This window comes from Haloarcula taiwanensis (genome assembly GCA_002844335.1).
Lineage (GTDB): Archaea > Halobacteriota > Halobacteria > Halobacteriales > Haloarculaceae > Haloarcula > Haloarcula taiwanensis.
On the sequence record CP019154.1, the window covers coordinates 2,657,726 to 2,713,050 of the forward strand.

Here is a 55,325-nt window from a genome sequence, read left to right on the forward strand (position 1 = left end):
GACATCCTCGAACACGACCCGGCGGCCGTCGAGGTACTCGACGACGTGCTCATCGATCTGGCCCGCGACACCGCCGAGTTCGAGGACGTGGTCGGCATGTTGCCCGACGGGACCCGGGCGGTCCTCATCGTGGAGTTCTACGCCGACGACGAGGAGAGCGGCCGCCGGAAGGTCGCCGACCTGCTCGCGGACCGGACCGAGGGCGTCGCCCCCGACGCCGACCCGACGGCGGGCCGGACCGTCGTCGACGCGCCGGTGCGGGCCTTCGACGCCATGGAGGCCCACGAAGAGGCCAAACGCGAGAAATTCTGGAAGATGCGCAAGTCCGGCCTCCCCATCCTGCTCTCGCGGACGACCGACGAGAAACACGGCTCGTTCATCGAGGACACCGCCATCCCGCCCGAGAACCTCCCCGAGTACGTCGCCGACTTCCAGGAGATTCTGGAGGCCCACGACACCTTCGCCTCCTTCTACGCCCACGCCGGGCCCGGCGTGCTCCACATCCGCCCGCTCATCAACACCAAGACAGTCGAGGGCGTCGAGACGATGGAGTCCATCGCCGACGCGGTGACGGACCTCGTCGTGAAATACGGCGGGAGCGTCTCGGGCGAGCACGGCGACGGCCGCGCCCGCACGCAGTGGAACAAGAAGCTCTACGGCCCGGACCTCTGGGAGACGTTCCAGGAGCTCAAGTCCGCGTTCGACCCCGACTGGCTGCTCAACCCCGGCCAGGTCGTCGGCGTCGACGACGCCGCTGTCGAGTCCGGCGCAAAGCCCGAGCGGGCGCGCACGGTCGAGATGACCGAGCACCTCCGATTCGACCCGGCCTACGAGTTCGAGACCGGGTTCGACCCCGCGCTGGAGTGGGACGACGACAACGGGATGCAGGGGATGGTGGAGCTCTGTCACGGCTGTGGCGGCTGTCGCGGGCCACAGGAGACCACCGGGGGCGTGATGTGCCCGACCTACCGCGCCGCCGAGGAGGAGATTACCGCGACGCGGGGCCGGGCGAACATGCTCCGGCAGGCGATGAGCGGCGACCTCCCGGACGATCCCACCGACGAGGAATTCATGCACGAGGTGCTCGACCTCTGTATCGGCTGCAAGGGGTGTGCGAAGGACTGCCCGAGCGAGGTCGACATGGCGAAGCTCAAAGCCGAGGTGACCCACGCCCACCACCAGAAACACGGCTCCAGCCTGCGGGACAAGGTGTTCGCCAACATCGATGCGCTTGCCGGACTCGGAAGCGCGTTCGCGCCGCTGTCGAACCTCGCGACGAAGGTGCCGGGCGCTCGCACTGTCCTCGAAAAGGCGGTCGGCATCGCCCCCGAGCGGACGCTTCCAAGCTTCCAGCGCAGGACGCTACAGGACTGGTTCGACGACCGCGGCCCGCAGGTCCCGGCCGGCGATGCCGAGCGGCAAGCCTTGCTGTTCCCTGACACGTACACGAACTACAGCCACCCCGAGGTCGGGAAAGCCGCCGTTCGCGTGCTCGAAGCCGCGGGCGTCCACGTCCAGTTGGCTGACCGAACCGACAGCGGCCGGCCGGCCCACTCGAAGGGGTTTCTGGACCAGTCCCGAGCCACTGCGCGGGACAACGTCGACGCGCTCGTTCCCGCAGTCGAGGAGGGTTGGGACGTGGTGCTGGTGGAACCGAGCGACGCCGTGATGTTCCAGTCGGACTATTTAGACCTGCTCTCGGGGGAGGACGTGGAGGTGCTCGCCGAAAACGCGTACGGCGTCTGTGAGTACCTCGACACCTTCCGGCTGGACGAGGGGGCCGACTGGGACGCTGGGCGCGAGACGCTGACCTACCACGGCCACTGCCACCAGAAGGCGACGAAGAAGGACCACCACGCCGTCGGCGTGCTCCGGCGGGCCGGCTACGACGTGGACCCGCTGGATTCTGGCTGTTGTGGCATGGCCGGCTCCTTCGGCTACGAGACCGAGCACTTCTCGATGAGCAAAGCTATCGGCTCGATACTGTTCGACCAGATAGGCGACAGCTGCGGTGACACCGTGGTCGCGCCCGGCGCGTCCTGTCGCACGCAACTGGACGACTGGGCAGAAAGTGACGGGGAGCCGCCGCATCCAGTCGAGAAGCTCGACGCAGCCCTAGCCTGACGATTCCTCGGGCTGGCGCACCGCCTGAACGATGCCGACCGTCTGGCCGACCAGCGCAAGTCCGATGCCGGCGAGCAACGCGGTTTCCGCCGGCGGGAACAGCGCGCCAGCGTACACTGCCGCGCCGAGAACACTCAGCACTGCGCCGGCCGTGTACGCCCGCTGGCCTGCCGGAACGTGCTTCCCAGTGTAGTAGAGGCCGACGCCCGGAACAGCCATCCACCCCAGTAGTGTCGTCGTCAGGAACGGAACCCGGAGCGGAGAGTAGAGGAAACCGACGATGCCGCCGACGGTGAGCAGGAGTCCAACGAGCAGAATATCGCGCCAGATACGGAGGACGCCAGTTACCATCTCGTCCCACGAAAGAACGGCGAACGCAGCGATGAGGACGGCGGCGACGACGTGAAACGCCAGCACTGTCCGCTCAGTGACCGCGTCGAGATGCGCAAGTCCCACGAGCAGCCACGCGAGCGGGATGAGTACGGTCGGACCCTGTGCGCGCAAGCGAGGGAACATACCCCCCACTGTGCCCCCCACAATCAAGAAACGTCGGTCGTGCGGTACTGTGTCACGCTCGCGGGAGTTCGACAACGAAGTGCGCGCCGTCGAGGTCGGTGTCGGCGAAGTCCGTGTCGAATTCGCTGGCGGAGTCGGCGAGGTAGATGTCGCCGCCGAAGCTGGTAACGAGCGTCTCGACGAGATGGAGCCCACCGCCGTGCGTGTCGCCCGCTCGCGGGTCGAAGATGTTGTCACGCCGGTCGTCGGGAATCCCCGGGCCGTCGTCGACCACGTGAATCTCGACGACATCGCCAGTTTCGCGGATCGCGACGAACACCGACGGGTGATCGCGCTCGTCTCCAGTCGACTGGCCGGCCTCCGCTCGCGGTGCCTCGCTCTGTAGCGCTGCCCCGTCCGTCGCGGTCCCCTCGGCGGAGAGTTCGGCCGCTGGCGTCCCGTGTTCGATAGCGTTCTCTATGAGATTCCGGAGAACCGGGCGGGCGGCCTCGTTTGTGCGTGCCATCGCGCTGCCCGATGCTTGAAACTCGATAGCGATGGGATGTGTTTGCTCGATTCGCTGTATCACCGCCTCGGCGATTCCGACAACGTCAGTCGGTTCGAAGGTCGGGTCGGGACCGAGGGTCTCGACGACAGCCCCGGCGTTGTCGACCAGGCTGTCGAGTTCGGTTACCTGTTCACGAATCGCGTCCGCTGCCGTTTGAATCGTCTCCGAGTCGGCGTTGCGCCGGATGATTGTCCCCCGGCCGTCAATAACGACCAGTCCGTTCGCGATATCGTGCCGGAGCAGGTCGTTGACGAACGACAGCGTGTTCGCGGTTCGGGTCGCACGGCTGGCATCCTGACGGGCCCGGACCGCGAGCGTGCCCGCGATGAGTCCCGTGACAGCGCCAGTCTCCATCGACAACAGGGTGACGAACACCGGTTCGGCGATCGTTCGGCCCTCCATCATACGGATAAACACGCTCAAACCGATGACCGTCCCGACTGCGAGACTGCCAGCGACGCTCCAGACGAAAACGGTCCAGATCTGCTCACCCGGTGTCGACGACGAGACGAGGCGATAGCTGCCATACACCAGCACCAGCGGCAGTAGTCCGTCAAGGCCCAGTGCAAGCACGGGGCCACCGACCTGTCCGATGCGCTGTGTCTCGATACCGAGGTGCCAGACGACGGCCACACCTGTAAAAGCGAGACCGAAGCCAGCGAGCAGCCACGGCGCAAGGCGGGCCCGGACACCGCGGTACATAGTTACGACTTGTGCTCGAATGGCTAATTCCATTCGATTAGTGAAATGATAGGACCGAGCGCGACGCCGAAGCGTCGACAGCCAGCCGGGAGATCAGCCGACGCGTGTGGTGTGCCAGTATTACACACTCCCTAATCGCCAGACTGCGGGCGGTTTTCTCTGTTTCCTACCAGAGTATCGTACCGACACTGTTATCCGTGGTGCTGGCATCTCTATGGTTGCAATGGCGAAAGGAACGGTTGATTTCTTCAACGACACTGGCGGTTACGGTTTCATCGATACTGAGGACGCGGACGAGGACGTCTTCTTCCACATGGAAGACATCGGCGGCCCGGACCTCGAGGAAGGACAGGAGCTCGAATTCGACATCGAGCAGGCGGACAAGGGTCCGCGCGCCAACAACGTCACGAGGCTCTAACGATGGCGACAGGCACTGTCGACTTCTTCAACGACACTGGTGGCTACGGCTTCATCGAGACCGACGATGCGGACGAAGACGTCTTCTTCCACATGGAAGACGTCGGCGGCCCTGACCTCGAAGAGGGGCAGGAAGTCGAGTTCGACATCGAGCAGGCGGACAAGGGTCCGCGTGCGACCAACCTCACGCGACTGTAAGACCGGTTCTGTCTGCAGTCTAGCACTATAATCACTTGTCAGCGGTCGCGGTGTACGCACGCACGGCAGTGTCGCTGGCACGCACACAACTCACGGCGAGCAACGGCACTCGGCGAGACACGCCACTACGTGAGCAGTGGCGACGCCGCCCGATAGACGGTCTCCATCGGCAGCCCCGCCGCGTCCCGCGGCGGTTCGGGCGGGAGCGTGTACAGTTCTCCGTCATCCGGGACGGCTGTGTACGCGAGGACGACAGCGTCCAGCACGTCGTCGATAGCCACTGCCGTGCCACCAGTCGCTTCGGCGGCCTTCTGGACCGTCGGGGCAGCGTCGCGGTCGTAATGGGCGAGAATCCGCATCCGCTCTGCGTATCCCCCGGCGGTGCGCTTCGAGTAACTGAGCGGCTCGCCGGCGAACGCCCGGAAACAGACCTCTGGGTGAGACTCTCGGATAGCGGCGGCGGCCTCGGGCAGTTCCTGCAGGAGTTCATCGACCCGGGCGAGGCTGTCGCTGCGTTCGAACGCCCGCTCGGAGAGGTCGTTCCCGGTCTTGCGCTTGTGGACGCGATTGGCCGTCGAGTAGCGCTGTTTTCGCGTCGCTTCCCGTACCGGCGGTGTGTGGATGGTCGAGCTGCGCGCACCGAGAACGGACCGAGCGAGTTCGTCACACCGGCGGTCCGGCTCGCCGGATTCGACAAGTCCGATTGGGACGCCGACCAGAATCCGGCGGGCGCGCTCGTCGTAGGCTGACCAGCACGCACCGATACTGTCGAACACCGACGCGTGGTCGAAGCCGTCGCCAGTGAACGCGACAGCAACCCAGGACTCGTCGCTCCGATCAACGCCGACGTACAGCGGTTCCGCCATTGTGGATACTCGTTCCGACGGGCGCAAAAGTGTATCCCGAGGTGTTTCTTGCCCAACCGGTCACGCACCTAAGCTATCGGTCGACGTGCTGACGGCCCCGAGAACGGGTCACGTCTGCCCGAATTTCGTGAGGTCTTTGAGTGGTACCAGGCGGTGTTCCAGCGCCGGTTTCGTGTAGCCAGCCGACTCCTCGGAGACGCCGCTTGTGAACACCAGCACCTTCTGCTGGAGGACATGCGGCACGCCGTCAGTGTCTCTGATGATGTCGACCGACCGCCACGCTTCGTCTTCCATGTGTCTGACTCACACGCCGCTGCCACGTGTCTCTTTCCCCGCTACGAGTCCGGCCCGACGAATATCGTCCGGAGCCGCGCACCGCAGTCCGGACAGTATGCCAGCGCTCGGTATCGAGGTCGCCGAACGTCTCCCGGCGAATCGCGTCCCCGACGCTGACCGACCGGCCGCAGGTATCACACTTCTCCGCCATACGGATCGGTGGCGGGCCAGAATCAAAACCCGCTCGCCCACAGGCATTTAGCCGGCGCGGGCGTGGGGCCGGCCATGGACGGTGTCGTACTCGCCGCCGGCGAGGGAACGCGGATGCGACCGCTCACCGCCGACAAGCCGAAGGGACTGGTCGAGGTGGCCGGACAGCCGCTGCTGACCCACTGTTTCGAGACGCTGCTGTCGGTCGGCGTCAACCGCCTGGTCGTCGTCGTCGGCTACCGCGGCGACGACATCGTCGCCCGCTACGGCGACCAGTACCGGGACACGCCGATAGCGTACGTCCGACAGGAGGAACGGCTGGGGCTGGCCCACGCGCTCGAACAGGCCCGGACCGCCGTCGACGGGACCTTCGTCGTGTTGAACGGCGACAACGTCTGCCGGGCGAACGTCGGCGACGCGCTCGCCCGCCACCGCGAGAGCGACGCCAGCGCCACGCTACTGGTCGAGGACGTGTCCCGGGCCGAGGCTAGGTCGACCGGCGTCGTCACAACGGACGGGGAAGGACGGGTGACTGGCCTCGTCGAGAAGCCGGCGGACCCGCCGTCAACGCTAGTCGCGCGGGGCTTTTTCGTGTTCGAACCGGCTATCGGCCACGCCTGCGCGCTGATACGTCCCTCCGAGCGGGGTGAGTACGAACTCCCCGACGCAATCGACCTGTTGCTGAGTGCCGGCCACCGCGTCGAGGCGGTCGAACTGGAGGGGTGGTGTCACAACGTCAACGAACCAGCCGACGTGGACACGGTTGAGGAACAGCTCGGCTGACGGCGTCGACCGTTGCCAAGCGAAGCAGCGCGCGGACGCGGCGACGGAACATCGAAGGAGCGTCACCCCAATACAGGGGTATGACAGCCGTTCGGTCGCTGGCGCTCGTCGCACTTGCCGCGGTCGTAGCACTGGCGGGCTGCGGTGCGTTTTTCGGTGGTGGCGACTCGACGGAGTCGAAAGCGACGATAACGCCCGCCAACGTGCCAACAGAGGACGCGAAAGCGGCAGAACCGGCGGCGGGCGGGCGGGAGTACTGGGGCAACGTCTCCGTCGACACCAACAGATCGGCCGTGACACAGCCGCGGGTCCTCGAACTGCGGCCGAACTGCGAGCGACCGCCTGGGCTGGTCGTCCACATCCAGGTCCTCGCGTTGCAGAACAACGACCCGGCGACGAGCGAGGGTATCAACACGACCTGGCAGTTCGCCGCGCCATCGAACCGGGACCTGACGGGACCGTACTCGAACTTCGTCCGAACGATCCAGAGCGGGTTTGAGCCGCTCCTGAACGCGACGGGCGTGCGGTACGGGCCGCTCGACCGCGACGGCGACACCGCGTCACAGCCGGTAACGGTCGTGAATGCGAACGGAACGACGACGAGCTACCGCTGGACGGTCGAAAAGCAGACCGAAGCGCCCTACGAGGGCTGCTGGATGACGACTGGGGTGGCCGCTACCCCTCCATCCCGCTGAAGGAGAGGCCGCCCTCGATGTAACGCTGGGCGAACAGGTACGCGAGCATAATCGGCGAGGCGAAGGTGAGCGCGAACGCGGAGAAGCGCGCCCACGGGATGGAGTACTCGTCGACCATCGCGTACAGACCGACCGGCAGGGTGTAGTTCTCCGTCCCCAGTAGCGTCTGGGCGACGACGAACTCCGTCCAGCCGGTGAGGAAGACGAAGATGAACACCGTCGCCAGCCCGGCAGTCGACATCGGGATAATGACTTCCGTCACCACGCGCCACGGCGGCGCGCCGTCGACGACGGCGGCCTCCTCGTAGGAGACCGGGATGCCGTCCATGTAGGTCTTCAGCAGCCAGGTGTTGAACGGCACGGCGGTCGCCGCGTAGTACACCGCAAGCGCCAGTTTGCTGTCGTTGATGCCGAACTGAACGTACAGCGCATACATCCCGATGAGCAGGGCGACACCGAGACCGCCACCGACCTGTGTCATCAGGACATAGAGGAACAGAATCTTCCGTCGGAAGAGGAACTCACGGCGGGAGAGCGCATAGGCCGCTGGAATGATGAGCGACATCGCGATCAGCACGGTGGGAATCGCCACCATGAGGCTGTTCCAGAGGAAGTGCTTGAAATCCGACGGGCGATCGACGCCGTAGTCGGACGCGTCAAGCAGTTCGATCCCCGGCGTCTGGAACACGAAGGCGAGGTCGGTGAACGGAATGGCCGCTGAGATCGAGTACGACGGCACGATGAGGTCGCCGATAACCCAGATGAACGGTTTGACCGTAGGGTTAGACGGAACCAGCGAGAAGCTCTCAGACGTGTACAGCGAGCTTCCGGAGCCGGAGAGGGCCGCCATCAGAATCCAGTAGATCGGGAAGAGGAGCGCCAGCACGACCAGCGTCGCGCCGATGGTCGAGAGGATGACCTTCAGAACTGCCGAAGCGGGCAGTTCACCGCGACGGACGGCCTGCACGGTGTAGGACCACTTTCGAACTGTTCGGGCGGGCATCGTGGCGAGCGTCTTGACATCGTCGCTGAGCTTCCGGGCGATTGCACCGAGCAACATCAGTCGTTCACCCCGTCTGCGAGTTTGCCTTTCTTCACGTTGAGCCACATGAACGCGCCGATGAAGGCGAGCGCGATGATGCTGATTGCCGCGCCGCGGCCGTACTGCTGGAACGACAGCGCCTCGCGGTACCCGTAGACGACGATGAGTTCGTTCGCCCGTGCCGGGCCGCCCTGATTAAACACGAACGGGATGAGGAACTGCTGGAACGACGCCGCCGACGTGAGAATCGACGCGAACAGGACGGGCCGCTTAATCGACGGCAGGGTGATGTGGGCAAAGCGTGCGAGAAACCCCGCGCCGTCGACGACGGCCGCCTCGTGGAGTTCCTCGGGTACGTCCTGGAGCGCGCTGACGGTGATGATGACCATGAACGGGTACGCCAGCCACGCCTCCGTGACGTTGTACGCGACGAAGGCGGTCCAGCGGCCCGAGAGCCACGCGACCGAACTCGCCCCGAACGCGGTCAGTAGCTGATTCATCAGTCCGAACTCGGCGGAGCTGAAGATGCCGCGCCACACCGTGATGGTGAAAATCGGCGGCAGCCCCATCGGGAAGATGATAAGCGAGCGCAGGACGCGCTTGCCGCGGACGAGGTCACTGGTCACGATAAGCGCGATAGCGAGGCTCGCCCCGATCTTGAGCGTGACGCTCGTGGCGACGAACAGCCAGGTGACGCCGAAGGAGTTCCAGAACTGGCCGTCGGTCAGCACGTCGGCGTAGTTCTCTAGCCCGACGAACAGCGCGTCGCCGAACGTGAGCACGGCGACGACGCCCTCGCCGGCGAACAGGTTGGCCGGCTCTGCGTTCGTAAAGGAGATCCCCAGCAGGTAGAGGACCGGGAACAGCATGAACGCCGAGAAGACAAACAGCCCCGGAAGTACTAGCAGTAACGACGCGTCGTCCCGCGTCAGAAACGGGACCGATTCGATCCGGTCCGCCGCTCGTGAAACGGTACTCATGGGCAGTTCTTACTCCCAGTTGCTGCGGATTTCTTCGGCGGCGGTCGTCAGTGCGTCCTCGGCGCTCGCGTCGCCGTTGAACGCTTCGATGAGGGCGTTCTCGAGCGGCGACCACACCTTGTTCATGCGCGGGTCGGTCGGCATCGGGACGCCCTGACTGACGGTCTGGGAGTACGTCTGGACGTGGTCAGGAAGATCGTCACTGCCGACGAGGCTGTCGAGCACCGGAATCGCGCCCTGTTCTTGAGCGAGGCGCGTGGCGTGGTCCTCGTTGGTAGCGAACCACTCGACGAAGTTCCGGGCGGCCGTGGCATCGGCTCCGCCCTCGCTCATTGCGTCCGCGAAGTACCACATCGAGATACCGGTGTACGGCGTCACCTCGCCGCCGTCGATCTCTGGGAACGTCGCCACTTCGTAGTTCACGTCGCTCTGGTTCAGCGTCGCCAGGTACCACGGCCCGTTGACTGCGAAGGCGGCGTTGCCCTCCGAGAACGTCGCGGCCTGCGGTTCGTAGTTCGGGTCGTCGGGCATGTACGGACGGAGGGTATCGAGAGCGAACTGAAGCCCCTCGATAGCTTCGTCGGCATCCAGCCCGAGCGCCGGGTCCTGCTCCGGGTCGAAGTAGTAGCCGCCGAAGGCCTGGATCCACCCGCTCGTGAAGTACGGGTCGAACGGCGCGGCGAGCCCGTACTGGCTGCTGCTCGGGTCGTGGTACTCCTCCATTGCCGCTACCATGTCGTCAATAGTTTCAGGTGGTTCAGCGACGATATCGGTGTTGTAGATGAGCGTTACCGTCTCCGCCGAGTGCGGGAGGCCGACGACGGCGTCGTCGAACTGGACGGCAGAGGCTGCGGCGTCGGTGAACTGGTCGAGACTCACGGAGAGTTCGTCGGACTGGTCGACGACGAACTCCCGCTGGTAGTAGTCGCCGACCCAGTCGTGTGCCCACTCGAATATCTCCGGCCCCTGTCCGGCCGGAATAGCGCTCGTGGTCTTCTTTTCCATGTTGGAGATATCCGACCCATCGACGCCGAACTCTGTCTCGCTCGCGAACGTCTGCATCGCGTCCTTGCGTGCAGGAATCTCCGAGTCCTGAAGCTGGTACCACGCCGTCGCGGTCCCGCCGGACTGCTGACTCCCATCGCTTGCCCCGTCGTCCGAGCCGCCGGAAGCCGTTTCGCCGTCCGAGCCGCCACTGCCCTGCTCTTGCACACTACAGCCAGCAAGGGCTGTAGCCGCCCCGACACCGCCGATCCGTTTGAGCACCGTCCGTCGTTCCATTGTCATGGATAGATATGGGATGAAATAGTCCTTCATAACTTAAATCATTCGGAAATAGAAGGAGACAATGATGACAGATTCAGAGAGACAGCACAGATGTACCTCGCTGTGTGTCGGTTTCAGTAAGTCCGCTTCTCAGAAGTAGTGAAGTGATATTTTTTCTGAAATTGGACCAGAAGCGTAACACTCACAGTACCGACCCCGTACCGTAGGCGTATGCACCATCCAGGCCCGCCGCGGTTCGCCACCGTCGGCGAATCTGTCGAACTGGCCCCGCGCCGGCCCGACCCCGGCATGGCCGCCGAGTGGCGGTTACTCGAGCGGCCAGCGGCGAGTACGGCGACGCTTGACGGCGGCCCAGTCTGTCACCTCGAGCCGGATACCTCAGGTGTCTATCGAGCCGAGCTAACCACCACAGATAGTACACATGAGCAAATCATCCGAGCGTTCCCGGCCGTCACCGAGACCATCCGGTTCAGCGTCACCGAAGACGACTTCGACGGCGAGGACATCGCCGTCGCCGACCGCGCCGTCGTCATCGGGAAGTTCAACGACTTCACGATGGGGACACACTGGGCCGAGCGGGACGGTGACGAGTGGGTCCTCGAGGCGGACCTGCCGCCCGGGACCCACCACGCCATTTTCAGTTTCGACGGGTCCTTCGAGTCGACCGCGACCGACGAGGTCACCGTCGAAGGCCCCGGTCGACCCCGGATCGAGCTCACCAGTGCGACAGAAGACGGGTCCCTCGTTGTCTCGGCGGATACTCACGCGGCCCCGTCAGGGAGCGAGCCCGCGGTAGAGTTTTACCTCGACGGCCGAGACGCGCTGGAAGAGTCGGCTGTGAGCATCCACGGCGACGATCTCCGGGTGCCACGGGACGCACTACCCGAAACGGCCCGCGTTCACGCGGTTGCCGTCTCCGAGCGCCACAGCGTCGCTGATACGCTGGTCGTGGAACACGGCAGGGAAAACGAGAGCGCGGACACAGGCGCGACGGTGTCCGTCTCGCGGCCGGCAGACCCGCCGGCCTGGGCCGGCGATGCCACCATCTACGAGATATTCGTCCGGTCGTTCGCCGGCGAAACCGTCGACACGACCTTCGAGGCCATCGAGCGGCGGGTCCCCTATATCGAGTCACTTGGCGTCGACGTGGTCTGGCTCACCCCCGTTCAGGCCAGTCCGACTCGACACGGCTACCACATTACGGACTTCTTCGATACTGCGACAGACCTGGGAACGCGCGAGGAGTTCGAGTCGCTGGTCGACCGGCTCCACGACGCGGGAATCCGGGTCGTCTTCGATTTAGTCATCAACCACACCTCGCGGGACCATCCGGCCTTCCAGCTCCACCGGACTGGCGTCCCCGAGTACGCCGACTACTACGAGCGCGTCCCGGCCGAGCGCGACGTCTCGGATGTCGACTGGGCGGGCGAGGACGCGCCGGGCTACTACTTCAACTGGACGCGGATTCCGAACCTCAACTACGACTCGCTCGACGTCCGGCGCTGGATGCTCGACGTGGTAGACGAATGGCGCGACGTGGTCGACGGCTTTCGCTGTGACGTTGCCTGGGGCGTGCCACACGGGTTCTGGAAGGAGGTCCGCGAGCGGGTGAAAGCCGACGACCCCGAGTTCCTGCTGCTCGACGAGACAGTCCCGCGAGACGCCGCCTTCGCCGAGAACGAGTTCGACGTGCATTACGACACGGACCTGTTCGACACGCTGCGCGATATCGGGACCGGCGAGGAGCCGGCGTCGGCGCTGTTCGAAGCGCTTGACGCGACGGCCGAGCACGGCTACCCCGACCGCGCCGGCCACATGCGCTACGTCGACAACCACGACGAAGACCGCTATATCGACGAGTGCGGGGCCGCACCGCTTCGGGCGGCCGTCGGGGCCACGTTCACGCTCCCAGGAACGCCGATGATATACGCCGGGCAGGAGCGCGGCGTCGAACAACAGCGCGGGACGATGCGGTGGCACGACGGCGACAGCGCGCTGACCGACTTCCACCGGCGACTGGTCGCGCTGCGAGCGGACCACGCCGCACTCCGCGCGCCCGGGGTGCATCCGGTTCCCCACACGGTTGAAACAGGCGCTTCGGACGGAGTCGTCGCGTACGAGCGCACCGACGGTGATGAGACGCTGGTGATCGTTCTGTACTTCGGCGACGGCACGGCGAGCGTCTCACTTGATAGCGCAGTCGGGGACACTGACCTCCTCAGCGGCACGCCGGTCGGTAGCGACGGGACGATTGCGGTCGGAGATGTCGTCGTGGTACCGGCGACGAGAGAGCGCTGACAGCGCCCGGTTCCGCACCCGAGCCGATTCGGCTAGAACTTCTATGAAAAATCCCATCAAACTTATTAGCGATGGGTGTGAGACTCTGTGTAATGGCGAGTCTCGAACTAGACGGTCTCCGCAAGGAGTTCGACGGTGGCTCCATCGTGGCAGTCGACGACATCGATCTGTCCATCGACGATGGGGAGTTCGTAACCGTCGTCGGCCCCTCGGGGTGTGGGAAGTCAACGACACTGCGGATGATTGCCGGCCTCGAACGGCCGACGAGCGGCCGTATCCGCATCGGCGACGAAGACGTGACCGACGTCCACGCCCGCAAGCGTGACGTGGCGATGGTGTTCCAGAACTACGCACTGTACCCGCACAAGTCCATCCGGCAGAACATGGCGTTCGGTCTCCGGATGAGTACGGACCTCTCGAAGGCCGAACGGCAAGAGCGAGTCACCGAAACGGCCGAGATGATGGGTATCGGCGACCTGCTGGATGACACGCCGGACCAGCTCTCCGGGGGGCAGAAACAGCGTGTCGCGCTCGGGCGCGCCATCGTCCGTGAGCCGGACGTGTTCCTCTTCGACGAGCCACTCAGCAACCTCGACGCGAAGCTCCGGACGACGATGCGGACGGAGATCCAGCGGCTGCAAGAGGAGCTCGGGATTACGGCCGTCTACGTCACCCACGACCAAGAAGAAGCGATGACGATGGGCGACCGCATCGTCATTCTCAACGACGGGAAACTCCAGCAGGCCGGTCGCCCGAAGACGGTGTACGAGAACCCGACGAACCAGTTCGTCGGCGGCTTCGTCGGCTCACCCTCGATGAATTTCCTCGATGTGACCGCAGAGCCGCTCGGGAGCGGCGTGCGGCTCACCGGCGCACACGATGACTTCTCCTATGACCTCACGGGCGGCCGCGCCGGTTCCGTCGGTGATATCCAGCAGGGGTCGTACACGCTTGGTATCCGCCCGGAACACGTTTCGGTCAGCAATGGTGGCGATCAGGACGCCGTCCCGGCGACGGTCGACGTGCTCGAACCCATCGGCAGCGACAATTACCTCTATCTCGATCTGGGCGAATCGAAGACCGGATTCGAGGGCGACGGCGCACCGGATTTCATCGCCAGAGTCAGCACTGACGTGGAGCCGGCCATCGGCGACCGCGTGCAGGTGTCGTTCGACGAATCCGCCGTCCATCTGTTCGACCCGGAGACAGGCGAGGCAGTCACAGCCGGCGAGGACACGCCCGTTGCAGCGCCGCAGTAGGGCGATAGCCAGTGATCCACGGTCAGACGTAGTCGCTGTTTTCGGCTAGTTATAGAGTCCCTACGGCCATCCGCTGCGTTTTCGAACGTCAAGCAGCGCGGTCCGCGTAACGCGGGGCCTCGCGAGCGCCCAGTGACGCGGTGCTTTACTCGCGGACGCTCAGCGGCTCGGCGGTGAGTTCCCCGGCGTCAGCGAGGTGGGCCACAGTTGCCAGCCGGAGCGCGTGGGGCCAGCCAAGCGGCGTGCCACAGTCCGGCGTCCCGTCGTCGAACAGTTGCTCGGGGAGGTACCCGCTGGACTGAACGAGCGAGCCACCGGGAAGAATCTCTGCCAGCAGGTCCCGGGACCGGGCGTAGGCCGCCGTCGCTCGGCTGTCGTCAGCGTCACGCAAGAGGGTCCCCAGCTGTGCGGCACTGTTTGCGCCCCACGCCGTCGAGACGGTCCAGACTTTCTCGCGGTCCTGCGAGCCGCGTCGCCAGTCGTCGCCCTCGAAACGCACGAGGCCGCGGATATCGCCGGTGTCCCGTTCCAGCCCGTCGAGTGTCGTCTCGACGTGGGTACAGAGCCGGTCGCGGGTCTCTGCCGGCAGGTCGACCGTCTGGGCGGCGGCGCGACAGGCCGCTGGGAGGGCCAGCGTCGCAGAGTCCAGTCGGTCGTCAATGGTCCCGTCATGCTCGCGGAGGGCGTAGCGGTCGCCGGTCCACAAAGCGTCAAGTGCAGACAGTACCGTCTCGGCCTGGGATCGGGCGTGGTCCCGGAGCGCGGTGGAAACAGGTGCGCGGGCGACCGCCGCATAGGCGTGCAGGAAGGTCGCGGCAGTGTGCGTGAACCGGCCCTGCATGTTCTCCCAGGCGTTCTGGCAAGCGATAGGGAGGCCGTCGTCAGCCAGCGTGTCGTCGATGCTCTCGACGGCGCGCCCGAGCGTGGCTTCGATGCGCTCCGGGTCGGCCGGGTCGCCGGTCCGGAGGTACGCCGCGAGGAAGGTGGTGACGCTCGCGGTCTGGTCGGCCTGGTAGTCCGCGTCCGAGCCGCTTTCGAGCCGGGCGTTCGCCCAGCCCGGCGCGAGCGTTTCGTCGCCGGGCCAGACGCGGTGGGGCCAACTCCCGTCCGGTTGCTGGGTGCGACAGTAGAATTCGGCGGAGCGCTGGTGCCACGAATCGAGCCCGAGGTCGAACGTCCCGTCGGCTTCGAGCAGGAACGCCGCGATCTCGGCGTCATCGCGGAACCACGTGTAGCCATAGCCCCCAGAAGTGACGTAGTACGGGTCGAAGTCGGGCGCAGCGATTCTGGCACCGTTCGCGGCCGAAAGCAGCGAGAGGACGCGGAGGTCGGCCACGATGCTTTCGTGGCTCGGCGTCTCCGCGGGGACGCTCCACCGCCGCTGTGCCTGGCCTGCTTCGAGCACCGTCTCCGAGGTGTAGTGGTCGCTCACCAGCTGGTCGATGGTTGATAGCGCTGCGTCGCGGTCGGTGTCGGCCGTATCCGTCAGCAGCGTCGCCAGCGTGACGCCGCCGTCGACGAACGGCGCGGACAGCAGGACGCCGCCGGTCAGCGTCGTGTCTTCGTACCGCCGCGCCCCGGTGGCCCGGGGGAACGAGACGGGGTCGTCGTCGACGAGTTCGGGGAACCGTTCGGGAATCTGGCCCACAGCAGTGTCGAGTTCGGTAGAGACGCCGATGAAGTCGTGTTCAGAGCGGTGGTATGCCTCGACAGCGTCTCCGTGCATCAGCAGGCTCTGCTGGCCGTTCCGCCCGTCCGGTGCGAAATCGACGAACGCCCGCAACGACACGGCAGCAGGCGCGTCGCCGCGAAGCTCGAATCGGGTGACGTGGGCCTGCTCGATGGTGCAGTCCGTCTGGACGACGGCCCAGTCGCCACAGTTGTGGACCGTCTCGACGACGCCGGCGTCGCCGCAGTACCGCTGGTCGGCGTCGGGACCGAACCACGTCGTCGAGTCCGTCTCGACGCCGAACCGTGAGCGGTCGATGCCAGTGAGCCCACACAGCGGATAGGAGTAGTCCCGCAGCGAGCCATCGCTGTCGACATGCACCAACCGGCCATCGAGTCCAGAGAACATGCCCGTCGTAGAGCGGAACTCGCCCGGGAACTGGTGGCGACGGTCCCGCGTCCGCTTGAAGTCGTTGAGTGCCGTCCGGAGCGTCATTGGAGAGAGACACCACTGGAGGGGATATAAAATATGGTGTAATAGTTTTTCATCCTTGTGACGGCAGCGTCTGGACAGCCGGTGACACGTCTGCCGTCGACGCTCCGAGGGTGTCTCCGGGCTACAGGGCACCGAAACACAGTTATCCGCCGCCGGTACCAGATGTGAACAGATGGACGATTCGACTCTCAGAGACAGGCTGGGACAACTGGGCCTGTCGGAGAAGGAAGTCGACACGTACCTGTCGATCCTCGGCAGCGGCGAGGCCACGGCCAGCGAAATCGCCGACGACACCGGCGTCTCCAAACGGTACGTCTACAGCATCAGCGAATCGCTCGAAGACCGCGGGTTCGTCGAGGTCAACGACCACGTCGTGCCCACGACAATCCGCGCCCGGCCGCCAGAGGAAGTCATCGACGTCTTGACCGACCGGCTCGAAGAGATGAGCGGGGCGCTCGATTCTCGATACTCGGCGAGTGCGCGGGAACCGCAGCAGTTCGATGTCATCAAATCGCGGGTGACAGTCATCAAGCGGCTCACGGAGTACATCAGAAACGCGGACCGCGAGATTATGCTGTCGGTTCCACAGCAGTACCTGCCCGAGATATCTGAGGAACTGACCGCGGCCGTCGACCGCGGCGTCCTCGTCATGCTTGTCGTCAGTAGCGCCGACGGTCTGCACCCTGACGACGCGAGCGGGCTGGCCTCCGTAGTCCGGTCGTGGGACCAGCCGATGCCGATAATGCTGACTGTCGACGCCCAGTTTGGCCTCGTCTCCCCGACAGAAATGGTGACACGCACCAACTCCGACCAGCGGGCCATCGCCTTCGTCCAGCAACAGCTCGTCCCGGTGCTGTCGGGGTCGTTCCTCGGGAACTACTGGCTGATGGCGACCGAGGTGACCGTCACCGACCCGGCCCCGTTGCCGGCCACCTACCACGACTTCCGCCACGCCGTTCTCCAGGCGACGCTACACCTGCGCGCCGGCCACAGCGTGCAGGTCTCCGCGGAGGTACGGGCAGTGCAGGCCGACGACGACACCGCCACCATCGAGGGGACCGTCGTCGAGACGAAACAGGGGCTCGTCGAGCCGGGGACCAATTCCTACCCTATCGAACACACGCTGATCGTCGCTATCGACGATAGGACCGTCTCGCTGGGCGGCCCCGGGTCGTTCATCGAGGACTACGAGACCGACGCGGTTACGCTCTCGCTGCCGGAGTGACTGCTATCGTCCCGCCGACGGGTTCCGAGCGGCTCAGTTGCGCCGGCTCGGGTCCGGCCAGCGGTAGATGACGTACGTTTCCGACCCCGGTTCGCTTGCGGGCTTCCAGACGAGTCGAAGCGTCGCGTCGTTCAGGTCCAACTGTTCTCCGCTCGGGATGCCGGAGAACTGTTCCTGATGGATTGTAATCTCTGTTCCCGACGTGATCCGCGTCGAAGCCTGTGCCTGTATCGGATCGGAGTCCAGCGTCACGTCACTACCGCCGGTACTCCTGGCACCGGAGACGACGACGGTGAGGTTATCCCTGTAGACGGTGTCCCCGCTTTTGAAGCTGAGGTTCAGATACTCCCCGTTGACAGTGGTCCGCTCGTTGTAGTCGGCCACGATAGCGACCTGCGGAGCTTGTGTCGGTTGCTGCTCGTTGAAACCAAGCGCGAACACACCGACGGTGGCGGCGAGAATTGCAACAATGCCGACGAGAATAACAACACCAATCACCGGGCTCACGGCCCGGTTTCGACCATCTACCCGACTCATTGACCACAGGTGAGAACTGGGTATATAAAAGAGGCCGCGTCGACTCAGCGTTCGATATCTGACAGCGATACCACCCGGTTACGCTGTCGGGAACAGCGTCTCGGGGAGGTCGCCCGGCAGGTCGTCGCGGTCGTGGTCGGCCTCGAAATCAGGGTCAGGGCCCATCGGGACGATACGCTTCGGGCTCACGTCGGGGTGGGTCGTGTAGTAGTGCTCCGTGATGTGGTCCATGTTCACCGTCTCGGCGACGCCGGGGAGCTGGTAGAGGTCACGCAGGTACGGCCAGAGGTTGTCGTACTCGCGGATGAGCTTGTGGTTGCACATGAAGTGGGTGTGGTACACCTCGTCGAAGCGCACCAGCGTCGTGAACATACAGACGTCCGCCTCGGTCAGGCGGTCGCCGGCGAGGAAGCGCTGGTCTTCGAGCACCGCATCCCAGTGGTCGAGGGCGTCGAACAGTTCCTCGACGGCCTCGTCGTAGGCTGACTGGCTGTCGGCGAAACCACAGCGGTAGACGCCGTTGTTGATCGGCTCGTAGATGTCGTCGATGATGCGGTCGACCTCGTTCTGGTAGCCCTCGGGGTAGAGGTCCACGTCGTTCTCGGATACGTCGTCGAACTCGGTGTCCAGCATCCGGAGAATTTCCTCGGACTCGTTGTTGACGATGGTCTCCGCCTGTTTGTCCCACAGCACCGGGACCGTCACGCGACAGGTCGCGTCGGGGTCAGCTTCGACGTAGACCTCGCGGAGATAGTCCGATCCGTTGACCGTATCCGGCGTACAGCCCGCCTTCTCAGGCGTGAACTGCCAGCCGCCCTCGCCGCGATACGGGTCGACGTAGTCGACGGTGATGGCGTCTTCCAGCCCCAGCAGTTTCCGAGCGACCAGAATTCGGTGCGCCCACGGGCAGGCGCGGCAGGCGTACAGGTGGTACCGGCCGGCCTCGGGCTGGAACCGCGCGTCGGGGTCGTCTTCGATCCGGTCACGGAAGGTGGTGTCCTGCCGGTCGAAGGCCCCGTCCTCGTTCGTGGTTTCGTACGCGTCGGTCCGCCACTCGCCGTCGACGAGCATATTCATGGGTATCGTTCGTAGGCGCGCGAAGCGTAAAAGAACGCGGTGACAGCGGTGTTACCGGAACAGCACCGGCCTCTGTCAGACTACTGCAAACAGAGACTCCAGTCGCCACAGCACCGGTCGGTTCGTGGCCACTCACCGGCGTGTGGGACACAGCGACACGCCGCCGGGCGGGTTCGAAGCCCTTATTGGGCCGCTCGGCGACGTATTCTCCAAGAGTACCTATGTCGGACAAACCCGCCTCAATGTACCGGGACATCGACAAGCCCGCGTACACCCGACGCGAATACATCACAGGCATTCCCGGGTCGAAGATCGCACAGCACAAGATGGGCCGTAAACAGAAGGACGCCGACGATTACCCCGTCCAGATCAGCCTCATCGTCGAGGAGACAGTCCAGCTCCGTCACGGCTCGCTGGAGGCCTCCCGCCTGTCGGCCAACCGCCACATGATCAAGGAGCTCGGCGAAGATGGTGACTACAAGATGACCCTCCGGAAGTTCCCACACCAGGTCCTGCGCGAGAACAAGCAGGCGACCGGTGCCGGGGCCGACCGTGTCTCCGACGGGATGCGTGCCGCCTTCGGGAAGATCGTCGGTACCGCCGCCCGCGTTCAGGCCGGCGAACAGCTGTTCACCGCCTACTGCAACGTCGAAGACGCGGAACACGTCAAGGAAGCGTTCCGCCGCGCTTACAACAAAATCACGCCCTCTTGCCGCATCAAAGTCGAGCGGGGAGAGGAACTGCTGATCGCGTAAATCAGACAGCGGCGGTCGCTCTCCGTTCGGACAGCGGACCGGCCGTCTCGACTCCGTTTTCCGCGCCGCTCAAGTGCTGAGTGGCATCCCAGCCGCTGAGTAATGGAACGTAGCTACGTTCTTGCCCCAAGTTACCGACACCCACAATACTCTTGCACCCATCCCGCGTACGTCTACAGATGGTACTCCGACTCACACTCCTGGCTCTCGGCGTTCTCGAACTGCTTCGGCCCCGGAAGGTCGTCGACTTCTGGATGGGGCTCGCAACGACAGAGGCCGACGACATAGACCTCCGCCCGTGGGTGTACAGTGCCGCCCGCGTCGAGGGCGCGCTCCTCGTGCTGTGGGTGCTCCGGCAGCGTCGCAGCGGCGAGTGACTCGGTAGGAAGCTGTGAAACGCTCCGCACACCACAGGCGACCGGTACTGCTGGCAGATGCTACTACGTATCGTCGGGCAACCGGACAGTCAACACCGGTGCGTCTGCTGTCCGGACGACCTTCTCGGTGACGCTCCCCAGCAGAAACCGGTCCAGACCACTCCGGCCGTGGGTTCCCATGACAATCATATCGATATCGGCAGTCTCGGCGTAGTCGATAATTTCCTCGTACGGATCGCCCATTCGGTGCTCGGCGACGACGGGCACACCGTGGTCAGCAATATTGTCGACCGTTTCGTCGATGACCTGCTCGGTCTGTTCCTGCAGCGATTCGATGGTCGTTGCTTCTGCCGCGGCACTCCCGAGATACGTCGAGTCGACGACAGAAAGCACGTGGATCGTGGAGTCGTGTGTCTCCGCCAGTTCGAGTGCGTGTGCGAGCGCTTCGTCCGCGCCGTCGCTCCCGTCCGTCGGGAAGAGGATATCGTTGTACACGCGTGATATATTTTCCCGCAGTATACTTAGTGTTTGTCTGATAATTTCTTCAATTAGTGTCTATTCCTCGATTATACACCGGTGCGCTGTGGTCAGCAGCGAGCAGTGCGCACTACGTGATGGAGCGGTCAGCGTGTATCGAAAGCAGCTGCGAGCGTGTTATATTTCTCCAAGACAACTGCACGCTATGCACAGGCTGGCCGTCGCCACGAACGCCGAGACCTTTGAGCGGATGCAGGAACCGCTGGCGGCCCGGGATATCGAGGCGGGCCACGTCGAGACGGCCGAGCGGACGCTGGCGCTCGACGAGCGTCCCTTCGGCGAATACGACGTGGGCTTCGTCTACCCCTCCCGAATCATGGAGGGGGCCGTCGCCGACGCCATGCTGGACGTGCCGTGGGTCAACGACCGCGAGGCTATCCTCCGCTCACGGAACAAGGCCGACGTGCTGGCGCGACTCGGCCGTGCGGGCGTTCCCGTCCCCAAGACTGTCGTCGTGTCGAACCCGACAAGCGAGGCTGAACTGACCGCGGCGTTCGAGCGGTTCGACCCCCCCGTGGTCGTGAAGCCGAACTCGACGACCCGCGGCGTCGGCGTGGCCAAGGCCCACGACCTGGATTCGTTTCTCGGCATCGTCGACTACCTCGATCTGGTCCACGACTATCGCGCGGTCGGCGACCAGTCGTTTCTCGTCCAGGAGTACGTCGCCGACGCCACAGACTACCGCGTGATGGTCGTCGACGGCGAGTACGTCGGCGCGGTTGAGCGCCGCCTCCCCGAAGCGAGCCGCGAGCAGGGCCGGTGGAAGCACAACGTCCACCGTGGAGCCGAAGCCGAAGGGCAGGAACTGCCAGCGGCGCTACGAGAACTGGCTGAAGACGCGGCCGACGAGCTGGCGATTCCGTACCTCGGCGTCGACCTGCTGGTGACGGCGGACCGGGCGGTGGTCAACGAGACGAACGCCCGCCCGACAATCGACTCGGCGACGAAGTACGAGGACGGCTTCTGGGACGAACTCGCGGCATTGATACGGGAAACGGCGGCGCAGTAGCGACGCGAGTGCGCTGTTCTCGCGTGACAAAACAGACCGTGTGCTATGCGCGCTACAGTTCGATGTCCGCGGAGTCCTCTTCGGGGTCGAAGGTGACTTCGAGGATACCGTTGTTGTACGTCGCGGCGGCGGAGTGCTCGTCGACGCGAGTCGGGAGAGTCAGTCGTTCGTGGTACTCGCGCTCCGGACTTTCGGCGTTGATCGTGAGAACAGTCCCGTCGCACTTGAGGTCGATTGCATCCTTGTCGACACCCGGAACGTCGGCGACGACCCGGATTTCCTCGTCGGTTTCGTGAACGTCGACGTGGAGGTCGGCCCCACCGCCACCGGTGTCCCGGTCGATGTGGACATCGCCTTCAGCCCCCATCATCTCGTCCATCATCCGCTCTATTTCCCGGAAGAACTCGTCGAACGGGTCGTCACTGTCATCGCGTCTCATTCCTATCGGTCAGTACGTCCGTCCGTTTCAAAAGCCTTCGGACGAATCTAGTATCTGCCAACAGATACTGTCGAGGGGACACCCTCAGTCGAGATGGCACCCTCACTATTAATCATTCGAGCCCGAACACGCATAAACAAACACAAATTTACAACAAATCCGAAAACACTTTACACTGACCGACTGCCTCTCTAGACACCAATGAGTGAGCCAGTTCGCGTCGGCCTCAACGGCTTCGGCCGTATCGGCCGCAACGTATTCCGCGCATCGTTACACAGCGACGACGTCGAGATTGTCGGCATCAACGACGTGATGGACGATTCGGAGATCGACTACTTCGCCCAGTACGACACCGTCATGGGCGAACTCGAAGGAGCCAGCGTCGACGACGGCGTCCTCACGGTCGACGGAACCGACTTCGAGGCGGGCGTCTTCCACGAAACCGACCCCACACAGCTCCCGTGGGACGACCTCGACGTTGACGTGGCCTTCGAAGCGACCGGCATCTTCCGAACCAAGGAGGACGCGAGCCAGCATCTCGACGCCGGGGCCGACAAGGTCCTCATCTCCGCGCCGCCGAAGGGCGACGAGCCGGTCAAGCAGCTCGTCTACGGCGTCAACCACGACGAGTACGACGGCGAGAAGGTCGTCTCGAACGCCTCCTGTACGACCAACTCCATCACACCGGTGGCGAAAGTGCTGGACGAGGAGTTCGGCATCAACGCCGGCCAGCTGACCACGGTCCACGCCTACACCGGCTCCCAGAACCTGATGGACGGCCCGAACGGCAAGCCCCGCCGCCGCCGCGCCGCCGCCGAGAACATCATCCCGACCTCCACCGGTGCCGCGCAGGCGGCCACCGAGGTTCTGCCCGAACTTGAGGGGAAACTCGACGGGATGGCTATCCGCGTCCCGGTGCCGAACGGCTCCATCACCGAGTTCGTCGTCGACCTCGACGACGACGTGACGGAGAGCGACGTCAACGCCGCCTTCGAAGAGGCCGCCGCCGGCGAACTCGAAGGCGTGCTTGGCGTCACGAGCGACGACGTCGTCTCCTCGGACATCCTCGGGGACCCGTACTCCACGCAGGTCGACCTGCAGTCGACGAACGTCGTCTCCGGAATGACGAAGATCCTCACTTGGTACGACAACGAGTACGGCTTCTCGAACCGGATGCTCGACGTGGCCGAGTACATCACCGAGTAAGCGCGGAAACGGTTTTCGGCGCTGGTAAGATTTATAATTATTATTCGCTAAGAATAAGGCACACATAGAGTCCAAACCAGCACCTGACCCCTGGTCGGCTCTGTGTGTCGACACAGGCCCGTTTTCACAGCCGGCGCGCCGTGTCCCGGCGTCGGCTGTGTACGGTGCCGGTGTCCCCACCCTCTCCGCCCCCATTTTTTACACTGGCAGCACGGCAAGTAGCGGCGGTGCTCCTCAAAAAGGCCGCTGCTGTTCGGACTCGGAAACCGTTAAGCGGTCGGCAGGTTTCCCTTTCAATGATGACTTTCCAGACGCTCGACGACCTCGACGACGGACAGCGCGTCCTCGTCCGACTCGATCTCAATTCACCGGTGGAGGACGGTGAAGTACAGGACAACCGGCGGTTCGAACGCCACGCCGAGACCATCAGCGAACTCGTCGACCGCGGGTTCGAGGTCGCAGTGCTGGCCCACCAGGGCCGCCCGGGCCGCGACGATTTCGTCTCGCTTTCCCAGCACGCCGACATCCTCGCCGACCACATCGACCACCCGGTCGAGTTCATCGACGAGACCTACGGCCCGCAGGCGATTCACGACATCGCCGACCTCGATAGCGGCGACGTGCTCGTCCTCGAAAACACGCGGATGTGCGACGACGAACTCCCCGAGGAAGACCCCGAAGTGAAGGCCCAGACGGAGTTCGTCCAGACGCTCAAAGACGAGTTCGACGCCTACATCAACGACGCCTACTCGGCGGCCCACCGCTCGCACGCCTCGCTCGTGGGCTTCCCGCTCGTGATGGACGCCTACGCCGGCCGCGTGATGGAGACCGAGTACGAGGCAAACACCGCCATCGCCGAGAAGGAGTTCGACGGGCAGGTGACGATGGTCGTCGGCGGCACCAAAGCGACCGACGTCATCGACGTGATGACCCACCTAGACGAGACGGTCGACGACTTCCTGCTTGGCGGCATCGCGGGCGAACTGTTCCTGCGGGCCGCGGGCCGTCCGGTCGGCTACGACATCGACGACGCGAACCTCTACGACGAGCAGTGGGAGCAAAACAGCGAGAAAATCGAGTCTATGCTCGACGACCACCGCGACCAGATTACCCTCGCGGTCGACCTCGCCTACGAGGACGAGAACGGCGACCGCGCTGAACAGGCCGTCGACGACATCGAGGAGAAGACTGTCTCCTACCTCGACGTTGGCAGCGAGACGGTCATGGAGTACTCGCCGGTCATCCGCGACTCCGAGGCCGTCTTCGTGAAGGGAGCCCTGGGAATGTTCGAGGACGAGCGGTTCTCCGTCGGGACCGCTGGCGTGCTCGAAGCCATCGCCGAGACCGACTGCTTCTCCGTCGTCGGCGGCGGCGACACCTCACGAGCCATCGAGATGTACGGGATGGAAGAAGACGAGTTCGGCCACGTCTCTATCGCGGGCGGTGCGTACATCCGAGCGCTGACCGGCGCGGAGCTGGTCGGCGTCGAAGTGCTACAGCGTTAACCGCGGCCTTTCGTCTCGGCGTGTCGCAGATCCCAGTCTCCGAGTAGTTCGTCGGGCACCTCGACGAGGCGACCGGTTTCGGTCGGCTCGGTCCGGGCGTGGCGGGCAGTCCAATCGTGGTCAGCGTCGGGCGTGGCTGCCATACGCAGCGGTACCAGCGGCGTGAATAAATTCCTTCCGTTTAAGTAATGTAAATAATTACTCGATTCCGAGTCTATATTCCGTCTCCGAGAAGCGAAGTGCTTTCCGCCAGCCGCGACGTATCTGGAATATGTTCACCGGAATCGTCGAGACGACCGGCGAGGTGCAGGCGGTTATTGACGACGAGGGCGGGCGTCGGATGCGAATCGGCGCGCCGTTCGACGGACTTGACCACGGCCAGTCGATCAGCGTCAGCGGCGTCTGTCTCACCGTCGAGAAGGCGGTCGACGGCGAGTGGTTCGAGGTGTTTCTCGCTCAGGAGACGCTTGCCCGGACGTTTTTCGATGCCCTCAACGGTGGGGACCGAGTGAACCTTGAGCGGGCAATGCCCGCCGACGGGCGGTTCGACGGCCACATCGTGCAGGGCCACGTCGATACGACAGCCGAAATCGTCGGTATCGAACAGGAGGGAGAAGACTGGACGTTCACCTTCTCTCTCCCCGAAGCTCATCGGGACTACCTGGTTCAGAAAGGGTCGATAACGGTCGACGGCATCAGCCTGACCGTCGCCGACCGGCGCTCCGAGGAATTCGACGTGGCAATCATTCCGACGACGTACGCCGAGACGACGCTGTCGGAGAAGTCCGTCGGCGATCCGGTCCATCTGGAGGTCGACGTGGTCGCGAAATACGTCGAGCAGCTTACTTAGGGGTCGAACTCGGTCTGCTCCGGATGAATCGTAGTCTCGTCCGGGTCCTCGTGCGCGCGGTTGTACGCCTGCCGATACGCGTGAATCTTCTTCAGCAACAGGAGGCCAAAGATGGAGTCGTACACGATGACGAAGCCGAAGAACGCGACGAGGAAGTCGACGTTGTATAGCGTGGCCGCGATGGCCGTCACTGGGCTGGCCAGCGTGTTGTAAACGGCGTGGATGAGCGAAGCGATGAGCAATCCTTTCAGGACGATGGGGCCGGCATCGTCCGGATTGAATTTCGCCAGGCCGAGATAGTAGCCGGCGAAGGCCGAGTAGATGACGTGGCCCGGCCCCGCAAGCGCTCTGACCGCAGTGATGTCGCTGCTAGCGGCGAGTAACTGTACTGTCCCGGCGGTCATTTCGGTGTTCTGCGTGATGTACAGCGCGTTCTCGATGGTCGCAAAGCCAAGACCGGCGATGGCGCCGTACACCGCGCCGTCAACGACGGCGTCGAAACGGGTGTCACGGAAGGCGTACAGGCGCACCGCCAGCAGCTTTACCGTCTCCTCGACAGGGCCGACGATGAGGAAGAAAAAGAACACCTGGCCGAGAAACGGTACCAAGCCGAACCCGGAGCCAATAGCCTGGACCGGTCTACCGAAAATACCGTTGAGCACGCCCGCGAAGCCGGCGAACAGCACGCCAAGGAGGAACGTCCCCACGAGCAGCGTCAACGGTTCCTGCGTGGTCACGTCGGCGTAGTAAATGTACGCCGCGAGACCGAGGGCCGGGACGGCGGAGAGGATGGCCATGCCGGCAAACAGCGGCTGGTCGCCGAGCGCGCCAAGGCTCCCGAACGCGACCTGCAAGAGGAGAATCGCGATAGCTGTGATAACGACGAGATACCGCAGCGTCCGTATGCCGATGTGGTAGAGCCAGTGGGCGAACCGGTCCAGCGTCGACCGGGGCTCCCAAGTCGATATCTCATAGAGGTCTGCCGACCCGTCCGCGTTTACCTCGACCGGGTCCTGCCGTCGCTTTCCCATGTGCCACGTCTACAGTCCGTCTCACCTAACCGTTTGGTTCGGTTATAGCCGAGCGAGCACCGGGCGGCGGTATGCCTGATACTGTGTGCAGTCAGGACAGTCCCCGCCAGAGCGGACACTTGCAGGAGACGAGAGGCTTTTCGCACGGGGCCACCAACAGGGAGACATGACACTACGCGCGGGTGTACTCGCGGTTCAGGGCGATGTCTCTGAACACGGGGACGCAATCGAGCGGGCAGCAGCGGCCCACGACCGGACTGCGGAGGTCGTCGAAATACGCGAAGCAGGGCTGGTCCCGGACTGCGATGTCCTGTTGCTACCGGGCGGGGAATCGACCACGATTTCGCGGCTTATCCACCGAGAGGGCATCGCAGAAGAGATCGAGTCACACGTCGACGCCGGCAAGCCGGTGCTGGCGACGTGTGCCGGGCTCATCGTCAGCGCGACCGACGCACAGGACGACCGCGTCGACACGCTGAACGTCATCGACGTCTCGGTCGAACGCAACGCATTCGGGCGACAGAAAGACAGCTTCGAAGCGCCACTTGACGTGACCGGGCTCGATGAGGCGTTCCCGGCGGTGTTCATCCGCGCACCGGTCATCGACTACGTGGGCGAGGACGTCGAAGTGCTGGCGGCGTGGGACGACCGCCCGGTCGCGGTCCGTGACGGGCCGGTCGTCGGCACGTCGTTCCATCCCGAACTGACTGAGGACCCGCGCATTCACGACCTGGCCTTTTTCGACTCCGTAGAGTCGTAGCGACGGCCTGAAGGCCCCGCTGGCCGAACAGCGGCTATGAGCGACGACACCGTCAACGTTATCGACGAACTGTTCGCTGTCATCGAGGACCGCAAGGCGAACCTTCCCGAAGACTCCTATACGGCGTCGCTGTTTACCCACGAGAAGGGCGAAAACGCCGTGCTGGAGAAGCTCGGTGAAGAGACGACCGAACTCATTCTGGCGGCCAAAGACGACGACCGCGAGGAGTTGGCCCACGAATCAGCCGACATCGTCTATCACCTGCTCGTCCTGCTGTCGATGAAGGAGATGGATGTCGACGACTTGCGGGCGGAGCTGGCGAAGCGACGGTAAATTCCGCTCGTCAGGTTCAGGGCACGACAGATTGACACCGACACGGTGCATATCGAAGCCCATGGGTCATGTGGCGTCGGGCGTTACAGTCCTCTGTGTCGACGACGAACCATCGTACGCCGACCTTATCGCGACACATCTCGAACGCAAGGACACAGCGATCGATGCAACCGGCGTCACGAGTGCGACAGACGGGCTGTCGTATCTGGACGAGCACGATGTGGACTGCATCGTCAGTGACTACGACATGCCTGGTATCGACGGGCTAGAGTTCCTGGAGACGGTCCGCGCCAGAGACCCGGATATGCCGTTCTTGTTATTTACCAGTCAGGGGAGCGAGTCACTCGCAAGCGAGGCAGTCACGGCCGGCGTCACCGACTACATTCAAAAAACGCACGGGTCACAGCAGTACGCCGTCCTCGCACATCGAATCCGAAACGCCGTCGAGCGCGTCAGAGCGAAAGCAACGGCTGACGCCGCACAGGAACGGACAAAACGAATTCTCGACGCGACAAGCGATTCGGTCCTCATCAGCGTGGCCGACACTGTCGTGTACGCGAACCCGGCGGCGGTGGATCTGTTCGGCGCGGCCAACAGCGATGACCTCTGTGGCCGGCCACTGACTGGCCTCGTCGAGCCGACGACGGACGGCGGGACCGATACCGTCGAGCACGTTGTCAAGGACGACCAGACGGCCGGCTACGTCGAGCAGACGATACGGACACTGGCCGGCAACACCATCCGGGCCAGCGTCACAGCGTGTGACGTGACCTGGGACAGCGAAGACGGTACGGTGTCGGTCATCAGCGACCGAAGCGATATCGACGAGCGCGAGCATCGACTCGAAGCGCTACACGAGGCCACGCGACAGTTGATGGCCGCGGAAGTCCGCAACGAAGTCGCCGGCATCGGCGTCAACGCCGCTGCAGATATCATCGGACTCGACGCGAATGCTGTCCACCTCATCAACGACGATGGAGAGTTAGAGCCCGTCGCCGCGACCGCGGCGGCCCGGGAGCTAGTCGGTGATATTCCGACGTTGAGGCCGAGTGACAGCATCGCCTGGCGGGTGTACGAGAGCGGTGAGGCAACCGCAGTTCCCGACGTGCGGCTGGATTCGGACGTGCAGAACCCCGAGACGCCGATACGAAGCGAACTGTATCTACCACTAGGGAAACACGGCATTCTCATCGCCGCGTCGGCGACTGTCGACGCCTTCAACGAGGCAGACATCGTCGCTGGGCGAATCCTCGCGGCGAACATGGAGGTGGCCCTCGCCGCCGTTGAGCGCGACAGACAGCTCCGTGACCGCGAGCAGGAACTGTCGACGCAAAACGACCGGCTGGAACAGTTCGCGACAGTCGTCAGCCACGACCTCCGTAACCCCCTGAACGTCGCTATCGGGCGGCTGGAGGCGGTAAAAGAGGAGCACGACGACGAAAACATCGCTGCGATAGAGCAGGCACTCGACCGGATGCAGACGCTGATAGACGACCTGCTGTTGCTGGCCCGGACTGGCGACAGCGTCGCTGAAATGGAAACGGTCGCACTGGCGACGGCAGTCACTGACTGCTGGGAGGTCGTCGATACCGGTGACGCGGCGCTGGTGGTCGACACTGACCGCAAGATACAGGCAGACATGACGCGGCTCAAACAGTTGCTGGAGAACCTGATCCGAAACGCCGTTGAGCACAGCGCTACGGACAGTCAGCTACAGTCTGAGGGTGCTGACAGACACGGCAGTCCGGCCGTAACCATAACCGTTACCGAGATTCCGGACGGGTTCGCCGTCTCAGACGACGGCCCGGGAGTTCCCGAATCCGACCGGGAGACAGTGTTCGAAAGCGGCTACTCGACGACGACTGACGGCACCGGGTTCGGACTCTCAATAGTATCACAGATCGCCGCTGCCCACGACTGGACGGTCACACTCACTGAGAGCGATACCGGCGGCGCACGCTTCGAGTTTACCGGCGTCGACGTGATAGCGGGAGAATAAGGCGCTCAGTCGTCGTCGCGGCCCTACTCCTCGATGGGGGCGAATCGGTGCCGGACGACCTCGCTGTCGTCGTCCCACTCGAAACTGCCGTGGACTTTCTTCATGCGCTCCTTGTACGCGTCGAGGTCCTCCGACCCCTCACGCTGTGCGTCCTCGTCGGTCATGTCGCCCAGTGTCCGGCGGGTTACGTCTGTTACCTCGAATTCGGTGCCGTCTATCTCGAAGGTGTCACCCTCGTCAGCGTACTGGTGGCCACGGTGCATCTGGGTGACTCGCCCCTCGGCAGCCATCTGCTGGACGTGGTCGTTGGGGAGAATCTCGCCGGCGTCAATCTGTGCCATATCAGAACTGTGTCCGGGACGCTGAAAAGCGTGACTCGCAACAGTTTGGGCGCGATTGAACGCGCTTTTACGCTCCGGCCGTCAACAGAACCTATGAGCCATCCCTTCGAGGGTCTGCCGACGACGCCCACTGCCGAGGAGCTCGTGGACAAAGCCTTCTCGCGGGCGTCACGCGCCGGCGGGGCCAAGGACGGGAACGAAGCCCAGCAATCGATGCTGATGACGGCGTCGAACATCGCCTCCGACAACATGGAGAACGTGGTGACCGCGTGGCCGACGATTGACGACCTCGATCCCTTCTACGTCGAACTCGCCGACGCTGTCGTCGGCGAAGCCTACCCCGCGGACGACGACCCCGGTATCGACGCGCTGAAACAGCACCTGTCTGAAATCTCGTGGGCCGCCGACAAAGTCGTCGAGATCCGCCAGGAGTACGAGAGCCGCGTCGCCCGCGGCGACATCGACACCGCCCGGAAGCTCCGCAAGCAGGCCTTCGCCCGCATTGCCGACGTGGTCGAGGAGGTCGAGGACGACCTCGCCGCCGTCTCGACCGCCCATAACGCCCTGAAAGGCATCCCCGACATCCGCCCGGACGAGCCGGCCATCGTCGTCGCCGGCTACCCCAACGTCGGCAAGTCGTCGTTCGTCAACCGCGTCACGCGGGCCGACAACAAGATCGCCTCGTATCCGTTCACGACGACGCAGATCCGCGTCGGCCACTTCGAAGACCAGCGCATCCGCTACCAGCTCGTGGACACCCCCGGCCTGCTCGACCGCCCGCCGGAGGACCGCAACGAAATCGAGTCACAGGCCGTGAGCGCGCTCGAACACCTCGCCGACGCGGTCCTCGTGTTTATCGACCCAAGTGGCGAGTGTGGCTATCCGCTCGCGGACCAGCTTGAACTCCGAAACGCCATCGAAGCACGCTTCGACGTGCCCGTGCTGACCATCTCGAACAAGAGCGACCTCTCAACAGACGTAGAGGCCGACCACTACATGAGCGTCACCGAAGGCGACAACGTCGACGGCGTGTTGCAGGCCGCTATTGACGCGGTGGATTACGAACTCGAACTGCCGTTTGACGAGTAGCGAGACATAGCGAGACGCCAACCAACGGGAGGCGTCTCGAAGACTCCGAGCGAGGAGCGCGGTGACCCGCGGGGATTGCGGTCACCAACGAGAGGGGTCTCGAAAGCACCGAATGGGGAGCGGAGTCGCGAGAAAGACGTCTTAGTTTAGCTCGTAGGTGACACTGACAGAGGCGTCGACAGTGACATCGCCGGGCTGGATGCTCGTCCGCCCGCCGGCGTCGGCGGCCATCGCTTCCGCATACACAACGGGCCGGCCGTGGTTGCTGGTCTGAATCGTGACCGCGTCACCGACGGATCGATCCTCCGCAGCGGCGACGACTTCGGCGTCCGTCCGGGCGTTATCCATGGCGGTCGTCAGGGCCTCTTCGCGAGCATCCTGTCTCGTCTCCTCGCTCAGTGAGTAGCGGACACCCTCGACGCGGTCCGCGCCGGCGTCGACTGCGGCATCAATGAGCGTCCCGGCAGTCGAAACGTTGCTCGTTTCCGCTTCGACAGTGTGAATCGCCACGTAACCGACCTGTTCGCGTCCTTCTCGACGCTGCTCGTATTCGGGGCGGATCTGGAACCGCGAGGAAGTCACGTCTGCGCCCTCACCTTCAAGAGCCGACACGATAGCGTCAGCATCGCCGCTGAGGTTGTTTCGCGCCGCTTCGGCGGTCTCACCGCGACCCACTGCGGCGACGGTGACAGTTGCACGGTCGGGCGTGCGTTCGACGGTCGCGTCGGCGCTGACGCTCACGGTCGAATTCGTCGACGGCGCGACGGTCCCGGTGTCCGCGAGTGCGAACCCGACGCCGCCGGTAATGAGCAGTGCCAGCACGCCAGCGATTGCGAGTGGTCGTGATACCATACCGTCTCCGACACACCCAGCGGTATTTATATCGTCGAACGCTCAAAGTCGGTTTTGAGCGTCAGCTGTTCCGTTCGACAGTGACGTAGTGAACTTCCGTCGCAACGTCTCGACCGGCCGCGTTGTCAGCCACAGTATCGAGCTGGTCGGCAAGCAGTGGCTGCTCCGCGTCCGGCGGCAGACCGACAGTGACGACGACGCGGCGCGGCTGTTGGAATATCGCGGTGTTCGTCGACTTGACTTCGACCGACAGGACACTCGCCGGCGGGTCGACGCTTGCTTCAATGCCCTCGCGGATGTCCGACTCCGTCGTCGCTCGCTGGTAGGAGTCCAGCGTCACACCGCCCAGAAACGCTGACAGGACGAGTATTGAGACGACGAGGACGCCGATTCGTTTGACAGTCGCCGACCGCGCGTTGCTCTCCTGAAACCAGTGTTCGGGGCGGTACCCCTGATACCAGAGTCCGACGAGCACCGCGAGGTTGATAGAGAGGACGTTTACCAGCAGCAATACGGCAGATCCGAGACTGACGAGCGGCTGGCCCCACGCGATGCCGATGCCGATCGTGGCCGCCGGTGGAATGAGTGCGACGGCGATCATGACGCCCACCAGTGCCGTCGAGACGCCGCTGGTGAGACTGACGACGCCGGCCGCGCCAGCGCCGAGTGCGACGATCAGCGAGAGGAAGTCGGGGGCGACCCGCTCGCGTATCTGCCCGACAGAGGTCACGTCAGCGAGCGGCGGGATGACGTTGGCATGCCGGACGAGCAGGGCGAAGACAGTCGCGCTTGCCACGGCGAGTCCGAGCCCGATGGCCTGAAGTTTGACCCCCTGTGCGAACATCTCGTGGTCGTCGACGACGGTGCCGACGTTGGCGGTCATCGCCGGGCCGATGAGCGGTGCGATGACCATCGAACCCACGACGACGGCCGGAGAGTCGAGCAGCAACCCCGCGGTCGCAATAATCGCGCTGATGACCGTCATCAGCGCGTAGTTCGACATCGAGGGCGCGAGGTCGTTTGCTTTCGAGGTGAGCTCCTCCCGCGCGATGCGGTCCTCGTCTTCTTCCTCGGCGTACTTCTCCTCTAGCTCGTCGAACTGGCTGGAGATGACGGTGTTCGCATCCACGACGACTGTGTAGCCGTCGTCGTTGATACCAACGTCCCGCAACTCTTCGAGAACTGGTTCGAGTGCGTTGGTTGGGACTGGAAAGGTGACGACAGCGGTGAACTCCCGCCCACTCGTCTCTTCGGTGAGCACGTAATCGATGCCCTCCTCGGCCAACACGCCCAGAACGGCGTCGCGCTTCCCTGTGGGAATCAGTATCTGTACCAGCCGCACGGCTCCGGGTGGGACCCCTGACACCAAAAAGCCAGCTAGTCAGCCGGTCCAGGTTCAGCAACGGATGAAGGGACGATTGTGAATTCCGGAACCGTCGGTCCGCCCAAAACGAACGCGTTTTTCCCCGCTGACGGAGTACACGAGGTATGTTCGAGTCACGACCGGACCGGGACACCGAGGTGATACTCGTCGGCCGGTCAAACGTCGGGAAATCGACGTTGATGCGCGAAATAACGGGCCACACGTTCGATACGGGCCAGCGACCCGGCGTCACCCGTTCACCCAACCACTTCGACTGGGCCAGCGCCGATTTCGTTGTCAGCGACCTTCCCGGTTTCGGGTACATGAAAGGCGTTCCAGAAGACGTCCGCGAAGAAATCAAGACCGACGTGGTCCAGTACGTCGAGCGACATGCCGAACAGATTCTCGTCGGTATCCTCGTCGTCGACGGCAAATCGGTCATCGACATCATCGACCGCCATTCCGGCCCCGACGAAATCCCACACGACGTGGAGATGTTTCACTTCCTCCGAGAGATTGGCGTCGAACCGGTCGTCGCAGTCAACAAAATGGACAAGGTTGACGACAAGGATGAGCGCCTGAACGACCTCTGTGACCGACTCGGACTCCATCCACCATGGCAACAGTGGCAGGAGACTATCGCACCGATAACTGCGAAGCGCGGCGCCATCGAGCCCCTGAACGAGGCTGTCCGGCACCACCTTCACGACGCCCAGCGTGACGAGCTGTTCCAGTTCTTCTGAACAGCGTTGTTCGGGTTCAGGTCACTAGCAATCAGTGCTTAATTTGCACCCTCGTCGGAGTTGTGCTGGCAAATATAGTATGTGGATTACCGAACGCGCGGAGCGCGTATGGACTCGCCGGGTAGTAGTCTGAAATTTACACGACAACGGGGGGTTGTGTTTGGTAATGGTCATGTTAGATTCGCTCCAGTTGCTTCTTTCGAACCGCCATTTTCTCCTGATTCGTCCGCACATCGTAGTGCTCGTACAGCACTTCGAGCGATACGTCGCACCGTTCACTGACGATCTCCGGAGACACGTCGCTGTTCAGGTGGTAGGTGATACTGCCACGCCGGAGTCCGTGGGGTGACCGGGAAGACGGGCACTTGCTGTGGGCCGCACGCGAACCCAGTGCCTCGCAGGTCGACGGGTCCGACGGGTCAGCGTCGTGGGGACACCCACCGAGAACGCACGGCTGGGTGAGCTTGTTCACCCACTTGTAGATGGTATCACCCGCGGGCCGGCCGTGCTGCGAGGTGATTAGTGGCTTGCGGCCGTAGTCGTCGGTCCGCTCGTAGCGGTCAGGGTTGTCGAGATAATCGTCGACGACTTGGTAGTCGCTCGGCCCCAGGTAGACCCACCGCTCGCCGTCTTCACCGTTCTTGAGTTTCGTTCCCTCGTCAATGCGGTGCTCCAGCACCAGCGCGTAGTCGTCGGGACGAAGGTCGTCAACGTCCAGTGACCGAAGGGCCGACCGGCGCATCGCCGTCTTCCACAGGATCAGGAAGACAACGTGATCCCGGCTCGCATAGCGGTACTCGTGAAGGTAGTCGAGTATCCGGTGTGCCCGGTCTGCGCTCAGGTGGACTTCGCGGCTTTCAGCTCCGTCGGGCAGCTCGGGCGCGTGGACTTTCTCGGCCAGCCCATCGTCGACGCCCTCGATGTCAGCCCAGTATCGGAGGGCTTCGCGAATCGTCGAGAGTTGCTTCTGGAGGGTCAATGCCGCTATGTCTCCCCGTCGCCATGCCACGAAATCAGCTAAGTCGCGGCCGGTGAGGTTGTTCAGGTTCTCGATGTCGCGCTCCTCACACCATTCGTTGAAGAACCGGAGTCGCGTCTTCGCGTTCCGCATCGTACTCTCGCGGACGGACGGCTCTCGGTGTCGGAGGAATCGCTCGATGCCTTCCTCCGGCGATAGATCCATCAGATCCTCGCTCATGCTCGCCCCCGCTTTCGCTTCCGATAACAGCCTAGACAGCGGGACTCACCGGGATAACAGAAATTCTCACAGCCGTCAGTCTCACACTTGTCCACGTCTTCGATGACGCGGTCGCTCACGCACGCGCACCTCCAGACGGGACGTACCGGTCTCCGCAGGTTGGTCGACTGGCTATACCGCTGCTCGTTGGGCTACTTTCAATAGCCCGCTTGCTCTCGTACTTCATGGGTCGTCTAAGCCTCAAACGGGAAACGACCCACCCGGCGTGTGCCAGCACGCCGGACCTTTCTGGTCCGATGGGCGGGTCACTTCACCTGTATAACGCCTCTACTGAAATACTTTTCTGTGAATTGCACAGATTAATCTGTGCTACTACGCTGAGATACAAGTGATTGCAAATAGATGTCTAATGCACCGATACACCTATGAGTTCCACAGCCACACCGCTTGATGTGCCTAGGCAGCGTGCTGATTGGATGACTCAGACTGACGAAGCCATTCTGGAAACGATTCGAGATGAAGGGAACATGACTCCCCAAGCTCTCGATGATACTTTCGACATAGCCGCTGCCAACTACGCCCGTGATCGACTCTCTGAGCTTACCCAGTACGGGCTGGTCGAGAAGATCGGGCGCGGTCTCTACCGACTGACCGATGACGGGCGTGCATTCCTCAACGAGGAACTCGACGCCAGCGAACTCGATCCCGTCGAAGACGCCGACTGACATTCTCTTAGACCCTCGCGAGTCGTGCCGTCACGTCACCAGCCCACTCCGGCAATTCCAGATCGGCTAACTCGCCGTCGCGCCAGCTCGTCACGATCTCCGTGTCACCATCTCGGCTAAGGTCGACACGCCACTTCCGGCCGTCTTCTGCGGTGATGTCGAACCGTGCCCCACCATCCCCGAGGGCTTTGATGTGTTCAACGTTCACCTCTTCACCAGTGTAGACTTCGATTGTTCCTTCCATACACTGTGGGATGAGGGGAGAAAACGAGTTAAAAAGGTGCTATACTTCCGGGAGATGAATCAAGGTTTGTGTGGGTTTTAGGGTCTATTTTTGCTCAGGACAAACTTATAAAAGACTTTGCTGCAAGTCAGGATTCAACAATTTCAACCTCTGTACTCGCTCTTTTGATATGTTTCTTCACTTCTTTTTCATGTTCGGATCCAACAACTAACACACCGCGCTCATATTCATTCTCTTTCGCAGTTTGCATAGTGTTCATTGCAATCGCGTAGTTTCTGGGGGCGGCTGTTGAGGCTATGAAACTTACAAATAGTACTGCTACAAACATAACTAGAACAAATAGTGCACTATACACTCCTGAAGAAAAGTATACAAGAGTAACTAAAAGAATAATTAGCCAGTTGGAAAATGCCCAAGCTATCCGTGCTTCAGATATTAGTGGTGTCATGGGTCTATCTACTTTGACTTCAGCAACATCAGGTGCATCAGAGATACTTTGGACAAGCTCCTGATCCGAACCGAATGGAATTCTAAGTGCTTTCAAGCACAGCGACCACAATATCAAACAGCACAAGATCAGAGGGGCTGCAAGGAGGTTGTATTGTTTCTCCCGATCATTATCAGGCTCCGAGCTTGATTCTACGAGAACAACTTGAGGCTCCCCGTTCAGAGCCTGAGTTATTTCTTCTACTCTATCGGTTGAATCCCAGTGAATATGCTTACCTCCAGAGATGTACAAACGCATATTATATTCAGGAATGTATCTGAAGCCCTAATTTTACTTCCTATTGTACAAGAAGTCATATTCGAATACATTCAAAAGGTAAGTTCATCTGTTGGGTTACAGAAACAACAATAGCCGAATCAAATAACGTGGTTTAGCAGAATCTGGGCAACTACTTCTCGATCACAAACTCGATATACCCGGTGACGATTTTTCCCTTCCACCTCAATCAAATCGTACTCCACCAGTTTCGAGATCTTCGTCCGCCGAGCTCGTTCCGAAATCGGAGTCTGCTCACGTCCATGGTATGCCTGGTCGGCAATAGCGTCATACTGGTCATGCAGTTCCCCTGCTTCCAGCCCATCGCCCATACGGATCAGTTCGTACAGCAGTCGATGATGGAATGGCAGTGACTCCAGATTCAATTCGCGGATGTGTCGCTTCGCCCGCTCAAACGATTCGCTCACATCCTCGTCAGTGATTCGATCATGTTGCAACTCTTCAGCCCGAAGTGCGGCCTGTCGAAGTGCTTGTATCCCGTTCCGTGCAACACCAGCCACCTCATCAGCTATTACCTCTAACTGCTCACGAGTGACCGACTCCGACGGGAGCCCAAGGTTTGCCCGTGCTTCGAGAATGTCCGCCAGCTCGTCGACACTGTAGCGGTCCAGACCAAACTCTGCGAATGACAGCCGCCGCCGGAGTCTCCCGTCAAGTCGGGATAACCACTCATCTGGGTCGTGGCAGATAACGACGGAAGATAGGTTCTCGACATCTACCAGCCGGTCCAGTGCGTCCGTCGATGGGAGACCGTCAGCCTCGTCGAGGACGACGATCACCGGACTGGTGACGCGCTCTTGGAGCTGGATACAAAGATCCTCGCGAGGGACGTTCACCGATGGGTCGTTACCAGGGAGATCGTGGAGAACTGAGCGGACAACACCGGCAGTCGTTTTCCCGAGGCAGCGAACATGGGCCGTCTGAACGTCGGCGTGTCCAGTGAGCTTCTGTAGGGAGTGTCTGGTCAGCGCTGTCTTCCCTACGCCCGGTGGCCCGTGAATCAGTACGTCGTGGGCTGGGTCGCCGCCAAGTGCCGGTTCCCATGCGCGGGATAGATGGTCAACGGCGGCTTCTCGATGGAGGAGGCGACGCGGGAGGTGCTCATCATCGAAGACAGCAGGGTCGGCAATCATCCTGGGTGTGGGTGAGAACAGGCGGGGATATAAACTGGTGCGACACTTCCGAGAGCGTCACGGTTTCAGTCTAATATTTTTCTATTACTTTGTAGATATGAAAGATTAATTAATTATTTCAATCAGAATATCTTCATAAATGATCTATCTTAATGCTGTACTGCTACCTAGTGAGTGTTCTTTGAGATTACTTATTGAAACGAGTCGATTTACATCTTCTAGGGGTGGTCCGTCTTCTGACTGGAGTTCCGTTGGTCACAGCCTCGAATTCCTCACCTTTGGGCCCTCTGTAGGCTGTGATATCCGGCTATGATTTACTTCGGACTCTCTTTTGAGGAAGAGTCGTCCCCGCTCCTGTTTGAGTCGTAATAATCACAGGCGGAATTCACTGGACACGACTGACAATCTGGGTTCTTTGGGGTACAGACCATAGCCCCAAGATCCAGAATAGCGAGATTGAAACTCCGTGCTATATCCGGGTCATCTGGAGTAAGAGCTTCCAGTAGGGCATATACGTCATCACTCTTGTGTGGCTGTGATGGCATCTCGTAGCCTAAGATTCTTCCAATAACCCGTGCGAAGTTCGCATCAACGAGTGCCATGGGTTGTCCACGAGCAAATAGCTGGGTTGCTCTCGCCGAGTAGTCTCCGACCCTCCACGGCTTTTTCAACTCCTCCACAGAATCGGGTATTTCACCGTTGAATTCTTCGGTGAAGATTTTACCCACATCCGCCAGCGTCCGTGTTCTGTGGTTTACAAATCCAAGTGACCGTACCAAATCTTCAATTTCGCCCTCTGATGTACGAGCCAGTGCATCTGGGTCTGGGAACTTCTGGAGGACATCACTGTAGATCTTTTCGACGGCGTCTCCCCGTGTACGCTGAAGCAGGATTTCAGCGAGATACACTTCCCATGGATCGGTTGTTTCTCTCCAGGGATAGGATCTTCCGCAGTCTTCGAGCCAGTCCAACAGCTCAGGGATCGCCTCAATAAATCTCTGAATCCGTTTTTCCGGCTGATCCACATTTCCTTTGTTTGCTTGACTTACAGCCTGTTCAGAGTCAACCAGTGACTCAATCGTGTTTACACAGACACTGGTATTGCCGAACGGCAGTGAAGAATTCATTTCTATCGTTTCAGGTCTTCGATCAACCTGTCACCTTTTTCTGTCGCTGTCCATAGGCGTCCCTTCTTTTTTTCTGGAGTTATACACTCAGCGAGACCATGGCTGTCAAGATCAGATAAAACGTTACTGACGTGACTCAGGTAGTAACCAGTCATCTCCGAGAGTTCTTTCGGAGTTCGAGGTTTCTCCTCCATAGCGAGCAGAATATTCTCTCGATAGTCGCTTGCCTTCACCCACGAGTATTCTTCAACGTCCATTCAGTGGTGTGGATTGATGACAGTAATGTATTTAAGTTGGTTACAATATACACACAATATACATATGGTCCGGATAGGAACTTTAAACGATCACGACTGCATTGGTGCCTACAGATGAGCGAAGAACGGCTTACAGCTATCGACCTGTTCTGTGGAGCAGGTGGGCTTTCTCAGGGACTTCATGACGCGGGATTCGAGACACTCTGGGGTATCGATCACGAGGAAAAAACCAAGCCGACCTATGAAGCAAACCATAACTGTGAGATGACAGTTGGGGACATCCGTGAAGAAGAGCCTCCGGACCTCGGGCTTGAGGAAGGCGAACTTGATCTCGTGGCAGGTGGACCGCCCTGTCCAACATTCTCGCTAGTTGGAAGAAGCAAAATCAATTCTATCGATGGCAGGGACAACCAGAGCGACGATCGTCACCTCCTGTATGAAGATTTCCTTCGCTTCGTTGACCATTATCAGCCCAAAGCGTTCCTGATGGAGAACGTCGAGGGTATGCTCTCGGCAGAAAATGAAGATGGTAAGCCTGTCGTCGATACAATCAAGGAGCAGATGCGTGGAGAGCGGCAGGTTGCGGACCTCGATCTGGATCTGAATTACAGTGTTCGAGTACAGTTGCTGGATGCGGCAGACTACGGGGTCCCTCAGCACAGGAAACGTCTCTTTTTCATTGGTAACCGGATTGGTGCAGAGAATCCGGACATGACTGAGTGGGAAACCCATCGGGAGCCAAAGAACGAGGAAGAGAAGAAGATCAAATACAAGGAAGACCCAGCCGAGCGATCTGAGGAGGATCAATCTACACTACATGGGTTTGTGGATGAGGATGAGATTGAGGAGTTCCCTGCCTTTCGCAAGAACAAACAGAACAAGGACCCGTGGAATACGGTGGCTGATGGCATCCTCGATCTTCCTCCTGTTTCCCCCAGTGGAGATACACCCCCAACCAAGGCAGAAGAATACGAAATTGGACCTGTCTCAGAATTCCAGTACTGGGCACGCAACCTTGGTGAAGAGCAGGACTGGGAGGAACAGCCACTTCTAAATCACGAGTGCCGGGGACACAATATGCGCGACCTCACACTCTACAAGCTCCTCGGTGAGGGTACCTCGTACATCATCGGAGATATTCCGGAAGAGCACCAGCCGTACCGGACAGATATCTTCCCGGACAAACTGAAGAAACAGAATCCGAAAGAGCCTGCAACGACAATTGTTGCCCATCTGTATAAAGACGGACATATGTTCATTCACCCGAACGAGGCTCGATCGATCACGGTCCGGGAAGCTGCTCGACTTCAGTCCTTCAAGGACACTTTCGAGTTCCCGGTGTCGCGTACCCACGCATTCAAGCAAGTGGGCAACGCAGTGCCCCCACTACTGGCACAGGCACTTGCTACGGCTATTCGGGCGGAGATTTTTGACCGGCCTGTCTTGGAGCAGGAACCGCAGAAAGCAGACTGAAGAGTTCCTATACGATCCCTTCCCAGCGATTGTCGATATGGTCTATTAAAGATTCAATCGGATATGCAGTTCCAGATTCTCCAGCAGCTACTGTTGGTGAATATCCGAAATCAAACATCTCCACGATATCCTTCGATCCGACGTCGTCGTAGAAATCAACGGTAGCGAAACCCATGTGAATCTCTCGTTCGAAGTCTCCAGAAAAAGAATAGCCGTGAGTGGGACAGTTCGGGTCGGAGCATGAATGCGTCGCTACCTCAAAGAGGATTTTCCACATCCCACTCTGTGCCATTCTTTCTCGGAAGCTCGTCTTACAGGAAATAATGAAGATTGGCCCTCCGCTGGGATCATAGTAGACAATGTCTGAATCTGGTGAAAGAACGGTTTCATCTTCGCCGACAGTCGGTACTACGTCCGACAGTTCAGTTGACCCGAGTTCTTTGCTATGTAGTAGTTTCAGGTCATTTTCCTCGGCGATATCTACTGTAGCATACGAAACAAGTGCCTGAAAATACTTGCCTGCGGCATTCACTCGTGCTTGCGATACATCCTTCCCTTCTTTCCTCGCACGCTCTGTGACACCATCAACTGCGCTGTCCATTACAGTTTCAATATCCCTGAGGATTTCTCTGTTCGTCTTTTTTGCAATTGCCTCATCGAAGATATCCCAGTATTTGTACCTCTCAATTCGGGATTTAACATCTTGATTCATAGATCCGCAGACGCTCCAGTAAACTCGACTATATCTTCAATAAACTGATCTGCTGGACGGAGGGTGTAGGAGAGTTCTTCATCGTCCTGATACCGATTCCAGACGAAAGAGTCGCGAGGGACGTAGATCCTGCTCCCATCGTTGCTGATATCCTGCAATTTCTCTTTAGAGACGTCTGCCATAAGGAGGGAAACGAACCAGACTTCGTCAACTCCAATTTCGGCCTCCCGCGAAAGACTTTGCCGGAACCGTTCTCGTAGCGTTCGTTTACAGGAAAACCCGATATTACCTTCTGGTCCCTCAACCATGTTGTCAATCTCGAGATCCCCGAAATGGGCAGGGTCGCCTGTAGCAGGAATCCCGAACTGCTCGAAGATGTAGTGAAGACCGGTCTCGAGAACGTTCCCTGCGGTAGATGCTCGACTCTGGCCCGCACGTCGTTCGTACTCCTGAACAATGCCCGAAACGATCCTCGCTACTTCTTTCTCTTCTGTCTGTGGATCCGACTGAAGATCCGCTATCTTCTCATGAATATAATCAATGAGTGGTTCACGCTGTGCACCGAGCTGATAGGCCTCTCCCTCAAAATCAACGTTAAACAGGGCATCATAGGTTCTGGCAGGGTCCAGTGTTCCAGATTCCGTCTGGAGCGTCTCGTCGACTATCTCAACGATCTCGGACTTGCCGAAGCTCGGTGTAGTTTCCAGAATTTCACTGGTACGGACCACTGCATCAATCGCAATTCGGAACTCGCGGATGTCGTCCTCTGTGTCTATCCGCCGAAGGATCCGCTCAACAAGATCTTCGGTCTGGCGATATCGCTTTGAGATATCACCAGCATACGTCCTGTTGACCGAATCCGTGATGGTATCTCTTATTATGCGCTTCTGTCGGTCGATAGACGACTCACCGCTGAACCTTTCGTCTTCGAGTTCTTCTCCCAGCTGTGTTGAAAGCTGATTGAGTGTGACTTTTTCTTTTTTAGCGTAACTTCCGTAACTGGAAGCGATGAGATCTCGCGCAAACCAGTACACCTTGAACTCCGAAGGATCTCCGGAATAATCTGCCATCCATCATCGGCGAGGTGGGATAATCTAAAGAAAATAGATTACAACTTAACTACAATATACACACAGCTATCCACTCACGTCCCGCGAAAACTGTCTGTTCCGATCTGTAAGTGTTAGCGCCAGCTACTTTCTACACTCGTCCGATACCGCAGTCCGATCACACTCGTATTGAACTGCTGGATCGTCTCGGGATCCAGCTCCCCACGCGCGTCGTCAATGTTCTCCTCACTCTCGACCAGATGCGTCAGCGCCGCATCCAATACATCGGACATCGGCGGATCGTCGTGCTGATCGCTCGCGACAATCGCACTCGCCTTGTCCAGTAGCCGCTGCCGTTCGTCAGTGATCTTGAGACTGGTGCGTCGGGTCATTGTTTAAACGAGTGTATGTACCGGGGGTTGGTTTGCGTCGTTCTGGAGTGAGCGACAGGGTGGTTCTTCATAAACAGGGGCCGGGCCGTCGGCGTGATCGGGGCAACCTCCCAGCCCAACCATCCCGAGTCTATGCACCGTAGCCCACGGCCCACAGCCCACAGGTGCATACATCGAGGATTGGCGTTACATCTGAGTCTAACCCCGTGGGGTCGGGCTCGCATCATGGGCTGACCAACTCTAATCGGTAGTCGCCTTCGTCGTCCTGGTCAAGACTCTCGACCTTCGCCCAGTGGTTGCCCACCAGCTCGCCATCTTCGTCGACGACTCCGCGCTCGCGGAGATCGTCTATCGGTATCGAGACGGTCACACAGCCGCCTGCCGGAGAGAGTTTTCGCATCTCCATGCCACCGGCGGTGCAGTCCCGATACTAAAATTTACTGAGTCCCGGGAATACCGCGATTCGGTGCTTTCTAGCCAGCAGACTGCACGGCCGGAATACGGTCGTACTCACGGCCGGTGCAACCCATGTTCGGAAAGATAGACATCGAAGACGCCCTGGCCGGTGTGATTTTCACCGCCAGCGCGTTCGTCACCAACGGTATCGCCTCAATCAGCCTGCTCGGCTACGACCTCGCCGCCTCTGTGTTCACCGTCCAGAGCACGAGCATTGACCTCGCGTTTCTGCTGTCGCTCGCTGCTCTGGCGATGGCATATGCCACCAACCGCGTCAACGAGAGTCGCAACAAGAACTACCAGCTCGACACCGATCTCGTTGAGATCGCCAAGGGCTCGGCCACTGTCGAAACCTATCTCGCGCTCGGGACGCTCGTCATCGTTCTGTTCACCGGGCTGAACATCCTTGGCGCGCAGGATATCGTGGTCGGTTCGGCCGCTATCGGTCTTGTCGTCGTTGGCGTCGAGGCTGCCGGCTACTACGTCATCAGCTACCTGGGGTGAATCCGATGGACCGCATACTCAGCTATGGGCTTATGGGCGTCATCGGCATCTCTGGGTCCACAATTGCCGCGGCTGTCATCGGTTCCCCGCTCCCCGTCGTCAGTCCCGCCGTCGTTGCCGGCGGCGTGATCGCCGCGCACCACGCACAGCAGAAGGACACCGCCACCGGTGCTGACGATCAAGAGGTTCGTGCCAGCGTCGAGCAGGTCGAAACCGACGGGGGACGCGAGCAATGACCCGCGCTCGTTCGGTCCTGCTCGCCGCGCTCATCGTCTGTTCCGCCGTCGTGGGGGCCGTCGGTCCCGCACTGGCACAGACAGCCACCGACAGCGGACCAGTCACCTACGGGTACACCGGTTCCCCAACGACGCTGATTGTTGATACCAGCAATCTCGACGGTGGCACGGAGTTTACTGTCGAGTACACCACCCAGGGCGGCCCGTCCACTGGGACGACCGTCTTAGCCCGTGAGACGTACAACACCGCGAACCTCAAAGAAGACCAACTCCTGTTCTTCAACGACGGCGCGTATGAATCCGTGAACGTCACCGTGTCGGACTACTCCGGCGGCGAACCGACGTTCGACTCCAAGAGCGGGCTTCTCGGCGGTGTGAACCTCGTTCGGACCGTCGTCGGAACGACCGGCGGCGACTCTGATTTGACCTGCGACACGTCCGACAAAATCGGTAATGCACTCTCCGGCGTCGAGAATCTGGACTGTACGCCTCAACCGGGCACGACGACCGTCAACACGACGAATACGGACACTGCACAGGTCAAAACGGACATCTATCAGTCTGCCCTCAACAGCAATGCTAGCACTGACAACACGCTAACCGTCCTGAACAACGACCTGAAGGATGCTAAGACGCAAGCTCGCATTGAGGGCAAAAACGCCTATATCCGCGCACTGAACAACGGAAGCAGTAAGTCAGCCGCTAAGAATGCGGCTAAAGAGGCTGTAAGTGATTTCTACGCGACCCACCAGCGGAATCTGCTGGCTGAGTACACACTGACCGTCTCCCACTTCAAGTACCTGCGTAGTACTGCCCTCAACGAGAGCATAGACAGTAGCTACGTGGATACTGACGACCAGTCGCTATCAAGCACCGGAGACTACACTTACAACTGGAATCAACCGACAGACTCCGTAACTCTCACTGATGGCACGACTGAGGACTACACATACGTACAAATATCCAAGACCTACGGTCCGGGTGGCGACACCGAAACGTACGACCACTACATCACAAACACTGCGAAATCTGGTGCAACCCTCGGTATATCGGCTAAGTCGCTCGGAGTCCATGGATACAGTTCCGATACGTCATATGTTGCTGTCGTCCCCTTCGAGCGGTTCCAGTCTACGTGGACGACTATCGAGAATCAAGACCAGACTGTTCGGAATGAAATGGATACGCTGGCAGAGAACACGTATAGCGCCTATCAGGCTGGCGAAATCAACAATAGCGACCTCGTGGACCCGTACGTGCTGGCGTCCCAGCAGTCGCCGGGCGACGACTTCCAAGGCTGGGCCGCCGCACAGCTCACCCTGCTCGGCACGAACTCCCCAGAGAACTTCGACCAGATCGGGAGCTTCCAGATCACCACTGAATCCGGGACGCAGTACGAGGGCGTACTGTTCTCTCAAGAAAATCCAGCCAGCGGTCAGTTCGAGAACGGAACGACCTACAACACGTCCAATATCGGTGGCACGCAGTACGTCGTTACCTCGGATCGCATTGTCGAGCTGGATGGAGAGTTCACCATCGACAGTATCTCGACGCAGGACGGTCAGACTGTCCAGAACGTCACTATCCAGAAGACGACATACGAGACGACCAACGTCACCGAACTCAAGCAACAGTACGAGGATCTGGCATACAAGCGTGCACAGATCGAAGCTCGCGAGAAGGCCTTGAAACAGTCTGCTGGCGGTGGCTTCCTCGGCGGCGGCAGTGTTCCGCCAGTCGTTGCATTGGCCGTCATCGGCACGCTACTGGCTATCGTCGTTCTCCAGAACTAACCCACCCATGCGTTCCATTTTCTTTGTCGCGCTGCTCGTGGTCAGCCTTGGCTGCGTCAGCGCTCCGACCGTCGCACAGTCCGCGGGCAACCTCCCCGCCGAAACACCCGGCCCACAGCCCACAGCCAACGCTACTGATACCACGCGCATCGACGGACAGACCGAGATCGTCGGCTCGGAGTACCTACCCGAAGAGGGTATCGCCCGAATCACGCTCCGGTCGAGCGGAGTCCAGACCGTAACGATCTCCGACGCCGGCCACTTCCAGGAGGGCGGGAAGATTCCCGTCCGCACAGTCGCCCTGCGCTCGGATGATACCGCTACTGTCGAGATTCCCGTCACCGAGAAGGACGGCTACGTCGGTGTCGCCATTTCCACGGCGAACACGCCACTGTACGCCGAAATCGTCCAGCAGCCCTCCGGTGGCGGGCTCGACATCCTCCGCGCGCTCTCGTCATTGCAGGCGTGGCTCGCCGGGGCAACTGTCGCGTTCATCTGGATGATCGTAGCTGGCTACAACGTAATCCGCGGCGAGAACGGCCGTCCGGAGGTAGCATGAAGCCCGCACCGACTTTCCAGAACAACCGCGACCGGCTTGTCTACCTGCTTGCCGAGTACAAGCTACTCATCGGTGGGATGCTCGCCGGTGCGGCCGTGCTGTTCGCCTACTACCAGCCACAGCTGCCGACCCTGCCGACGTGGATTCCCGCCATCGCCGTCGGCTGGCTTGTGCTGGCGATCCCCTGCTATCTCGTCGGTGCGAAGATCGCCCGCTGGCTCCGTCGACGTAACTGGGTCGAAGTTCACCACGTCAACGCCGTCGAGGACACGACCGAGAAGTACTACGTCCCGCCCGAACTCTGGCGCGAGAAAGAGATCGACGGCCCGGACCCATATCCTGTCAACGGTGGCAGCGCGTGGGCTGTCCGCGAGTACGAGTATCTCGAAGACATCGGCCAGCTCCGCGTCAAGGGCGTCTGGCTCGAAGGCTGTCAGGACACCCAGCTAATGACCAGCAAGAAGCAGATGCAGGATATCCACGGCTGGCTCATCAACCGCGCCGAAGAACTCGCCGCAATCCGTGGTCGGTGGTCCCGTGGGTCCGTCGAGCTGCAAAAGAAGCTCGTCACCGCCGACGCCGAAGCCAACGAGCGCGGCCAGATGATTCAGAAGACAGCGGCCAAGGAGACCTTCGGTGACCTCATCGAAGACGGCGAGAATCCCGAAGACGCACCCACCATCCACGACCTCACCGACGCACCCGATCCCACAGCAGACGCCGCTGTGGGCTATGGGCAAGACGAACCGACCAGTGAGCAACCGCAGGACCCACGACTAAACGATGACTGACGACGGAAACGACCTCTACACGCCTGCACAGTTCCGCGAGTATCAGGACGGCTACGGCCAGCGCGATCCCGACGAGGTACACCAACACGCCGGAATCGTCCGTGATGAGAAACTATCGCGCTATCTCTCGATCCTCGAAACGCATTACGATCCACGCCACTGCGACCGGCCCGGAAAGATGCCGGGACAGGCTAAGGATCTCTCGCACGTTCGGGAAATCATCCGCATCGAAGGCACTGAAACAGCACGGCGGGCCATGGCGAACGGTGATATGCAATCGTTGAAGCACTTCACTGGAGACGCCGGCCAGCGGGCCGATATCTCCGGAATCAAAGCTATCGACCAGCTCCGGGCACAGATGACCGGCCCCGCTCCGATGTTCTACGAATGGGCCGAGCCCGGTACTGGCAAGTCGAACTTCGCCTGTCTGCTCGGACAGCTCTGGAAGGAACAACAGCCCTCAGACGCCCTGGTCGCATCGAACATCCGGACGCTCGAAGAAACCGATGAGTGGACCGACTCGGACGGAGATCGTCGTGATGGCTGGCTCGCCAACTACGGCGAGCTGAACGAGTGGCTCAAACAGGACGGTGACCCGATGCACAACGAGCAGGTCCCGAAACTGTTCATCTTCGACGAGGCCAGCAGTAACGCCGGCGGGAGTGGATCGGACGGATATGAAACGAAGACGAAGCTCGGACCGCTCACCTACAAGATCCGGAAGTACGGCGGTTCGCTCATCATCATCGGCCACGACGGTCGGGACGTCCATCCACTCGTTCGGGAACTCGGTGTGTGCGTCCACAAGGAGGGGCTGAAAGAAGCGACCTTCTACGAAGACGTGCGGAACCGGAAGGGCGTCAACCCGATTTTCTCCGTCTCGGGAATTCCCGAAACGGACTGGAGATATGATGACAAGGAACCAACTACGTGGTCGTGGTCGAGCGGCGAGGATGACGGCGACGAGGTGGACCCAGAAGACCTCTCTCGGAAGCTCGCGATTTACACTGTCATCACTGCTAAAGAGTCAGAACCGGACAGACCAAACCACGAAATTGCCGATTTCGTCCCGTACAGCGCCGAATGGGTCCGACAACGTTGGAACGAGTACCAAGACGATGGAAAGCACCGAAACGTGGTTGGCGAAGTGACGGAGCTAACCGCATGACAGCGACGGAATTCGAGCAACCCAACAACAATCAACCCCCCGGCGCAGCCTTGGTATTGGCCCATGGCGTGCGCTCGCGGTGCGAGCACGCGCGAGCCATGGGCAGCGGCCGCGAACAGCCCAGAGGAGTATCTATATATGACGCACGCGAGGTGCGCGAATGAGTCGGAGTCACAAGGCGAATCACTATGGCACGCTCGTCGAGCGGAAAGCCGCTGAGCGATATGACCTCAATCTCGATAGGTGCAGCTGGCACGACGCGAAGCGGCTCGATGGAACGCCTGTTGAAATCAAGGCCGCAATGCACCGGCATTCTGACGGTCAGCCGGGGACGTTTAAGCTATACGATCAGTACCACGAGAAGCTACGCGCCGCGAACGGGTGGTATGTGTTCGGTGTGTATCGCGTTCGTGGTCGAGGCGTAGAGATACTGGAGTGGGAGATGCGACACTCCTCACGTTTGCCAACTCTCGACTGGCACGGAGGGGGGAGGCATAGGGATGCATTTCAAGCGAAATTAGCTCTCAGAGAGCTATTCTGACGGCGACCGTTTATGTGCTTGTGAATTTCAATTTGTTATATGTACAGTCCAAGTATAGCACAGATACAGTATGATCTGGTGATTGGTCTGATAGCAGGGTTTGCAGGAGGTTATGCCAGTTCGCTCTCTGCAACGATCACAGTAAGGATAAGCGATCGGTTGCGCTCTCTGATCAGATCTACGAATTCTGTTCAAAAGGTCGGACTATTCATTGGTGCTATTGGGGTTGTTACCACACTCAGCTTGATTCTCCCCATAATGATGGATGTATTGATAAATATGCGCGACCCGATTGTTGAAATAAGAAAATCGGTACAAGATAATTTTCTTATAAATGCAGTAGCCATTCTGAGTCTGTGGGTTGGGTACCAGCTGTATAGTGAGTTCGGCAGTCGCGACTGAGACCGTGCGGTGTATTTTGATGAAGTGGCCTTAGCCACACCTCTAAACGGAATCACAACCCCCCGGGTTTGATTCCGTTCGGGCGACGGCCGAGCTATGGGCTCGGTCAAGCCTCGATCACGCCGGCGGCCATGCCGGTCAGGGAGAAAATCGGCAAAACAAGCGGTGTTTTCGGGGTGCTGGACAGTGATGCCTCTCAGCAGGCGGGCCGCTACCCGGTGGCGAGCCAGCGCCAGGCCGTCCCTCGCGAGCCGTCCGCGAGCTGGACCTGGGCCTGCCGGTAGCGTTCTTCTGGCATTCCCGCGTCTTTCCACACCCGGAAGCCTTCGCGAATCGCTTTCCCGTGCTTCTCGATCTCTCCGAACCGCAGGGTCATCTGTGCCTCTCGGGCGTCCTTTACATCGATACCATGGCGGGCTGCCCATGCGATGAACGCGCTCATCGTATTCTCCAGCCCACGCTCGGCAGCTTCCGCGGCCTTCGCCGCGGTGTCAACAGCTCGCCGGGTGGCTTCACGCGCCTCGTCGACGGCCGCGTGAACCATCTCCGCGACGTACTCCGACCGGAGCGACACGTCGGCATAGTCCGATATCACCAAGTCTTCCATCTCTCGAAGCGCTCGACGGACACTCTCGACATGACGGCTGTACTCGTCGGCTATATCCGCCGGAGCAACCTGCCCGCCGTCTGCCACCAACATCTCCAGGGCTTCCCACTGCACCGGCGAGAGCCCGTCTGAGAGATGGCGCACGACGACACTCTCCTGCTTCTGCTCGACTCGCGTCAGATCCAAGCCCACCGGTTCGGGGCCGGAGTGGTCTACCTCCGGCTCGAAGTACGAATCTTCGACAAATGGGCCGGAACCAGATGGTGCGATGTCGATACCCGCATCGGCCAGTACCGACAGCACAGTCTGGTCTAACTCCCGTTCCAGCGTCTCCAAGTCGCGCCACCGGACAGTTTCGTCATCATCCAGCAGCGAGGCCTGCAGAGACGAGCCGACTTTCGGGTGGGATAGCGGATGGTCGTCGGGCACAGACAGCGCCTCGCGGGCGTAGTAGTGCTTCACCTCCTTGGGGAGGTGGTGGTCGGGGAACGCCTCTCGAATCCGCTTCGGGCCGAGTGTGGCCGTGTGGTAGTATCCTAGCAGGTTCCGCCCGCGCTCGTCGTCATCGTTCTGGACGATCTTCCGATAGCCACGGCGATCTGACTCCAGGAGGTGACCCATCGCCGCAATCGGCCCATCGCGAGCGTGGACCGGCCCGCTGGCGTCGCGATGAACCCGGGCGTACTTCTCGGCGTCCTGAACGTTGCTGTAGGGATGTGGCTCCTCGAAGTACCGACCGGTGACGCCGATCTCGATGGCAGCCCGCTGCAGTAGCTCGGGATATCGGTGGAACTCGATATTCGATCCCTTCACACGGACGTTCACACCTTCGCCGAAGCCGTCCGGAACGGGAATCTCGATACGGCTGCCGTCGTCACGCTCACCCTGCATCCCGGGCCAGCGTGGGGCAACATGGGCTACGAAATCCTGCTGTCCGACCGAATCCTCCTCGGGATGACGGGCAACCTTTAGCCGGTACTCGCGCATGGTCTGCAGCTGCCAGTCCGTTCCCTGTGGCGTCCGCTCGCCGGGGTGAACGATATTGCTGTCCTGGTAGGAGAGACGAACGACCCACCGCTCGCCGTCCTGCAAGAACTCGCCGCTCTTTGACCCCTCACCAGCCTTGACCTCACTGTCCAGTGCAAAAAACGGCGCAAGGCCGTCGCTATTGAACAGGAGATTGGCGTGGAGTTCGTGAGGGGCCAGCCCTATCGTTCGCATCGCCCCCCGTCAGTCTCGACGGCGGCCACCGCCCGCTCGACCTCGGCTTGACTCTTTGCGAGAGGTTGGAAGTTTGTCCAGTCGAACTGAAGGGGTTCGCCTGCTTCTACGTCATATAATTCCGAAGCACGAACGAACCCAGTCACGCCGGAACCACCTCCAGTTTCTCGCGAGCACGGCCAAGGAGGTTGCCCACAGTACCGGGTGAACGGCCAGTCTTCCGGGCGTACTCCCGTGGCCCATACTGGCCCATGCCCACAGCCTCGTACACCTCTCGCTCGGCGTCAGTCAGTGGCGACAGGTCCGGTTCGTAATCGAACAGCGAAGACTGCGGAGTCACAGACTCTCACCCCCGTCAGTCCGGGCTTCCACTCGACCGCCCTGATTCCGCTGTGGCTGGTCTTCTGGGTCGGGGTAGTCGAGTTCTTTCCCAGCTGCGGTGCCCCGCGAGATACGGGGCATACAGTCACACGCCGGACAGCGGTGAGCGATATCATCGCCGTCGCCGAACGTCCGCCGGAAGTCACGCGAAACGTGTGCCCCGCAGTGCTGGCAGTTCGACTTCTCGATAGTTGCGTTCTCGACAAGTCGGTTACTCAAGAGAAACCACCCCCGTTCGGGAAACGGCCAAATCCTTCGCAAAATCGCAAGACTGCACCTCAGATAATTCGTAACCGTTCGTGGTTCGATTTGACTTCGACTTTATACGCAGATGGGTCTGCGAGTAAGATTCAGATAGAAGGGCGTAGCTGACGCTTTTCGGGATAGTTCGCCAGAACGAAGTAACGCTATGGACTCGCCGGGATTTGAACCCGGGGCCTCTTCCTTGCGAAGGAAGCGATCTGCCACTGATCTACGAGCCCGCGTAGTCTGCCACTCGAACGCGGAGTTATAAAAACCCTGCGCGTGAGAGCGGCCTTCGATAGCGATTCACACTGTCCCGGCCAGCGGTTCGGACGGGCGTACACAACGACGCTGTCGCAAAGCGACAGTTTCCCCGAGGCTCAGTCCTCGAGGACGATCTCGATGGAGACGTCGTTGGGAACCTGGATGCGCATCAGCTGGCGCAGTGCCCGTTCGTCGGCGTCGATATCGATGAGCCGCTTGTGGACGCGCATCTCCCAGTGTTCCCACGTCGCAGTCCCCTCACCGTCGGGGGACTTGCGGGTGGGAACCTCAAGCGTCTTGGTGGGGAGCGGAACCGGACCGGAGAGTTCGACACCGGTCTTGTTCGCTATCTCCCGCACGTCGGCGCAGATGTCGTCGAGGTCCTCGGGGCTTGTGCCCGCGAGCCGAACGCGTGCCTGCTGGGACATACGTTATCGCTCGTTGACGCTGAGGACTTTGCCGGCGGCGATGGTCTGACCCATGTCGCGGATGGCGAACGAGCCGAGCTCCGGAATCTCGGAGGACGGCTCGATGCTGAGCGGCTTCTGTGGGCGGACCGTCACGACGGCAGCGTCCCCGTTCTGGATGAAGTCGGGGTTCTCCTCGGCAACCTCACCGGAGGACGGGTCGATCTTCTTGTCGATGGATTCGACAGTACAGGCGACCTGTGCCGTGTGGGCGTGGAAGACCGGGGTGTACCCTTCCGTGATGACGCTCGGGTGCTGCATCACGACGATCTGGGCCTGGAAGGTCTCGGCGACCGATGGCGGGTCGTCGGCCGGACCACAGACGTCACCGCGTCGGATGTCGTCCTTGCCGACGCCGCGGACGTTGAACCCGACGTTGTCACCGGGCTCGGCCTTCGGGACTTCCTCGTGGTGCATCTCGACGGTCTTGACTTCGCCGGAGACGTCGGACGGCTGGAAGCTGACGTTGTCGCCCGTGTTCAGGATACCCGTCTCGACACGGCCAACCGGGACCGTACCGATACCGGAGATGGTGTAGACGTCCTGAATCGGCAGTCGGAGCGGCGCGTCCGTCGGCGGCTCCGGTGCCGGCAGTTCGTTGAGCGCTTCGAGCAGGATTTCGCCGTCGTACCAGCCCGTGTGCTCGGACTCGTCGGCGATGTTGTCGCCTTCGAACGCGGAGACCGGAATGAACTTGGCGTTCTCGGAGTCGAAGCGGACCTGGGTGAGGAGGTCCTTGACCTCTTCGACGACCTGCTTGTACTCGGACTCGCCGTAGTCGACGAGGTCCATCTTGTTGACGGCGACGATGAGTTCACCGATGCCCAGGGTGCGGGCCAGGAACACGTGCTCCTGAGTCTGCGGCTGAACGCCGTCGTCGGCGGCGACGACTAGGACGGCGTTGTCGGCCTGGGACGCGCCGGTAATCATGTTCTTCACGAAGTCGCGGTGCCCGGGACAATCCACGATGGTGAAGTCGTAGGCGTCGGTGCTGAACTCCTGGTGGGCGATGTCGATGGTGACACCACGCTCACGCTCTTCGGCGAGGTTGTCCATGACGTAGGCGAACTCGAAGCCGCCCTTGCCTTTCTCCTCGGCTTCTTCCTTGTGCTGTTCGATGACGTGCTCCGGTACCGATCCTGTCTCGTACAGGAGTCGGCCGACGAGCGTGCTCTTCCCGTGGTCGACGTGGCCGATGATGGCCAGGTTCTGGTGTTGTTCGTCGCTCATTGTTATCTCTCACGCGCAGAGGCGCTGTATCGGGTTTATTAGCTGGTGGTTCATAAAACGATTTCGAAAGCGTGTAAGCGTCAGGCCGTCGCTTTCTTGCGATTCGCCACGACATGGCATGGTAGTGTGGCACCCGATAGCTTGGTCAGGAAGACGCTGATACCGACAGTCACAGCCAGGATAGTGTTGTTTCGAGTGACAAACAGACAGGTGGCTGTGACAGACAGTGAATACAGAAACGGTGTGGCTGCGGTAGAAACCTTGCTGTCCCGTTATAGTCGGCCGATATCTGCGAGTACCGCGCTCGCCGTCTCTGGGCCGCCGGCACCGCGACCAGAGATGTTGAGCTGGCCGGCGTGTTCGGTCTCCAGTTGGGCGATGTTCCGGGTCCCGGAGACGGCAAGCGGCGCGTTGTCCGGAACGAGTCGCGGGCCGACACGGACAGACCCCTCGACGACCTCGGCGACGAGTCGGACGGTCCGGCCGTCCGCCCGGGCGAGTTCGAGGGCGCTGCCGGAGATGTCCTGAATTCCTTCTACCGCAGCGTCATCGAGCGTGTACTCCGTCTCGTCGTCAGCGAGGACGTTCGCGATGATGACACCTTTCAGCGCTGCGTCGGTCCCGTCCACGTCAAAGGTCGGGTCGGCTTCGGCGACGCCCAGGTCCTGTGCTTCCGCGAGGACGTGTTCGTAATCCAGCCCTTCGGTCGCCATCCGCGAGAGGATGAAGTTCGCGGTGCCGTTGAGCACCCCGCGGACGGCGGTGATATGGCTCGGGTCGAAGTCGTTGATAGTCGAGAGGACCGGCATCGCGCCACCGACGGTGGCCTCAAACAGCACGGACCCCTCGCTTTCCCGTTCCAGCGCGCGAACGTCCGCGTATCGTTCGGCGACCGGGCCTTTGTTCGCCAGCACGGCGTGGCGGTCACGTTCGAGTGCGGCCCGCACGTGGCCGAATCCCGGCTCAGCGTCGCCAAGCG

At 61.1% G+C, this 55,325-nt stretch carries 60 protein-coding genes and 1 tRNA gene (2 of these 61 running past the window's edge); 29 read left to right on the forward strand and 32 right to left on the reverse strand.

The window, feature by feature from the left end:
* On the forward strand, positions 1-2,124 hold the 3' portion of the coding sequence (locus BVU17_13520) for an FAD-binding oxidoreductase (protein AUG48491.1). It extends 942 nt beyond the left edge of the window; 2,124 of the gene's 3,066 nt are visible here — the last part of the coding sequence; its start codon lies beyond the left edge, outside the window; its stop codon occupies positions 2,122-2,124.
* Here BVU17_13520 and BVU17_13525 read toward each other — a convergent pair.
* Positions 2,116-2,640, reverse strand: coding sequence for a hypothetical protein (locus tag BVU17_13525; protein AUG48492.1), 525 nt, complete (start codon positions 2,638-2,640; stop codon positions 2,116-2,118). The genes BVU17_13520 and BVU17_13525 overlap by 9 nt on opposite strands.
* 52 nt (positions 2,641-2,692) lie before the next feature.
* Positions 2,693-3,922 (reverse strand): histidine kinase, encoded by a 1,230-nt coding sequence (locus BVU17_13530; GenBank protein ID AUG48493.1) that lies wholly within the window; start codon positions 3,920-3,922, stop codon positions 2,693-2,695.
* 190 nt (positions 3,923-4,112) lie between these two features.
* Between BVU17_13530 and BVU17_13535 the strand changes: the two genes are divergently transcribed.
* Together BVU17_13535 and BVU17_13540 are read left to right on the forward strand one after the other, a co-directional pair.
* Positions 4,113-4,307, forward strand: a complete 195-nt coding sequence (locus BVU17_13535; GenBank protein ID AUG48494.1) for a cold-shock protein — start codon at positions 4,113-4,115, stop codon at positions 4,305-4,307.
* Positions 4,308-4,309: 2 nt separating this feature from the next.
* Positions 4,310-4,504 carry a cold-shock protein gene (locus tag BVU17_13540; protein ID AUG48495.1) on the forward strand — a complete coding sequence of 65 codons (195 nt, stop codon included), beginning with the start codon at positions 4,310-4,312 and terminating at the stop codon, positions 4,502-4,504.
* A 125-nt stretch (positions 4,505-4,629) separates the two neighbouring features.
* On the opposite strand, the gene BVU17_13545 is transcribed toward BVU17_13540, so the two are convergent.
* Together BVU17_13545 and BVU17_13550 are read right to left on the reverse strand one after the other, a co-directional pair.
* Positions 4,630-5,370, reverse strand: a complete 741-nt coding sequence (locus BVU17_13545; protein ID AUG48496.1) for a hypothetical protein — start codon at positions 5,368-5,370, stop codon at positions 4,630-4,632.
* 108 nt (positions 5,371-5,478) lie between these two features.
* A complete protein-coding gene (locus BVU17_13550; GenBank protein AUG48497.1) occupies positions 5,479-5,664 on the reverse strand; it encodes a hypothetical protein in 186 nt (61 codons plus the stop codon).
* Positions 5,665-5,931: 267 nt separating this feature from the next.
* Between BVU17_13550 and BVU17_13555 the strand changes: the two genes are divergently transcribed.
* Together BVU17_13555 and BVU17_13560 are read left to right on the forward strand one after the other, a co-directional pair.
* The gene (locus BVU17_13555) at positions 5,932-6,639 is read left to right on the forward strand and encodes a UTP--glucose-1-phosphate uridylyltransferase (protein ID AUG48498.1); all 708 of its coding nucleotides are present in this window, start codon (positions 5,932-5,934) and stop codon (positions 6,637-6,639) included.
* Between the two features lie 80 nt (positions 6,640-6,719).
* Positions 6,720-7,334: a DUF4864 domain-containing protein gene (locus BVU17_13560; GenBank protein ID AUG48499.1), complete on the forward strand. Its 615-nt coding sequence runs from the start codon at positions 6,720-6,722 to the stop codon at positions 7,332-7,334.
* On the opposite strand, the gene BVU17_13565 is transcribed toward BVU17_13560, so the two are convergent.
* From BVU17_13565 to BVU17_13575, 3 genes are read right to left on the reverse strand one after another with little or no spacing between them, the layout of a single operon-like run.
* Complete coding sequence (locus BVU17_13565; protein ID AUG48500.1) at positions 7,315-8,394, reverse strand: maltose ABC transporter permease; 1,080 nt, start codon at positions 8,392-8,394, stop codon at positions 7,315-7,317. The genes BVU17_13560 and BVU17_13565 overlap by 20 nt on opposite strands.
* Positions 8,394-9,356, reverse strand: a complete 963-nt coding sequence (locus BVU17_13570; GenBank protein ID AUG48501.1) for a sugar ABC transporter permease — start codon at positions 9,354-9,356, stop codon at positions 8,394-8,396. The genes BVU17_13565 and BVU17_13570 overlap by 1 nt, the downstream gene beginning before the upstream one ends.
* 9 nt (positions 9,357-9,365) lie before the next feature.
* Positions 9,366-10,637 carry a sugar ABC transporter substrate-binding protein gene (locus BVU17_13575; GenBank protein AUG48502.1) on the reverse strand — a complete coding sequence of 424 codons (1,272 nt, stop codon included), beginning with the start codon at positions 10,635-10,637 and terminating at the stop codon, positions 9,366-9,368.
* Positions 10,638-10,853: 216 nt separating this feature from the next.
* On the opposite strand from BVU17_13575, the gene BVU17_13580 reads away from it, so the two are divergent.
* Positions 10,854-12,941 (forward strand): alpha-amylase, encoded by a 2,088-nt coding sequence (locus BVU17_13580; GenBank protein AUG48503.1) that lies wholly within the window; start codon positions 10,854-10,856, stop codon positions 12,939-12,941.
* Positions 12,942-13,033: 92 nt separating this feature from the next.
* Positions 13,034-14,200: a sugar ABC transporter ATP-binding protein gene (locus BVU17_13585; protein ID AUG48504.1), complete on the forward strand. Its 1,167-nt coding sequence runs from the start codon at positions 13,034-13,036 to the stop codon at positions 14,198-14,200.
* A gap of 145 nt (positions 14,201-14,345) precedes the next feature.
* Here BVU17_13585 and BVU17_13590 read toward each other — a convergent pair whose 3' ends face one another.
* Positions 14,346-16,364: a glucan 1,4-alpha-glucosidase gene (locus BVU17_13590; protein AUG48505.1), complete on the reverse strand. Its 2,019-nt coding sequence runs from the start codon at positions 16,362-16,364 to the stop codon at positions 14,346-14,348.
* A 172-nt stretch (positions 16,365-16,536) separates the two neighbouring features.
* Between BVU17_13590 and BVU17_13595 the strand changes: the two genes are divergently transcribed.
* Positions 16,537-17,589, forward strand: coding sequence for a transcriptional regulator (locus BVU17_13595; GenBank protein ID AUG48506.1), 1,053 nt, complete (start codon positions 16,537-16,539; stop codon positions 17,587-17,589).
* 33 nt (positions 17,590-17,622) lie between these two features.
* On the opposite strand, the gene BVU17_13600 is transcribed toward BVU17_13595, so the two are convergent.
* Both BVU17_13600 and BVU17_13605 read right to left on the reverse strand, forming a co-directional pair.
* On the reverse strand, positions 17,623-18,126 hold the full coding sequence (locus BVU17_13600) for a type IV pilin (protein AUG48507.1): 504 nt from the start codon (positions 18,124-18,126) through the stop codon (positions 17,623-17,625).
* 78 nt (positions 18,127-18,204) lie between these two features.
* Positions 18,205-19,203, reverse strand: a complete 999-nt coding sequence (locus tag BVU17_13605; protein AUG48508.1) for a glutathione-dependent reductase — start codon at positions 19,201-19,203, stop codon at positions 18,205-18,207.
* 221 nt (positions 19,204-19,424) lie between these two features.
* Here BVU17_13605 and BVU17_13610 point away from each other — a divergent pair, with 221 nt between their 5' ends.
* Positions 19,425-19,958, forward strand: a complete 534-nt coding sequence (locus tag BVU17_13610; GenBank protein AUG48509.1) for a 50S ribosomal protein L16 — start codon at positions 19,425-19,427, stop codon at positions 19,956-19,958.
* Positions 19,959-20,137: 179 nt separating this feature from the next.
* The gene (locus BVU17_13615; GenBank protein AUG48510.1) at positions 20,138-20,335 is read left to right on the forward strand and encodes a hypothetical protein; all 198 of its coding nucleotides are present in this window, start codon (positions 20,138-20,140) and stop codon (positions 20,333-20,335) included.
* Positions 20,336-20,398: 63 nt separating this feature from the next.
* Here the strand turns inward: BVU17_13615 and BVU17_13620 are convergent, their stop codons facing one another.
* The gene (locus BVU17_13620; GenBank protein AUG48511.1) at positions 20,399-20,830 is read right to left on the reverse strand and encodes a universal stress protein UspA; all 432 of its coding nucleotides are present in this window, start codon (positions 20,828-20,830) and stop codon (positions 20,399-20,401) included.
* Between the two features lie 187 nt (positions 20,831-21,017).
* On the opposite strand from BVU17_13620, the gene BVU17_13625 reads away from it, so the two are divergent.
* Positions 21,018-21,881 (forward strand): alpha-L-glutamate ligase, encoded by an 864-nt coding sequence (locus BVU17_13625; GenBank protein ID AUG48512.1) that lies wholly within the window; start codon positions 21,018-21,020, stop codon positions 21,879-21,881.
* Between the two features lie 52 nt (positions 21,882-21,933).
* On the opposite strand, the gene BVU17_13630 is transcribed toward BVU17_13625, so the two are convergent.
* Complete coding sequence (locus BVU17_13630; protein AUG48513.1) at positions 21,934-22,320, reverse strand: type III effector protein; 387 nt, start codon at positions 22,318-22,320, stop codon at positions 21,934-21,936.
* Between the two features lie 201 nt (positions 22,321-22,521).
* On the opposite strand from BVU17_13630, the gene BVU17_13635 reads away from it, so the two are divergent.
* The 3 genes from BVU17_13635 to BVU17_13645 all read left to right on the forward strand — a co-directional run bounded on the left by BVU17_13635 (position 22,522) and on the right by BVU17_13645 (position 25,881).
* Positions 22,522-23,526, forward strand: a complete 1,005-nt coding sequence (locus BVU17_13635; protein ID AUG48514.1) for a type I glyceraldehyde-3-phosphate dehydrogenase — start codon at positions 22,522-22,524, stop codon at positions 23,524-23,526.
* Positions 23,527-23,822: 296 nt separating this feature from the next.
* Positions 23,823-25,031, forward strand: a complete 1,209-nt coding sequence (locus BVU17_13640; protein ID AUG48515.1) for a phosphoglycerate kinase — start codon at positions 23,823-23,825, stop codon at positions 25,029-25,031.
* Between the two features lie 271 nt (positions 25,032-25,302).
* On the forward strand, positions 25,303-25,881 hold the full coding sequence (locus BVU17_13645; GenBank protein AUG48516.1) for a riboflavin synthase: 579 nt from the start codon (positions 25,303-25,305) through the stop codon (positions 25,879-25,881).
* Here BVU17_13645 and BVU17_13650 read toward each other — a convergent pair.
* Positions 25,878-26,912 carry a hypothetical protein gene (locus tag BVU17_13650; protein ID AUG48517.1) on the reverse strand — a complete coding sequence of 345 codons (1,035 nt, stop codon included), beginning with the start codon at positions 26,910-26,912 and terminating at the stop codon, positions 25,878-25,880. The genes BVU17_13645 and BVU17_13650 overlap by 4 nt on opposite strands.
* A gap of 166 nt (positions 26,913-27,078) precedes the next feature.
* Between BVU17_13650 and BVU17_13655 the strand changes: the two genes are divergently transcribed.
* The 3 genes from BVU17_13655 to BVU17_13665 all read left to right on the forward strand — a co-directional run bounded on the left by BVU17_13655 (position 27,079) and on the right by BVU17_13665 (position 30,004).
* Positions 27,079-27,672 (forward strand): glutamine amidotransferase subunit PdxT, encoded by a 594-nt coding sequence (locus tag BVU17_13655; GenBank protein ID AUG48518.1) that lies wholly within the window; start codon positions 27,079-27,081, stop codon positions 27,670-27,672.
* Between the two features lie 36 nt (positions 27,673-27,708).
* Positions 27,709-28,005 carry a phosphoribosyl-ATP diphosphatase gene (locus BVU17_13660; GenBank protein AUG48519.1) on the forward strand — a complete coding sequence of 99 codons (297 nt, stop codon included), beginning with the start codon at positions 27,709-27,711 and terminating at the stop codon, positions 28,003-28,005.
* Positions 28,006-28,066: 61 nt separating this feature from the next.
* Positions 28,067-30,004, forward strand: a complete 1,938-nt coding sequence (locus BVU17_13665) for a two-component system sensor histidine kinase (protein ID AUG48520.1) — start codon at positions 28,067-28,069, stop codon at positions 30,002-30,004.
* A 23-nt stretch (positions 30,005-30,027) separates the two neighbouring features.
* On the opposite strand, the gene BVU17_13670 is transcribed toward BVU17_13665, so the two are convergent.
* Complete coding sequence (locus tag BVU17_13670; GenBank protein AUG48521.1) at positions 30,028-30,345, reverse strand: hypothetical protein; 318 nt, start codon at positions 30,343-30,345, stop codon at positions 30,028-30,030.
* A 93-nt stretch (positions 30,346-30,438) separates the two neighbouring features.
* On the opposite strand from BVU17_13670, the gene BVU17_13675 reads away from it, so the two are divergent.
* Entirely contained in the window at positions 30,439-31,434 is a 996-nt protein-coding gene (locus BVU17_13675; protein ID AUG48522.1) for a GTP-binding protein, read from the forward strand.
* Between the two features lie 141 nt (positions 31,435-31,575).
* Here the strand turns inward: BVU17_13675 and BVU17_13680 are convergent, their stop codons facing one another.
* Together BVU17_13680 and BVU17_13685 are read right to left on the reverse strand one after the other, a co-directional pair.
* Positions 31,576-32,286, reverse strand: coding sequence for an SIMPL domain-containing protein (locus BVU17_13680; GenBank protein ID AUG48523.1), 711 nt, complete (start codon positions 32,284-32,286; stop codon positions 31,576-31,578).
* 61 nt (positions 32,287-32,347) lie between these two features.
* Positions 32,348-33,628 (reverse strand): TIGR00341 family protein, encoded by a 1,281-nt coding sequence (locus tag BVU17_13685; protein ID AUG48524.1) that lies wholly within the window; start codon positions 33,626-33,628, stop codon positions 32,348-32,350.
* A gap of 146 nt (positions 33,629-33,774) precedes the next feature.
* Here BVU17_13685 and BVU17_13690 point away from each other — a divergent pair, with 146 nt between their 5' ends.
* Positions 33,775-34,392 (forward strand): GTP-binding protein, encoded by a 618-nt coding sequence (locus tag BVU17_13690; GenBank protein AUG48525.1) that lies wholly within the window; start codon positions 33,775-33,777, stop codon positions 34,390-34,392.
* Between the two features lie 175 nt (positions 34,393-34,567).
* On the opposite strand, the gene BVU17_13695 is transcribed toward BVU17_13690, so the two are convergent.
* Positions 34,568-35,590, reverse strand: a complete 1,023-nt coding sequence (locus BVU17_13695) for an integrase (protein AUG48526.1) — start codon at positions 35,588-35,590, stop codon at positions 34,568-34,570.
* Between the two features lie 476 nt (positions 35,591-36,066).
* On the opposite strand from BVU17_13695, the gene BVU17_13700 reads away from it, so the two are divergent.
* Positions 36,067-36,315 (forward strand): PhiH1 repressor, encoded by a 249-nt coding sequence (locus tag BVU17_13700; protein AUG48527.1) that lies wholly within the window; start codon positions 36,067-36,069, stop codon positions 36,313-36,315.
* Positions 36,316-36,322: 7 nt separating this feature from the next.
* Here BVU17_13700 and BVU17_13705 read toward each other — a convergent pair whose 3' ends face one another.
* From BVU17_13705 to BVU17_13720, 4 genes are all read right to left on the reverse strand, one after another.
* Positions 36,323-36,559, reverse strand: coding sequence for a hypothetical protein (locus BVU17_13705; GenBank protein ID AUG48528.1), 237 nt, complete (start codon positions 36,557-36,559; stop codon positions 36,323-36,325).
* Positions 36,560-37,423: 864 nt separating this feature from the next.
* Positions 37,424-38,476: an AAA family ATPase gene (locus BVU17_13710; protein ID AUG48529.1), complete on the reverse strand. Its 1,053-nt coding sequence runs from the start codon at positions 38,474-38,476 to the stop codon at positions 37,424-37,426.
* Positions 38,477-38,790: 314 nt separating this feature from the next.
* A complete protein-coding gene (locus tag BVU17_13715) occupies positions 38,791-39,603 on the reverse strand; it encodes a hypothetical protein (GenBank protein AUG48530.1) in 813 nt (270 codons plus the stop codon).
* A 2-nt stretch (positions 39,604-39,605) separates the two neighbouring features.
* Positions 39,606-39,860, reverse strand: a complete 255-nt coding sequence (locus BVU17_13720) for a transcriptional regulator (GenBank protein ID AUG48531.1) — start codon at positions 39,858-39,860, stop codon at positions 39,606-39,608.
* A 114-nt stretch (positions 39,861-39,974) separates the two neighbouring features.
* Here BVU17_13720 and BVU17_13725 point away from each other — a divergent pair, with 114 nt between their 5' ends.
* Positions 39,975-41,333 (forward strand): DNA (cytosine-5-)-methyltransferase, encoded by a 1,359-nt coding sequence (locus BVU17_13725; protein ID AUG48532.1) that lies wholly within the window; start codon positions 39,975-39,977, stop codon positions 41,331-41,333.
* 7 nt (positions 41,334-41,340) lie between these two features.
* On the opposite strand, the gene BVU17_13730 is transcribed toward BVU17_13725, so the two are convergent.
* The 4 genes from BVU17_13730 to BVU17_13745 all read right to left on the reverse strand — a co-directional run bounded on the left by BVU17_13730 (position 41,341) and on the right by BVU17_13745 (position 43,892).
* Positions 41,341-42,045 (reverse strand): hypothetical protein, encoded by a 705-nt coding sequence (locus tag BVU17_13730; protein AUG48533.1) that lies wholly within the window; start codon positions 42,043-42,045, stop codon positions 41,341-41,343.
* Positions 42,042-43,115: a hypothetical protein gene (locus BVU17_13735; GenBank protein ID AUG48534.1), complete on the reverse strand. Its 1,074-nt coding sequence runs from the start codon at positions 43,113-43,115 to the stop codon at positions 42,042-42,044. Before BVU17_13735 ends, BVU17_13730 begins: the two co-directional genes overlap by 4 nt.
* A gap of 113 nt (positions 43,116-43,228) precedes the next feature.
* The gene (locus BVU17_13740) at positions 43,229-43,486 is read right to left on the reverse strand and encodes a hypothetical protein (GenBank protein ID AUG48535.1); all 258 of its coding nucleotides are present in this window, start codon (positions 43,484-43,486) and stop codon (positions 43,229-43,231) included.
* A 223-nt stretch (positions 43,487-43,709) separates the two neighbouring features.
* Complete coding sequence (locus BVU17_13745; protein AUG48536.1) at positions 43,710-43,892, reverse strand: hypothetical protein; 183 nt, start codon at positions 43,890-43,892, stop codon at positions 43,710-43,712.
* Between the two features lie 122 nt (positions 43,893-44,014).
* Here BVU17_13745 and BVU17_13750 point away from each other — a divergent pair, with 122 nt between their 5' ends.
* The 8 genes from BVU17_13750 (at position 44,015) to BVU17_13785 (ending at position 49,933) form a co-directional block, all read left to right on the forward strand.
* Positions 44,015-44,446 carry a hypothetical protein gene (locus tag BVU17_13750; protein AUG48537.1) on the forward strand — a complete coding sequence of 144 codons (432 nt, stop codon included), beginning with the start codon at positions 44,015-44,017 and terminating at the stop codon, positions 44,444-44,446.
* A 5-nt stretch (positions 44,447-44,451) separates the two neighbouring features.
* On the forward strand, positions 44,452-44,682 hold the full coding sequence (locus tag BVU17_13755) for a hypothetical protein (GenBank protein ID AUG48538.1): 231 nt from the start codon (positions 44,452-44,454) through the stop codon (positions 44,680-44,682).
* Complete coding sequence (locus BVU17_13760) at positions 44,679-46,472, forward strand: hypothetical protein (protein ID AUG48539.1); 1,794 nt, start codon at positions 44,679-44,681, stop codon at positions 46,470-46,472. Before BVU17_13755 ends, BVU17_13760 begins: the two co-directional genes overlap by 4 nt.
* 7 nt (positions 46,473-46,479) lie before the next feature.
* On the forward strand, positions 46,480-47,031 hold the full coding sequence (locus BVU17_13765) for a hypothetical protein (GenBank protein AUG48540.1): 552 nt from the start codon (positions 46,480-46,482) through the stop codon (positions 47,029-47,031).
* Positions 47,028-47,822 (forward strand): hypothetical protein, encoded by a 795-nt coding sequence (locus BVU17_13770; protein ID AUG48541.1) that lies wholly within the window; start codon positions 47,028-47,030, stop codon positions 47,820-47,822. The genes BVU17_13765 and BVU17_13770 overlap by 4 nt, the downstream gene beginning before the upstream one ends.
* On the forward strand, positions 47,815-48,990 hold the full coding sequence (locus BVU17_13775) for a hypothetical protein (GenBank protein AUG48542.1): 1,176 nt from the start codon (positions 47,815-47,817) through the stop codon (positions 48,988-48,990). The genes BVU17_13770 and BVU17_13775 overlap by 8 nt, the downstream gene beginning before the upstream one ends.
* 160 nt (positions 48,991-49,150) lie before the next feature.
* Entirely contained in the window at positions 49,151-49,531 is a 381-nt protein-coding gene (locus BVU17_13780) for a hypothetical protein (GenBank protein ID AUG48543.1), read from the forward strand.
* A gap of 39 nt (positions 49,532-49,570) precedes the next feature.
* A complete protein-coding gene (locus BVU17_13785) occupies positions 49,571-49,933 on the forward strand; it encodes a hypothetical protein (GenBank protein ID AUG48544.1) in 363 nt (120 codons plus the stop codon).
* A 211-nt stretch (positions 49,934-50,144) separates the two neighbouring features.
* Here the strand turns inward: BVU17_13785 and BVU17_13790 are convergent, their stop codons facing one another.
* The 7 genes from BVU17_13790 to BVU17_13820 all read right to left on the reverse strand — a co-directional run.
* Entirely contained in the window at positions 50,145-51,761 is a 1,617-nt protein-coding gene (locus BVU17_13790; GenBank protein AUG48545.1) for a MarR family transcriptional regulator, read from the reverse strand.
* A gap of 142 nt (positions 51,762-51,903) precedes the next feature.
* Positions 51,904-52,101: an RNA polymerase subunit sigma-24 gene (locus BVU17_13795; GenBank protein ID AUG48546.1), complete on the reverse strand. Its 198-nt coding sequence runs from the start codon at positions 52,099-52,101 to the stop codon at positions 51,904-51,906.
* On the reverse strand, positions 52,098-52,361 hold the full coding sequence (locus tag BVU17_13800) for a hypothetical protein (protein AUG48547.1): 264 nt from the start codon (positions 52,359-52,361) through the stop codon (positions 52,098-52,100). The genes BVU17_13795 and BVU17_13800 overlap by 4 nt, the downstream gene beginning before the upstream one ends.
* Positions 52,362-52,552: 191 nt before the next feature.
* Positions 52,553-52,624: transfer RNA gene (locus BVU17_13805), tRNA-Ala, on the reverse strand.
* 141 nt (positions 52,625-52,765) lie between these two features.
* Complete coding sequence (locus BVU17_13810) at positions 52,766-53,077, reverse strand: 30S ribosomal protein S10 (protein ID AUG48548.1); 312 nt, start codon at positions 53,075-53,077, stop codon at positions 52,766-52,768.
* A gap of 3 nt (positions 53,078-53,080) precedes the next feature.
* Positions 53,081-54,346, reverse strand: a complete 1,266-nt coding sequence (locus BVU17_13815; GenBank protein AUG48549.1) for a translation elongation factor EF-1 subunit alpha — start codon at positions 54,344-54,346, stop codon at positions 53,081-53,083.
* Positions 54,347-54,618: 272 nt separating this feature from the next.
* Positions 54,619-55,325, reverse strand: the 3' portion of a protein-coding gene (locus BVU17_13820) for a homoserine dehydrogenase (GenBank protein AUG48550.1). The gene runs 238 nt beyond the window's last position; 707 of the gene's 945 nt are visible here — the last part of the coding sequence; its start codon lies beyond the right edge, outside the window — the gene reads right to left on this strand; it ends in the stop codon at positions 54,619-54,621.

Excerpts from the sequence above, each read along its gene's own strand:
- BVU17_13690 (AUG48525.1), top strand. The coding sequence starts at position 33,775 with ATGTTCGAGTCACGACCGGACCGGGACACCGAGGTGATACTCGTCGGC.
- BVU17_13595 (AUG48506.1), top strand. The coding sequence starts at position 16,537 with ATGGACGATTCGACTCTCAGAGACAGGCTGGGACAACTGGGCCTGTCG.
- BVU17_13575 (AUG48502.1), bottom strand. The coding sequence starts at position 10,637 with ATGGAACGACGGACGGTGCTCAAACGGATCGGCGGTGTCGGGGCGGCT.
- BVU17_13590 (AUG48505.1), bottom strand. The coding sequence starts at position 16,364 with ATGACGCTCCGGACGGCACTCAACGACTTCAAGCGGACGCGGGACCGT.
- BVU17_13545 (AUG48496.1), bottom strand. The coding sequence starts at position 5,370 with ATGGCGGAACCGCTGTACGTCGGCGTTGATCGGAGCGACGAGTCCTGG.
- BVU17_13605 (AUG48508.1), bottom strand. The coding sequence starts at position 19,203 with ATGAATATGCTCGTCGACGGCGAGTGGCGGACCGACGCGTACGAAACC.
- BVU17_13645 (AUG48516.1), top strand. The coding sequence starts at position 25,303 with ATGTTCACCGGAATCGTCGAGACGACCGGCGAGGTGCAGGCGGTTATT.
- BVU17_13655 (AUG48518.1), top strand. The coding sequence starts at position 27,079 with ATGACACTACGCGCGGGTGTACTCGCGGTTCAGGGCGATGTCTCTGAA.
- BVU17_13730 (AUG48533.1), bottom strand. The coding sequence starts at position 42,045 with ATGAATCAAGATGTTAAATCCCGAATTGAGAGGTACAAATACTGGGAT.
- BVU17_13780 (AUG48543.1), top strand. The coding sequence starts at position 49,151 with ATGAGTCGGAGTCACAAGGCGAATCACTATGGCACGCTCGTCGAGCGG.
- BVU17_13790 (AUG48545.1), bottom strand. The coding sequence starts at position 51,761 with ATGCGAACGATAGGGCTGGCCCCTCACGAACTCCACGCCAATCTCCTG.
- BVU17_13565 (AUG48500.1), bottom strand. The coding sequence starts at position 8,394 with ATGTTGCTCGGTGCAATCGCCCGGAAGCTCAGCGACGATGTCAAGACG.
- BVU17_13750 (AUG48537.1), top strand. The coding sequence starts at position 44,015 with ATGTTCGGAAAGATAGACATCGAAGACGCCCTGGCCGGTGTGATTTTC.
- BVU17_13710 (AUG48529.1), bottom strand. The coding sequence starts at position 38,476 with ATGATTGCCGACCCTGCTGTCTTCGATGATGAGCACCTCCCGCGTCGC.
- BVU17_13570 (AUG48501.1), bottom strand. The coding sequence starts at position 9,356 with ATGAGTACCGTTTCACGAGCGGCGGACCGGATCGAATCGGTCCCGTTT.
- BVU17_13630 (AUG48513.1), bottom strand. The coding sequence starts at position 22,320 with ATGAGACGCGATGACAGTGACGACCCGTTCGACGAGTTCTTCCGGGAA.
- BVU17_13585 (AUG48504.1), top strand. The coding sequence starts at position 13,034 with ATGGCGAGTCTCGAACTAGACGGTCTCCGCAAGGAGTTCGACGGTGGC.
- BVU17_13660 (AUG48519.1), top strand. The coding sequence starts at position 27,709 with ATGAGCGACGACACCGTCAACGTTATCGACGAACTGTTCGCTGTCATC.
- BVU17_13775 (AUG48542.1), top strand. The coding sequence starts at position 47,815 with ATGACTGACGACGGAAACGACCTCTACACGCCTGCACAGTTCCGCGAG.
- BVU17_13745 (AUG48536.1), bottom strand. The coding sequence starts at position 43,892 with ATGGAGATGCGAAAACTCTCTCCGGCAGGCGGCTGTGTGACCGTCTCG.
- BVU17_13675 (AUG48522.1), top strand. The coding sequence starts at position 30,439 with ATGAGCCATCCCTTCGAGGGTCTGCCGACGACGCCCACTGCCGAGGAG.
- BVU17_13640 (AUG48515.1), top strand. The coding sequence starts at position 23,823 with ATGATGACTTTCCAGACGCTCGACGACCTCGACGACGGACAGCGCGTC.
- BVU17_13810 (AUG48548.1), bottom strand. The coding sequence starts at position 53,077 with ATGTCCCAGCAGGCACGCGTTCGGCTCGCGGGCACAAGCCCCGAGGAC.
- BVU17_13695 (AUG48526.1), bottom strand. The coding sequence starts at position 35,590 with ATGAGCGAGGATCTGATGGATCTATCGCCGGAGGAAGGCATCGAGCGA.
- BVU17_13705 (AUG48528.1), bottom strand. The coding sequence starts at position 36,559 with ATGGAAGGAACAATCGAAGTCTACACTGGTGAAGAGGTGAACGTTGAA.
- BVU17_13610 (AUG48509.1), top strand. The coding sequence starts at position 19,425 with ATGTCGGACAAACCCGCCTCAATGTACCGGGACATCGACAAGCCCGCG.
- BVU17_13625 (AUG48512.1), top strand. The coding sequence starts at position 21,018 with ATGCACAGGCTGGCCGTCGCCACGAACGCCGAGACCTTTGAGCGGATG.
- BVU17_13550 (AUG48497.1), bottom strand. The coding sequence starts at position 5,664 with ATGGAAGACGAAGCGTGGCGGTCGGTCGACATCATCAGAGACACTGAC.
- BVU17_13540 (AUG48495.1), top strand. The coding sequence starts at position 4,310 with ATGGCGACAGGCACTGTCGACTTCTTCAACGACACTGGTGGCTACGGC.
- BVU17_13535 (AUG48494.1), top strand. The coding sequence starts at position 4,113 with ATGGCGAAAGGAACGGTTGATTTCTTCAACGACACTGGCGGTTACGGT.
- BVU17_13615 (AUG48510.1), top strand. The coding sequence starts at position 20,138 with ATGGTACTCCGACTCACACTCCTGGCTCTCGGCGTTCTCGAACTGCTT.
- BVU17_13740 (AUG48535.1), bottom strand. The coding sequence starts at position 43,486 with ATGACCCGACGCACCAGTCTCAAGATCACTGACGAACGGCAGCGGCTA.
- BVU17_13715 (AUG48530.1), bottom strand. The coding sequence starts at position 39,603 with ATGAATTCTTCACTGCCGTTCGGCAATACCAGTGTCTGTGTAAACACG.
- BVU17_13785 (AUG48544.1), top strand. The coding sequence starts at position 49,571 with ATGTACAGTCCAAGTATAGCACAGATACAGTATGATCTGGTGATTGGT.
- BVU17_13665 (AUG48520.1), top strand. The coding sequence starts at position 28,067 with ATGGGTCATGTGGCGTCGGGCGTTACAGTCCTCTGTGTCGACGACGAA.
- BVU17_13555 (AUG48498.1), top strand. The coding sequence starts at position 5,932 with ATGGACGGTGTCGTACTCGCCGCCGGCGAGGGAACGCGGATGCGACCG.
- BVU17_13765 (AUG48540.1), top strand. The coding sequence starts at position 46,480 with ATGCGTTCCATTTTCTTTGTCGCGCTGCTCGTGGTCAGCCTTGGCTGC.
- BVU17_13770 (AUG48541.1), top strand. The coding sequence starts at position 47,028 with ATGAAGCCCGCACCGACTTTCCAGAACAACCGCGACCGGCTTGTCTAC.
- BVU17_13755 (AUG48538.1), top strand. The coding sequence starts at position 44,452 with ATGGACCGCATACTCAGCTATGGGCTTATGGGCGTCATCGGCATCTCT.
- BVU17_13560 (AUG48499.1), top strand. The coding sequence starts at position 6,720 with ATGACAGCCGTTCGGTCGCTGGCGCTCGTCGCACTTGCCGCGGTCGTA.
- BVU17_13735 (AUG48534.1), bottom strand. The coding sequence starts at position 43,115 with ATGGCAGATTATTCCGGAGATCCTTCGGAGTTCAAGGTGTACTGGTTT.
- BVU17_13580 (AUG48503.1), top strand. The coding sequence starts at position 10,854 with ATGCACCATCCAGGCCCGCCGCGGTTCGCCACCGTCGGCGAATCTGTC.
- BVU17_13725 (AUG48532.1), top strand. The coding sequence starts at position 39,975 with ATGAGCGAAGAACGGCTTACAGCTATCGACCTGTTCTGTGGAGCAGGT.
- BVU17_13815 (AUG48549.1), bottom strand. The coding sequence starts at position 54,346 with ATGAGCGACGAACAACACCAGAACCTGGCCATCATCGGCCACGTCGAC.
- BVU17_13760 (AUG48539.1), top strand. The coding sequence starts at position 44,679 with ATGACCCGCGCTCGTTCGGTCCTGCTCGCCGCGCTCATCGTCTGTTCC.
- BVU17_13525 (AUG48492.1), bottom strand. The coding sequence starts at position 2,640 with ATGTTCCCTCGCTTGCGCGCACAGGGTCCGACCGTACTCATCCCGCTC.
- BVU17_13635 (AUG48514.1), top strand. The coding sequence starts at position 22,522 with ATGAGTGAGCCAGTTCGCGTCGGCCTCAACGGCTTCGGCCGTATCGGC.
- BVU17_13650 (AUG48517.1), bottom strand. The coding sequence starts at position 26,912 with ATGGGAAAGCGACGGCAGGACCCGGTCGAGGTAAACGCGGACGGGTCG.
- BVU17_13700 (AUG48527.1), top strand. The coding sequence starts at position 36,067 with ATGACTCAGACTGACGAAGCCATTCTGGAAACGATTCGAGATGAAGGG.
- BVU17_13720 (AUG48531.1), bottom strand. The coding sequence starts at position 39,860 with ATGGACGTTGAAGAATACTCGTGGGTGAAGGCAAGCGACTATCGAGAG.
- BVU17_13600 (AUG48507.1), bottom strand. The coding sequence starts at position 18,126 with ATGAGTCGGGTAGATGGTCGAAACCGGGCCGTGAGCCCGGTGATTGGT.
- BVU17_13530 (AUG48493.1), bottom strand. The coding sequence starts at position 3,922 with ATGGAATTAGCCATTCGAGCACAAGTCGTAACTATGTACCGCGGTGTC.
- BVU17_13680 (AUG48523.1), bottom strand. The coding sequence starts at position 32,286 with ATGGTATCACGACCACTCGCAATCGCTGGCGTGCTGGCACTGCTCATT.
- BVU17_13670 (AUG48521.1), bottom strand. The coding sequence starts at position 30,345 with ATGGCACAGATTGACGCCGGCGAGATTCTCCCCAACGACCACGTCCAG.